Consider the following 43,516-nt stretch of genomic DNA (forward strand, 5'->3'; position numbering starts at 1 on the left):
CCTCCTCGAACTGAAGGAGCGACGCCTGCCCGGTGGACAGCGTGCGGCCGGTGCGGACGACCTCGGTACGGATCACCGCGGGACCCGGCCGGGAGGCCGTAAGGTAGTGCGCCGAGATCGTGAACGGATCGGGGTGCGGAAGCGCGTCCCCGAGCGCACGACCCAGCATCGCCAGCAGATAGCCGCCGTTGACGGCTTGGATGATCGTCCAGCCGGCCGAGAGCTCCGCGTCGTAGACGCCGGTCTCGCGCAGGGTGACCGCGGTGTCGCGGTCGAACTCACTGTCCCCGACGGTCGCCTGTGCCGTCTGCGCTGCCTCTGCCATGCCGGTACCGTACAACAAACAACTACTGAGCGGTAGCTTTTTCTTCTGTCGCCTCCGACCGCCGGTTCCAGGCGCGCGGCGCCCGCCAGTGGAAGCGCATCGCCAGCAGCCGCAGCACGAACGCGGTCACCACGGCCAGCCCGCTCGTCGCCGCGTTCAGCACGTCGAACCGGATGCACAGCACCACCATCGAGGCACCCACGATCGCGGGCACGGCGTACAGGTCCCGGTCCCAGCGCAGCAGCGACGGCACCTCGTTGGCCAGTACGTCGCGCAGCACACCGCCGCCGACCGCCGTGGCCAGCCCGAGCGCGGCGGAGAAGGTGAGCCCCAGCCCGTACTCGTACGCCTTGGTCGTTCCGGTCACGCAGAACAGGCCCAGACCCGCCGCGTCGAAGACGTTGACGCCGGTCTGGATGCGCTCCACGTGCGGGTGCAGGAAGAAGACCAGGCCCGTGGCCACCAGGGGCATGAGGAAGTACCCGAGATCGGTGAAGGCCGCGGGCGGTACGGCCCCGATGATCAGGTCGCGCAGCAGCCCTCCGCCCAGCGCCGTGACCTCGGCGAGCACGGCGATGCCGAACACGTCGAAGTTCTTGCGCACGGCGAGCAGCGCCCCGGAGATCGCGAAGACGAAGATCCCGGCGAGGTCGAGCGCATGCTGGACGGAGGGGGTGAACAGTTCTTGGAACACCGCACGATTGTGCCGTGTCCGGCGACCCCGTGCCGCGCGGCGCTATTCCTTGCGGACGCCCTCCGACCCCTCGCGCCCGCCGCCCTCGACGGTCGCGGGCGCCGCGACGGCCGCGTCGGCGGCTTCGGGAGCCGCGTCGGCGGAGCCGCCGTCCACCGGGGCCGCAGCGGTCTCCTCCGAAGCCTCGCCTCCGGCGTCGGTCGAAGCGTCGGCGTCGGTATCGGTATCGGTGTCGGTGTCGGTGTCGGTGTCGGTGTCGGTGTCGGTGTCGGGCGAAGCATCGGCATCGGCATCGGTCGAAGCGTCGGCATCGGCCTGCGCCTCGGTCGGAGCGTCAGCGGTCTCCGCCGAGGCCGAGTCGGTCGAGTTCTCGGCCTCCTCCGGCGCCCGCTCGTCCCGCACCGCCTCGCCTTCCGGGGCCGCCTGCTCCTTCGAGGACTTCGAAAGCTTCGAAGATGTCTCCTCGGAAGAGACCGTCTCCACCGACTTCGGCATCGCCGTCACTATCGCGACCGCCTCGCGCGCCGACGCCAGGGCCACGTCCTGCGGCACCTGGTCCTCCGCGTTCTCCGGGTGGTGACAGGCCACCTGCCTGCCCGGCTTGAGCGTGAGGAACGGCGGTTCCTGCGTGGTGCAGACCTGCGTCGCCTTCCAGCACCGCGTGTGGAAACGGCAGCCGGTCGGCGGCGAGATCGGGGAGGGGACGTCGCCCTTGAGCAGGATGCGCTCGCTCTTCACGCCGCGGCGGCGCGGGTCCGGCACCGGCACCGCGGACAACAGCGCCTTGGTGTACGGGTGCATGGGCGTCTCGTACAGCGACCTGCGGTCCGCCAGCTCGACGATCTTGCCGAGGTACATCACCGCGATGCGGTCCGAGACGTGCCGGATCACCGACAGGTCGTGGGCGATGATCACGTACGTGAGGCCCAGTTCGTCCTGGAGGTCGTCCAGCAGGTTGACCACCTGCGCCTGGATCGACACGTCCAGCGCGGAGACGGGCTCGTCCGCGACGACCAGCTTCGGCTTGAGCGCGAGCGCTCGGGCAATGCCGATGCGCTGGCGCTGGCCGCCGGAGAACTCGTGCGGATAGCGGTTGTAGTGCTCGGGGTTGAGGCCCACGAGCTCCAGCAGCCGCTGGACCTCCTTCTTGACGCCGCCCTCGGGCCGTACGCCCTGGAGCTTGAAGGGGGCCGAGACGATCGTGCCGATCGTGTGGCGCGGGTTCAGCGAGGAGTACGGGTCCTGGAAGATCATCTGCACGTCACGGCGCAGCGGGCGCATCTTCCCGACGCCCAGGTGGGTGATGTCGTGCCCCTGGAACTCGATCCGTCCACCGGACGGTTCCAGCAGCCGCGTGATGAGCCGCCCCATGGTCGACTTGCCGCAGCCGGACTCGCCGACGACACCCAGGGTCTCGCCAGGCCGGACGTCGAAGCTCAGCCCGTCGACGGCCTGGACGGCCCCCACCTGGCGCCGCAGCAGCCCCTTCCTGATGGGGAAGTGCTTGACCAGGCCCTCGACCTTGAGCAGTGCCTCGGGCGAGGACGGTGCGGCAGGTGAGGACGGCGCGGTGGCCGTCTGCTCCGGGATCGTCACGTCGTTCTCACTCACAGCTTGGGCGCAATCTCTTCGGTCCAGATCCGCGTCCGCTCCTCCTGCGACATGTGGCAGGCCGAGAAGTGCCGGCTGCCGACCTCGCTGAGTTCGGGGCGGACGGTGCGCGTCAGGTTGTCCTTGGGGACATCGGCGTACGGACAGCGCGGGTTGAAGGCGCAGCCGTCGGGGACGTTGATGAGGCTCGGCGGGGAGCCCTTGACCGGGATGAGCCGGTCGGTCTGGTCCCGGTCTATGCGCGGCATCGAGCCCAGCAGGCCCCAGGTGTAGGGGTGCTGGGGCTCGTAGAAGACCTGCTCGGCGGGGCCCCGCTCGACGCACCGGCCGCCGTACATCACCAGGATGTCGTCGGCGAGCTCGGCGACGACGCCCAGGTCGTGGGTGATGATGATGACCGCGGAGCCGAACTCCTTCTGCAGGTCCCTGATGAGGTCGAGGATCTGGGCCTGGACGGTCACGTCCAGGGCGGTCGTCGGCTCGTCGGCGATCAGCAGCTCGGGGTTGTTGACGAGGGCCATGGCGATCATCGCGCGCTGGCGCATACCGCCGGAGAACTCGTGCGGGTAGCTGTCGACGCGCTTGTCCGGCTGCGGAATGCCGACCCGGTCGAGCATCTCGACCGCCCGCCTGCGGGCGGTCTTCTTGTCGACGTCGTGGTGGACCAGGTACGCCTCGGTGATCTGGCGTCCGATCGTGTAGTACGGGTGCAGGGCGGACAACGGGTCCTGGAAGATCATCGCCATGTCGCGGCCGCGCAGCTTGCGCACCTCGTCGGGGTCCGCGTTCAGCAGCTCCGTGCCGTCCAGCCATACCTCGCCGGAGATCTGCGCGCGGCGCCGACCGTACTGGCCCGCCGTGTGGAGGCCGAGGATGCCGAGCGAGGTGACGGACTTGCCGGAGCCGGACTCGCCGACGATGCCGAGCGTCTTGCCCTTCTCCAGCTGGAAGCTGAGGCCGTCGACGGACTTGACCAGACCGTCGTCGGTGGGGAAGTGGACCTTGAGGTCGCGGACTTCGAGGAAGGCGGTGGGGGCGGACTGACCGACGGCGGCCGGCTCCCCCAGTGCGGTGCCCGTCGCGACGAGGTCTGCGTTGCCAGGCTTGGTCAGGTCGGTCATCCGATCCTCACTCGCGGGTCGACGACGGCGTACAGAAGGTCGACGAGGAGATTCGCGACACAGATGAACAGCGCCGCGAACAGCGTGACGCCGAGAATGAGGGGAAGGTCCTTGGAGCTGATGGACTCGATCGCGAGGTGGCCGAGGCCCGGCAGGTTGTACGTGGTCTCGGTGAGTACCGCTCCGCCCAGCAGTGCGCCGAGGTCCAGGCCCAGCAGGGTCAGCACCGGGGTCCAGGTCGACCGCATCGCGTGCCGCCCTATGACGGTCTTCTCCTTCAGGCCCTTGGCACGGGCCGTACGGATGTAGTCCTCGCCCATGATCTCGAGCATGGTGGCCCGCGTCAGCCGGGCGTACATCGCCGCGTAGAGGAAGGCCAGGGTGATCCACGGCAGGATCAGCGTCTGGAACCACTGGGCCGGGTCCTCGTCCAGCGGCGCGAACTCGCCGCTGACCCAGTCGAGCTGGTAGCTGAAGATCGCGAGCGAGAGCAGACCGGTGAAGTAGATGGGGAGCGAGACGCCGGCCAGTGCGACGGTCATCGCGCCGCGGTCCCAGATGCTGCCCCGGCGCAGTGCGGAGACGACACCCGCCGAGACACCGCCGATGATCCACAGCAGGCACGCGCCCGCGGCGAGCGACAGGGTGACCGGGATCGCCTCGGACAGCAGCGGCCACACCTCCTGCTCGGTGCGGAAGGAGTAGCCGAAACACGGGGCCGGGCAGTGGGTGACGTCCGCGCCGTTGGTGTACTCCCGACCGGCGAACAGGCCTTGCACGAAGTGCCAGAACTGCACCAGCACCGGGTCGCTGAGCCCCAGCTTCTGGCGGATGCCCTCGATCGACGCGGGGTCGGTCTGCTTGCCCGCGAAGAGGTACGCGGGGTCCGAGCCGGCCCACTTCGGGAGCACGAAGAAGATGACGAAGGTCGTCAGGGTCACGACCAACAGCATCATGGCGACGGCGAACAATCGCCGGATGACGTAAGCAAGCACTGTGCGCGGCCCGGCGGCGGCCCGGAGATCCCGGATTACGGGGTCCCCGGGCCGCCGCCCGAGGCCATCACCTGCCCTTCGGGACTGGCGGGTTGGGCGATGGTGGGGTGTGACCTGTCACGAGGACGGGTTACTTGACGACGCCCAGGGAGACGTAGTCGTAACGGCCGTTGTACGCCGCGGTGGAGTAGGCGTTCGTCAGCCGCGAGCTGCGCCAGGTGAAGTTCTTCTCGTAGATGAACGGCATCTGGACGGCGAGGTCCGCGACCGCGTGGTTCATCTGCTCGTAGATCTCACCGGCCTTCTCGGCGTCCGTCTCCTTCAGAGCGTCGTCGAAGAACTTGTTGATCTTCGGGTCGTTCGTCTCGGAGACGTTGTAGTTGCCGTTCGGGACGATGAAGCGGCCGTCGACGAGCGGCTGGGAGAAGCCCTGGCCGGTCGGGAAGTCCGGGCCCCAGCCCGTCATGACCAGACCCAGGCCGCGCTTCTTGACGACGGCCGGCGAACCGGTGATGGAAGAGGACTCGGCGCCGTCGATCGGCTCGACCTCGGCCTTGATGCCGACCGCCTGAAGCGACTGCTGGAGCGCCTCGGCCGTCTGGACCTCACCCGGGTTGTTGCTGCGGGCGCTGATGACGGTCGAGAAGCCCTCGGGCTTGCCGCACTTCTTCAGCGCTTCCTTGGCCTTGGCGACGTCCGGCTTGCCGCCGCGGGCGAGGATGCCGTACGGGTCGTAGTCGTCCGCGCCCTTGATGGACTTGGGCAGCATGTTCGTGGCGATCTCGCCACCGGCGTCCGGGCCACCGCGGACCGTCTGCATCGACTTGTAGTCGGCGGCGTAGATGACGGCCTTGCGGCAGTCGACGTTGTCGAACGGCTTGACCTTGGTGGCGATGTCGACGTACCGGATGAAGCTGGTCTCGATGTTGTCGACGTTGTCCTTGTGCTGCTTGAGCGCCGTGGTGCGGCCCGACTGGGACATACCCGTGGCGTTCAGGTCGAGGTCGTACTCGCCCTTGATGAGCAGCTGGTCGATCGCCTCGATGTTGGAGTTGATCGTGACCGTGATCTTGTCCGGCAGGGCGGCGCGGATCGGGTCCGAGGCCTTCTGCCACTTGTCGTTGCGGACGAGGACGGCGCCCTTCTTGGGCGTGTACGACTCGAACTTGTACGGGCCGGAGGAGAACGGCTTGAGCTGGTACTTGGCTCCCGTGTCCTTCTCCTGCTTCACCGGGGAGCCGGCCGGCATGGCGAGCATCTGCTCGAAGTCACCGTTGGGTGTCGCCAGGTTGAAGACGATGGTCTTGTCGTCCGGGGTCTCGATGGCCTTCAGGCCGAGCTTGTCCGGGGACTTGTCCTTGTACGGGCCCTTGTACTCGTTCTTGGGGTCGAGGACCTGGCGCAGGTAGGACGGGCCGCCGGTGATGACGTCCGTGGCCCAGATGCGCTCGATGCCGTACTTGATGTCCTTGGAGGTGATCGGCGTGCCGTCCTCCCAGGTGATCCCGTCGCGCAGCTCGTAGGTGTAGGTCTTGCCGCCGTTTGTGACCTTGCCGTTCGCCTTGGCGAGGTCGGGGACCAGCTCGGCGCCGGCCGCGCCCGGCTTCGGCGCGTAGGAGACCAGCTGGCGCGCGTAGAAGCGGGAGAAGTCCCAGGCCATGCCGTAGTACTGGCGCTGGGGGTCGGTGGAGTCGAAGTCCTGCTTGCCGATGAACTTCAGCGTGCCGCCCTTCTTGGCGGACGCGTTGGCGATGCCCTTGACCGCGGCGTTGTAGCCGGCGGCCTTGCCACCGTTGTCCTTGTCCTTGGAACCACCGCCACCGCACGCCGCGGTGGCCGTGAGAGCGGCGACCACCAGCGCCGCGCCGGCGATCCGCCGGGTCCTCGACGAACGAAGGGGAGTCATTGTTCCTGCAACCTCCGGATAAGCGCGGTTCTTGGCGGAACGCCGGGGAACCATCGGGGAGCCGCCTGACCTCTGTGGCAGGGGCACGTTCGGTTGTCCGCGGCCGGACGGCGCCGCGGGGTAGGTGGCGGTCAACGGGTGCCCTTGGGGTCCAACGCGTCCCGCACGCCGTCCCCGAAGAGGTTGAAGGCCAGCACCGTCACGAAGATCGCCAGACCGGGCACGACCATGAAGGTCGGGTCGGACTGGTAGGTGTCCACGGCGGTGGAGAGCATCTGCCCCCAGGAGGCGGTCGGCGGCTTCACGCCTGCCCCGAGGAAGCTGAGCGCCGCCTCGGTGAGGATGTTCGTGGGGATCATCAGGGTGGTGTAGACGGTGATCGGGGCGACCAGGTTGGGCAGCAGCTCCTTGAACAGCACGTACCGCCGGCCGGCCCCGAGACTGCGGGCAGCCTCCACGTACTCCTTCTCGCGCAGGGACAGGGTCTGTCCGCGCACGATGCGGCCGACATAGGGCCAGCCGAAGAAGCCGATGACCGCGACGAGGATCGCGATGCGGACGTTGCTGCCGGTCAGTCCGAGCAGGTCGTTGGGGAGCACCGAGACCAGGGAGATGATGAAGAGCAGCTGCGGGAAGGCCAGCAGCATGTCCATCACCCGGCTGATGATCGAGTCGATCCAGCCACCGAAGTAGCCGGCGACGATACCGAAGACGGTGCCGAGCATGACCGCGACGAGTGCGGCGAGGAACGCGACGAGCAGGGAGATCCGGGCGCCGTAGACGATCCGGCTGAAGACATCGCGCCCGTTGCCGGGCTCAACTCCCAGGAGGAATTCGGAACTGATGCCTCCGAAGGCTTCCTTGGGCGTACCGAACAGCGGGTCGATCTCGTCCTGGTGGAACTCGTTCGGGGGGTGGCCCAGCAGGTCGACGATCAACGGCGCGAAGATCGCCACGAGTACGAGGAAGACGACGACCACGCCGCCGGCCAGCGCCAGCTTGTCCCGCTTGAGACGGGACCAGGCGATCTGTCGCAGTGACCGACCCTCGACCGACTTCTCGACTACATCCGCCGCGACACCGTCGGTCGCGACCTCGTCCGCGTCCGTGGCCGTGTCGTGCAATGGTGCCGTCATCGTGGTGGGGACCCCTCTCGGCCGGAGGTGACCGGCCCGTACCCGCCGCTGTAGCGGCATTTTTCACAACATGTGGTGCACGTGGTGCTTTTGGTACGAGAAGTACGTATGAAGCGCGCCGTACACGGGGGTGAATCTCCCCTTGCTGCGGGAGTCTTCAACGCCTTGGCGATCACCCGCCAGACCCGACGGGGAATGGTTGCTCAAACGTGATGCATGGCAGAGGGTTCCGTTATACGGACAGTGTCGATACATCAGCGGAACGCCATCTGACCCGTAGCGGACAAAAGTTGAAAGAGTTTCATCAGGTGGACAACGCCACCCAAACGACCGCAAGGGTCGATGAGGGATGACGCCCAGGACTACGCCCGTGGATTCACAGGCGATATACCGTATTGCGCCATTGAATTGAGGCCGAGAAAGGTCACTGGACGCCCGGCGGCGGGTAACCGTAGCCGCCGCCCGGAGCCTGGGCGCCGCCGTGCGCCTCACGGTCGTAGAAGGGCCGGGCGTTCGCCCGCATCCACATCGTCACCGGGTCGTACTCGTCGGACATCGCGACCGTGGAGACCGGCAGCCCGTCGGGGACGGCGCCGATCGACTGCTGCATCATCGCCCGCGCCGCGTCGACCGCCTGGCGCCCGGAGTCGTACAGGTCGAGGCCGATGGCGAGGTACGCGGCCCCGACCGCCGGCTGTACCCAGGCGCGGCGCAGGGAGCGGACGACCGGCGTGCGGTGCGCGTTCTGCGTGAGCAGTGCGTAGAACTGGGGAATCTCCACCGCCGGGTCCGACAGCCGCAGCGGCCCCGCGGGCATCCGGTCGAGTCCGGTGGCGATACGGCGCAGATCGAGCCACGGGATGCCGACGCCGCCGCCCGGGGCGTGCGGATTGAGCCAGATACCCCAGCGCTCGGGATACAGGGCGCGGGCGATGTCGCGGCCGGTGACGACCTCGTGCGCGCGGCTCCAGCCGGAGACGGCGAGCTCCTGCGCGGAGGTCACACAGGGCGCGTAGCCGACGCCGTCGACCTCCATGTTTCCGTACTGGGCGTCGGGTGCGCCGGGCTGCCCGTGCCACAGCAGCATCCAGATCCGGCCGCCGGCCGGGTCGGCGAGGGCGTGCAGCAGTGCCTCGTACGCGTCGTAGCGCCCCGGAGTCACCTGGCGCAGCATGTGCTCGACCTGCCCGGTCGCCGCGGTGCCTGACGCGCTCACCTGGATTCCGCCCCTCGTTCGATCCGTACCCGTGCCCGAGTGGTCCGCCCCCTGTCAGGGGACCTCCGGCCAGGTCATCAAACCAGCTTAAACGGGAGTCCTGGCACCGACTTGACTTCTACACGTGATGTCGTTGGTAGAAGGGCCGTACGCGCTCCAGCATCCAGTCGGCCACGGGGTCCTGCGCAACGTCCAGCAGGACGATATTGACCGGCCAGGGCACCTGGGCGCGGCCGAGCGCGCGGCCGAGCGCGTCCATGGGCGCGTTGTGGTCGGCGGCCTCCCAGGAGGAGAGCTGGACACCGATGAACAGGGCCGGCCGCTCGCCCTCGACGGAGGCGAGGGCCCGACGTGCGGTGGCCACGACGCCGACGGCCTCGAATTCCCCGGCCGCCGCCGCGAGGAAGTCGACGGGCTCCTCCTGCCAGTCCGGCTCGAAGAGCCGCACCCGGCCGCCCGAGGCGGGCCTTGCCCCATGGCCTTCGGCAGGGGAGGTGCCCCCACGCGGCGTGCGGCCCACGCGGCACAGTTCGGCGACCGCCGGCGGCGGGAGCGGGGCGCCGACGGTGCCGCCGGGGTTGACGGCGATGCCGAGCTGCGGCGGCAGGCCACGGGCGAATTCCCGCGCGGGGGCGACGGTGAAGGACATGTGGGAGCCCACGAGGGCGAGGAACTGCTGCTCGGAGCTGAAGACGGGGACGTAGGGGGCGCCGTCGATGTCCATGGTGGGGAGATCGAGGCTCGGGCTTTCGGGCCCACCGCCGTTGGGCAGGGGGACCCAGACGTGGCTGCGCCCGAGCACCTCGACGAGGCGGGCTCCGGCGGAGGGCACGCCGACGGAGGCGGCCAGGGTCTCCTCCAGCTCGTTGCCGGGCCAGCCGCGGTACGGATTCTCCATGCGCTCGTCTCTTCCTCCCCGGGGCGGGCCCCGGCACCTGCGTGGTCGCGGCGACGACTCTAGTGGTGGTGGGGGCAGGCCGCGGCGCGGGGGCTCTTCCCCGGAGCCGGGGGCTCGGCCCCGGCCCCCTCCGGATGGTCGCGGGGCCGCCGGCCGGGGTGCGCTGCGGTAGCCGCTCGCGGCTGGGCGGGGCCCGGCTCAACCGGACGGGGAGCGGGGCCCGGGCAACACATCGCGCAACCGGTTCGGCGGACCACAACCAGCCCCGCCGTCGTTCGAGGCGCGGGCACGGGGGAGCGCGCCGATCCTCACGGGAGCGCGGTACAAGCAGCCGGCCCCTCCGGTGAGCGCATCCATCCTCAGACCAGGGGCACAGACAGTCGGCGCTTCCGGCGAGCGCATCCATCCTGACGAGACCGCGGGCACAGACAACCGGCCCCTTGCCGGCGCGGCCATCCTCACGAGAACTCGGATAAAAAAAGCGACCGGGCCCCTGCGGCCGGCGCGCCCGCGCTCACGACAGCGCGGTACAGGCGGCAGGCGCTCCGGTAGGCGCGGCACAGGACAGCCGACCCCTCCGGCCGGCGCGCCCGCGCTCCCGACAGCGCGGCACGGGCGATCGGCGCCTCCGGCAGGCACGACATCGACGGCCCGGGTCTCCGGGTCAGCTCGCCGTGAAGCCCAGCACCCGCAGCGTCCCCGCAGCGTCGCGGTCCAGCAGGACCGCCGAGGCGCAGCCCCGTGGCAGACGGCCCGATTCCGCGTCGGCGATCAGGCGGCCCACCGCCCGGCGGTGGCGGGCGAAGGCGTAGCCCGAGACGCCGCGGCCCCGCTCGCGCTGGCCCTCTCGTGCCACCCGGGGCGGCACGTCCAGCAGCACCAGATGGAGCGAGGCTCTGCGTCGCCGCGCCTCCCGCGCGAGCCAGCGCCGCACCCACGCCTGCGTACCACAGTCGTGCACGACGACGCTCTCCCCGGAACGCAGGGCTCGCCACAGTCCCACGTAGTGCGCGATCCGCACGAAGGGGCGGTAGACGGCGTACGGCACGAGGCGGGGCGTGCGCGCGTCCCACAGGTCACGGGTGTCCTGCGAGTCGATCCCGCGGCCGGTCACCGCACGCTTCATCAGCGTGGTCTTGCCGCTCCCTGGCAGCCCTGAGACGACGACCACGTCACCGGCCGCGAACACCAGGGCCCGCGGGCTGTGGCCCGCACGGTCCCGCAGGTCTCGCAGCACGGACGCGGGCGCCCCGAGCAGATCACGGACGGGGACGCCCTGCTGGACGGGCATCCCCGCGGCCGTGGCGGCGTATGCGCCGGACCGCTGCAACATCATCACCCTCCCCCAAGTCGGGTCACCCCCACCCTTTCCCATGAAGTGTAAAGAACTGGTAATACGGGACAACCGACTTTGCCACGGTCCGCGCGCCCCACAGTCGCCGCAGGCATGCGATGATGTGCGCGCCAACTGCATACCGGCCGCTTGAATCCGCGCGGGAGAGTCCCGTCACCTGGTGTGACGGGCGCCGAAGGAGCAAGTTCCTCCCTTGAATCTCTCAGGCCCCGTACCGCGTGCGATGAGGCAGATCTGAAAAGCGAGTCGCTCGAACGGCTCCACCCAAGGTGCAAACCGCGACCATCCATACGCACGGTCGCGGCGAACCTCTCAGGTTCCGATGACAGATGGGGAGGATTGTCCTCGCAGCCATGCCCTGGGAGCCATACCTATGAGCAATGCCCCCCGCCGTACATCCCTCCCGTCGCCCGCCACCGCCCTATCCGAAGGCGCTTCGCGCCGCACTCCTCTCCTGGCCCTGCATCGTTCGCTGGGCGCGACCATGACCGACTTCGCCGGCTGGGACATGCCGCTGCGTTACGCCAGTGAGCGTGACGAGCACAACGCCGTGCGCACGACGGCCGGCCTCTTCGACCTCTCGCACATGGGCGAGATCACCGTCACGGGCCCGCAGGCCGTGGACGCCCTCGACTACGCGCTCGTCGGCAACATCGGCACTGTGGGCCTCGGCCGGGCCCGCTACACGATGATCTGCCAGGAGGACGGCGGCATCGTCGACGACCTGATCGTCTATCGCCTGGACGAGACCGAGTACATGGTCGTCGCCAACGCGGGCAACGCGCAGATCGTCCTGGACGCGCTCACCGCGCGTGCGGCCGGTTTCGACGCGGAGGTACGCGACGACCGTGACGCGTACGCGCTGATCGCGGTGCAGGGCCCCGAGTCCCCCGGCATCCTCGCGTCGCTCACCGACGCGGACCTCGACGGCCTGAAGTACTACGCGGGCCTGCCGGGCACCGTCGCGGGCGTCCCGGCCCTGATCGCCCGTACGGGCTACACCGGCGAGGACGGTTTCGAGCTGTTCGTCGAGCCGCAGTACGCCGAGAAGCTGTGGCAGGCGCTCACCGAGGCGGGCGCCCCGGCCGGCCTGATCCCGTGCGGACTGTCCTGCCGCGACACGCTGCGGCTGGAGGCGGGCATGCCGCTGTACGGGCACGAGCTGACCACCGCGCTCACCCCGTTCGACGCGGGTCTGGGCCGGGTCGTGAAGTTCGAGAAGGACGGCGACTTCGTCGGCCGTGAGGCGCTGCGGGCAGCGGCCGAGCGCGCCGAGACGGCGCCGCCGCGGGGGCTCGTCGGGCTGATCGCCGAGGGCCGCCGCGTCCCGCGCGCCGGAATGGACGTGGTCGCCGGCGGCCGGGTCATCGGCACGGTCACGTCGGGCGCGCCGAGCCCGACCCTCGGCAAGCCGATCGCCATGGCGTACGTGGACGCCGCCCACGCCGCGCCGGGCACGCCGGGCGTCGGCGTCGACATCCGCGGCACGCACGAGCCGTACGAGGTCGTGGCGCTGCCGTTCTACAAGCGCCAGAAGTGATCGCCCGCACCCTCTCTTCGTTCACCACCACTCCCCCGCGTACAGGAGAATTCTGGTCATGAGCAACCCCCAGCAGCTGCGCTACAGCAAGGAGCACGAGTGGCTGTCGGCCGCCGAGGACGGCGTGTCGACGGTCGGCATCACGGAGCACGCGGCCAACGCGCTCGGTGACGTGGTGTACGTCCAGCTTCCCGAGGTCGGTGACACGGTGACCGCGGGCGAGACCTGCGGCGAGCTGGAGTCCACCAAGTCGGTCAGCGATCTGTACTCCCCGGTCAGCGGTGAGGTCACCGCGGCCAACGAGGACGTCGTCAACGACCCGTCGCTGGTGAACTCCGCGCCCTTCGAGGGCGGTTGGCTGTTCAAGGTGCGCGTCGCCGAGGAGCCGAAGGACCTGCTCTCCGCCGACGAGTACACCGATTTCGCGGGCTGACCCAAGACCTTAGGGACCGAGTGATGTCGCTTCTCAACACCCCTCTTCATGAGCTGGACCCGGATGTCGCCGCCGCGGTCGACGCCGAGCTCCACCGCCAGCAGTCCACCCTCGAGATGATCGCGTCGGAGAACTTCGCTCCGGTCGCGGTCATGGAGGCCCAGGGCTCCGTCCTCACCAACAAGTACGCCGAGGGCTACCCCGGCCGCCGCTACTACGGCGGCTGCGAGCACGTCGACGTGGTCGAGCAGATCGCCATCGACCGCATCAAGGCGCTGTTCGGCGCCGAGCACGCCAACGTGCAGCCCCACTCCGGCGCGCAGGCCAACGCCGCCGCCATGTTCGCGCTGCTGAAGCCGGGCGACACGATCATGGGCCTGAACCTCGCCCACGGCGGTCACCTGACCCACGGCATGAAGATCAACTTCTCGGGCAAGCTCTACAACGTCGTCGCCTACCACGTGGACGACGCCACCGGCCAGGTCGACATGGCCGAGGTCGAAAAGCTCGCCAAGGAGTCCAAGCCGAAGCTCATCGTCGCCGGCTGGTCGGCCTACCCCCGACAGCTGGACTTCGCCGCCTTCCGGCGGATCGCCGACGAGGTCGGCGCGTACCTGATGGTCGACATGGCCCACTTCGCGGGCCTGGTCGCCGCGGGCCTGCACCCCAACCCCGTCCCGCACGCCCACGTGGTCACCACCACCACGCACAAGACCCTCGGCGGTCCGCGCGGCGGTGTGATCCTGTCCACGGCCGAGCTCGCCAAGAAGATCAACTCTGCGGTCTTCCCCGGCCAGCAGGGCGGACCGCTGGAGCATGTCATCGCGGCCAAGGCGGTCTCCTTCAAGATCGCCGCCTCCGAGGAGTTCAAGGAGCGCCAGCAGCGCACCCTGGACGGCGCCCGCATCCTCGCCGAGCGCCTCGTCCAGCCGGACGTCACCGAGCACGGCGTCTCCGTACTGTCCGGCGGCACCGACGTCCACCTCGTCCTGGTCGACCTGCGCAACAGCGAGCTCGACGGACAGCAGGCCGAGGACCGCCTCCACGAGGTCGGCATCACCGTCAACCGCAACGCCATCCCCAACGACCCGCGACCGCCGATGGTCACCTCGGGTCTGCGGATCGGCACGCCGGCCCTCGCCACCCGCGGCTTCACCACCGAGGACTTCACCGAGGTCGCCGACATCATCGCCGAGGCGCTGAAGCCGTCGTACGACGTGACGGCGCTGCGCGCCCGGGTGACCGCCCTGGCCGCGAAGCACCCGCTCTACCCCGGACTGTGACGGATCTCCCGTAACAGCCCGGAGCGAAACAAAAGGGGCACCGCGCACACTGGACCGTGGGCGCGGTGCCCCGCACCACGTAAGCACCACGTTTCACGCATTGCCTCTGCACCACCCGGCAGACAACGGCGTCTACCACCCACAAGGAGTTCTCCGTGGCCCTCTCGGTCTTCGACCTGTTCTCGATCGGCATCGGCCCGTCCAGCTCCCACACGGTGGGCCCGATGCGCGCGGCCCGGATGTTCGCCCGGCGGCTCAAGAACGAGGGCCTGCTGGCCCACACCGCCTCGATACGGGCCGAGCTGTACGGCTCGCTCGGCGCGACCGGCCACGGCCACGGCACCCCGAAGGCGGTGCTGCTCGGCCTGGCGGGCAACTCTCCGCGCACGGTCGACGTCGAGAGCGCCGACGACCGGGTCGAGCAGATCAAGGCGGAGAAGCGCATCAGTCTGCTCGGCATGCACGAGATCGGCTTCGACTTCGATACGGACCTGGTCCTGCACCGCCGCAAGGCGCTGCCCTACCACGCCAACGGCATGACGCTGTGGGCGTACGACACCGACGGCACCGCCCTGCTGGAGAAGACGTACTACTCGGTCGGCGGCGGCTTCGTCGTCGACGAGGACGCGGTCGGCGAGGACCGGATCAAGCTCGACGACACCGTCCTGAAGCACCCCTTCCGCACCGGTGACGAGCTGCTGCGCCTCACCCGGGAAACCGGTCTGTCGATCTCCGCGCTCATGCTGGAGAACGAGAAGGCCTGGCGCACCGAGGAGGAGATCCGCGAGGGCCTGCTGGAGATCTGGCGGGTGATGCAGGCGTGCGTGTCCCGCGGCATGTCCCGCGAGGGCATCCTGCCCGGCGGGCTGAAGGTCCGCCGCCGCGCGGCCACTACGGCCCGCAAGCTGCGCTCCGAGGGCGACCCGCAGGCGCTCGCGATGGAGTGGATCACGCTCTACGCGATGGCCGTGAACGAGGAGAACGCCGCGGGCGGCCGCGTCGTCACCGCGCCGACCAACGGCGCGGCGGGGATCATCCCGGCAGTGCTGCACTACTACGTGAACTTCGTCCCCGGGGCCGACGAGGAAGGCATCGTCGACTTCCTGCTCGCGGCCGGCGCGATCGGCATGCTCTTCAAGGAGAACGCCTCGATCTCCGGCGCCGAGGTCGGCTGCCAGGGCGAGGTCGGCTCCGCCTGCTCGATGGCGGCGGGCGCGCTGGCCGAGGTCCTCGGGGGCTCCCCGGAGCAGGTCGAGAACGCCGCGGAGATCGGCATGGAGCACAATCTGGGCCTCACCTGCGACCCGGTCGGCGGCCTCGTCCAGATCCCGTGCATCGAGCGCAACGGCATGGCCGCGGTCAAGGCGGTCACCGCGGCCCGCATGGCGATGCGCGGCGATGGCACCCACAAGGTCTCCCTCGACAAGGTCATCAAGACCATGAAGGACACCGGGGCTGACATGTCGGTGAAGTACAAGGAGACGGCGCGCGGGGGCCTCGCGGTCAACATCATCGAGTGCTGAGCGAGCGGCCAGGGCATACGGGCGGCCCCCGGCGGAAAACGCCAGGGGCCGCCCGTATGTCCCGCTGCGTCAGGCCTTGTTCAGGTGGGACCAGAACTCGTCGAACGACAGGAGCTTGTCCTTGTCGGTGTCCTGCGCGGCGATCACGGCCTCGGCGACCGACTCGGTGACGTTCCAGTCGCCCATCTGAGCCATCGCCGTCTTGTACTCGGCCGCAGTGATGAAGCCGTCGCCGTCCGCGTCGTACCGATCGAACGCCTTGCGTGCTGCCTCGATGTCCGCCACCGGTCCACCCCTTCTTGGTGCATTACTGACGGGGGTCAGATTATCGGCCCACATGGCGGATCATGGACGGGAGCCCGGACGGCGGGCACGGGGAGGCGAGTTGAGCGGAACACTGGCGGAGATCCTCACAGCAGCGGCCGAGGGGCGGTTCCCGCCGCCGGACGGCTGCGTGACGGTGGTCGGGCAGCCGGTCGCCCGGGACGCGGGCGTAGTGGCCTTCACCGCCCACTCGGTGGTCTTCACGGACGAGGATCCTGCCTGGGTACGGGAGCAGTTGGCCGCGACGGCGGCCGATCCGCTCGCGGCGGCGATGAACCCGGGGTTCCTGAGTGCCCTGATGACCCGCACCGGCCGCCGTATGGACACCATCGACCTGGTGACCGTCGCCGGCTCGCTGCCCGGTGCCCCCGGTCTCCGGCTGCGTGAGCTGGTGGACCCGGAGCATCCCCGCGTCGCTCGTGCGCTCAAGCGCCGCCAGGACGTGCGGGTGTGGGCCGCCGACGAAGGGGTGCTGATCCTCGGCCGCGGGGTGGCGGGCCGCTGGGAGGCGTCGGTCGAGGTCGACGAGGAGGCGCGCGGAAAGGGCCTCGGCCAGGCACTGGCGCGTGCCGCCCGGCATCTGGTGCCGGGGCCGGTGGTGTGGTCGCAGCAGGCGCCGGGCAACGCCCGCAGCGTACGGGCGTTCCAGGCGGCCGGGTACCGGCCGGTCGGCTCGGAGGCGTTGCTCACGGCACATTGAACGCGCACAGGGCCAGGGCGCGTTGCTCACCGCCTATCGAGGACACACAGGGCTCCGCCCCGGGCCTTGCGCGCCCGGGGTGGACGGGTCGGCGAGGGCTCAGCCGCGCCAGGGCCGGTAGTGCGGGTTGTCCAGGCACTCGTTCATGATCTCGGTCCTGGTCTGCTTGTCGACGGGGCATGCGCCGACGACGAACCGGCGGGCGACTCCGCCGGGGAACGCCACCTCGACCTGGTCGGCCCATGTGTGGGTGTCGCCGATGGTCTCGTTGACGTCGATGCCGCCCGGGGCGTCGATGTAGTAGTTCCAGGCGCTCTTCCACTGCTTGTACAGGTCATGGTCGTAGGTCGCGGAGACGAACGGGGAGGGCTGGTTGACCAGTACGTACTTCGCGAGGTCGTACTGGCCGTACAGCGGCGCCCTGGGGTGGAAGCCCTGTTCGAAGACGATCTCGGGGCCGCGGTTGTCCGCCCGGTAGAGCTGCTCGCAACTCGTGCGGTAGGCAGGCCGTTCGGGCGTGATCCGGCCGGTGTCGACGCTGCGGTCGGCGGCGGCGAAGAGCTTGTCCTGGACGACCGGACACGTGGCGGCGGCGAGCGCGGCGGCCGCGGGTACTGCGGCCTTGGCCGCGGGTGCCGGGGAGGCGGCGGTGGAGGCGGCCGCCGGGGCGAGGGCGGCGGTGAGCGACAGGGCGACGACAGCGGCCCGACGCCGCAGACGAGAGGTGATCATAAAGGGCAGCTTCCCGCCCACGCGGCGGCGGGCCGTGCAATGTCACCCGCTCCGGGGCGAGTTGTGCGCCGTTCTACCGAAAGACGCCGGTGTGGCCGAGGGAGTATCGGCCGGGCTGGGGGTAGACCGCGAGCCCGTGGGGGCCGCTGCCGACCGGGATACGGGCGATCTGCTTGCCGGTCCGCGTGTCGATGGCGTAGACCTCTGCGTCGTAACGCCCGGACAGCCACAGCACCTTGCCGTCGGCGGAGACGCCGCCCATGTCCGGGCTGCCGCCGTCCGACAGCCACCACTTCCTGGTCAGCTTGTTGTGGGCGAAGTCGAAGACGGAGATCGATCCCTCGCCGCGGTTGGGGATGTACATCTCCTTGGAGTCCCGGCTGATGTAGAGACCGTGGGCTCCCTTGCCGGTGGGCATCAGCTTGGGCTCGGTGAACTTCTCGCCGTCGAGCACCCACACGCCATGCGCGATCATGTCGGCGATGTAGAAGGTCTTGCCGTCCGGGGAGAGCTTCACATCCTGCGGCATGGCGCCCTTGAACGGCAGCCGCTGCCGGCCGACGACCTTCATCTTCTCCGTGTCGACCTTGAGCAGTTCGGCGGAGAACTCGCAGGAGACGATGAAGTACCTGCCGTCGGCGGAGAAGTCGGTGTGGTTGACGCCGTAGCAGGAGACGGGCTCGGTGTGCTTGCGCTCCATGGTGTGCGGGTCGAGGAAGACCAGCTCGCGGTCGAGACTGGCCATGACGACGGCGTACTTGCCGTTGGGCGTGAAGTAGAGGTTGTACGGGTCGTGGACGTCGACCGGCTTGCCCGCCTTGCCGGTGGCCGGGTCGATCGGGGTGAGCGTGTGGCCGCGGTTGTTGTTGACCCAGAGCGTCTTGAGGTCCCAGGACGGGACGACGTGCTGCGGCTGCACGCCGACCGCAATGGTGTCGATGACCTTGTACGTCTCGGGGTCGATGACCGAGACGGTGTTGGAGTTGGTGTTGGGGACGTAGACCCGGGAGGGGAAGTCCTTGACGACCGGCGAGAGCATGCCCGGCCGGTCGGCCGCGTAGATGTCCTTCGGATCCTGGACCGGCGGCATGCCGGGCAGTCCGGCCGGGGTGGCCACGATCTTCTTCGGCCGGCCGGACGGGGCAGCCTGCTCGGTGCCGCGCGCCCCGGTCTTCTCTCCGCCCGAGCCGCAGCCGGCGAGGAGGGCGAGGAGGGCGCCCGCGAGGAGCGCCGTGGTCCGCTGGGTGAGGGAGGTCGTCGGATGCATCAGCTCAGCAGCTCCGTGGTGGTCACCGCACGCGGTCCGCGGCGGTCGAGTTCGTCGAGAAGTGCGGACATGGCGGTGAGTCGACGTAGCGGCACGGTGATCGCCGCGAGGACGACGCCGGGGCGGCCGGCCGCCGAACTGCCATCGCACCGAACAACGAGCGCGCGCATCCCGCGGCGAGGATTCCGGAGGCGGGCGCACCCGCCCCGGCGCGCAGGAGGCTGCGGCGGTCGATCGGGGTCACGGAAATGCACAGTAAGGGCGGAAAGGACGAAAGATAACGATTGACCCCAGTTACTTCGCTTGCGGGTCGCCCGACCCATAAGCCCCATCACATGATCGACCGATGAAACACTCGCCCCAGCCGATACTTCTTCAATGATTGCCAGGCAGAAACCCAATTACAGCTAAGATTTAGGGACGAAAGATCCCCGTTGATCCCTCTAGCCCCCATATGGGCTTTTGGCGATAGGGCGTCCGCCTGTCATAGTCGAGGACACGACCCCATTGACCCGGGCCAGGTCGTCGTCAGCTGCCGTGGATACACCCCCCGGTCCGCGGCGCTCCACACAGAAGCCCCCAGGCGCCGCACGACGGCACACGGGGGCTTCTGTGCGTCGCCTCAGCGGTCGACGACCCGCATCTCGAACCACGTGGTCTTGCCGCGCGGCAGCAGGTCGACGCCCCAGCGGTCGGAGAGCGTGTCGACGAGGAACAGACCGCGTCCGCTGGTGTCCATCTCGTGCACCGGCATCAGACAGGGCAGACCGCGCGAGGGATCGCGGACCTCGACCCGGATCCAGCCGCGGCGGCGCAGCATCCGCAGACCGAAGACACGTGCCCCGGTGTGGCGCACCGCATTGCCCACCAGTTCCGAGACGAGCAGCACCGCGTGCTCACAGGTCTGGGCCGGCAGCGCCCAGTGACGCAGCACCACACACTGGGTGAGCCGTCGCGCGGTGCCCGCGGATTCGGGCCGGGACGGCAGCCGGACCTCCCCCTCCGTCGGATCGCCGTACAACTCCAGTGCCTTGAGCGCCTGTTCGTCGTCCACGGCCGGAGTCCACCGAGCGGCGGTCGCACCAGCGCGCTGCCGCGGTTGTCCTACACCCTCCAGGCCCGCCATGCATCCATCATGGCCGCAAAGGGCCGCCCCCGTGGCCGTTCCACGGGAATAGGCCCCCCGGAATCATTCCTTCCGGGGGGTCGTTCGGCATATGCCACTGACCTGGTGCGGTCATCACTACCGCACCCGAGCTGCACCGATGCCACTCGCAGGGTTGTCCTCGGGTGCGATGGAGGACGATCCGTCCGCAATCGTCGCCCGGTGGGGGCGACCCGGCGCACGCGATTGACGCGCGGCGCGGAGCCGCTCCCTTTGCCCCAACTCTCCGTCGATCAAAGGAACTTGGCCTTCCCCGGGCCCTCCTCGACGAAGCTGCGCATGCCGCGCTCGCGGTCCTCGGTGGCGAACAGGCCGGCGAACCAGTTCCGTTCGATCGCGAGGCCCGTCTCGATGTCCGTCTCCAGGCCCGCGTCCACCGACTCCTTCGCCGCACGCAGCGCCAGCGCCGGGCCCTTGGCGAGCTTCGCCGCCCAGGCGCGGGCCTGCTCGTAGACCTCGGCGGCCGGGACGACCCGGTCGACCAGGCCCAGGGTGAGGGCTTCGTCCGCGGCGACCATCCGACCGGTGAAGATCAGGTCCTTGGCGCGGGACGGGCCGATCAGCCGGGACAACCGCTGCGTGCCGCCGGCGCCCGGGATGAGACCGAGCAGGATCTCGGGCTGGCCGAGCTTGGCGTTCTCCGCCGCGATCCGGTAGTCGGCGCAGAGCGCGAGCTCGCAGCCGCCGCCGAGGGCGTAGCCGGTGACAGCGGCGACGACGGGCTTGGGGATACGGGCGACGGCGGTGAAGGACTCCTGCAGGCCACGGGAGCGCACGATCATCGCCATGTGGTCCATCACCTGCATCTCCTTGATGTCCGCGCCCGCCGCGAACACCTTCTCGCCGCCGTAGAGGATCACGGCTCGGACGTCCTCGCGCCGGGTCGCCTCTTCGGCGAGCTCGCGCAGGCGGTCCTGCACGGCGATGTCGAGGGCGTTCATCGGGGGGCGGTCCAGGCGGATGGTGCCGACGCCTTCGGAGACTTCGAGGGAAACGGTCATGGAGGGAAGGTTAGCCGCCGTTAACGACAGGGGACCCGGTGCTGTTGCTCACAGCACCGGGTCCCCTGGGGTGCGTGTTACTTGATCCACTCCGACCAGGGCATGTTCCAGCCGTTCAGCCCGTTCTCCGGGGCGATCTGCTTGTCCTTGGAGTTCTTCACGATCACCACGTCGCCGATGATCGAGTTGTTGTACAGCCAGGCGGCCGGGGTGCCGTTGTCGTACGCACCGCGCACATCGCGCAGGCCGACGCAGCCGTGGCTGACGTTCGCCGAGCCGAACGTGCCCGAGGAGGCCCAGTAGTTGCCGTGGATGAACGTGCCCGAGGTGGACAGGCGCATCGCGTGCGGCACGTCCTTGATGTCGTACTCGCCGCCGAAGCCGACGGTGGCGCCGTTCATCCGGGTCACCTTGTACTTCTCGCTGATGACCATCTGCCCGTTGTAGGTGGTGGTCGACGGCGCACCCGCGGTGATCGGGATGTTCTTGATCTCCTTGCCGTCACGCACGACCCTCATGGTGTGCGCGGCCGCGTCGACCGTGGAGACCTGCGAGCGGCCCACGGTGAACGAGAACGTCTTGACCTGCTTGCCGTACACACCCGGCCGGCCCTCGACGCCGTCCAGGTTGAGCTTCACGGTCACCTTGGTCCCCGCGGCCCAGTACTTCTCCGGGCGGAAGTCGAGGCGGTCGTTGCCGAACCAGTGGCCCTCGATCGGCACGGACGGCTCGGCGGTGACCTTGATGGCCTGCTCCACGGCCTCCGGGTCGGTGATGCCCCGGGTGAAGTTGATGGACACCGGCATGCCGACGCCGGCGGTCGAACCGTCCTCCGGCGTGTAGTGGCCGATGAAGGTGTTCTGCGGAACGAGTGTGGTGAAGGTGGTGTCCTTGGCCGACTCACGGCCCTCGGCATCCTTGGCGACCGCGTGCACCTTGTACTTGGTCGAGCCCGCCAGGTGCTGCATCGGCTCCCAGCTCGCGCCGTCGCCGGAGATCTTCCCGTCGATCCTCGTGCCCTTGTCGTCCTGCACGGTGACCGTTGTCAGCTTGCCGCCGGAGGCGGTGACCTTGAGCGCTCCGCTCGTGGCGACGGCATCCGCGCCGTCCTTGGGCGCGATGGTCACCACGGCCTTCGACGCCGCGTTGTCGACCGACCCGCCGCCCTTGTTGCCGGGACCTGCCTCGCCGCCCTTGCCGGAGCCCCCGCCCCCACAGGCCGTCAGCGCCAGCAACGCGCCCAGCGCCAGCGCGCACATCCGGGCGCCCCCGCGACCGTACTGTCGCCGGCCTGCTCCGGCCGATGCCCCCGATATCGGCTGCCCGTTCATGGTGTTGTTCTCCCCTCAGCACGGCCTGGCCCCGCCGCAGCCGCGCACCCCCGCGCACCTCACGCGCGCACGCAGCCAGAAAATCACACCGCAGGTCACCAAATGTCCCTGCGAATGTCACCGTTCAGTCCCAACGTGTCCATCGGAGGAAGTGGGGAAACGGCTGGCAGGGGTGGCGGACGGCGTACCGGTCGGAGGGCGCGGATCAGCCCGGGGCGGACCGGCCCGGAGTGCCGGATCGGTGCCGGGGTGCCGGTGGTGCCGGATCGGTGCCGTGGTGCCGGATCGGTGCCGTGGAGTGAGAGGAGATCAGTTCAGGGCGGAACCCGCCTGCCATTGCTGCCAGTCGAGGTTCCAACCGCCGAGGCCGTTGTCGGGAGCGACCGTCCTGTCCTTGGAGTTGACCACCTCGACCACGTCGCCGATCAGGGTGCGGTCGAAGAACCAGCCCGCCGGGGACTGACTGCTGCCGCCCTTGTCGTCGCGCAGGCCCACACAGCCGTGGCTGACGTTCGCCGAGCCGAACGTCTCCGGCGCGGCCCAGTAGTTGCCGTGCAGGAACGTGCCCGAGGTCGTCAGCCGGATCGCGTGCGGCACGTCCTTGATGTCGTACTCGCCCTTGCCGTCCTTCGTGGTGAAGCCGACCGTCGCGCCGTTCATCCGCGTCACGTCGAACATCTCCGTGACGACCATCTTCCCGTTGTACGTCGTCGTCTTCGGCGCGCCCGCCGTGATCGGCACGGTCGCCAGCAGCGCTCCGTCCCGCACGACCCTCATGGTGTGCGCCGCCGCGTCGACCGTGGAGACCTGGGAACGGCCCACGGTGAAGGCGATCGTCTTGTGCTGGATGCCGTACACGCCGGGCGCGGCCTCCACGTCCCGCAGCCGCATGCGGACGGTGACCTTCGTGCCGGGCTTCCAGTATTCACGCGGCCGGAAGTCGAGCCGCCCCCCGCCGAACCAGTGTCCGGCGACCTCGACCGGGGGGTCCGAGGTGACACGGATGGCGCGCTCGACAGCGGCGCGGTTCTCGATCGCCCGGTTGAAGGTGAAGGAGACGATCATTCCGGTGCCCACCGTCGAACGGTTCTCCGGTTTCACGTACCCGATGAAGCGGTGCTCGGGAACCGCTGTGGTGAACGTCGTGTGACGTGCCATGCGGCGCCCGCGCCCGTCCACGGCGACGACGTCGACGCTGTACTTGGCGGCGAGGCCCAGCCGGATCCCCTCGGCCGGCATCCAGCGCAGACCGTCCTTCGAGACCGAGCCGGGTACCTCGGTGGGGCCCGCGGCCTCGACCTGGGTGACCTTCACCCGCTCCAGCCGGCCGCTGGGCAGCTTGACCACCAGCCGCGCGTCGGGACTGACCCCCCGGGCGCCGTCCTCGGGCGTCACCCGGATCATGTCCTTGGGCGCCCGCGGTTTGCTGTCGATGTCGAAGGTCCCGCCGGTGCAGCCGGCGAGCCCCGCGACGAGTCCTGCCCCGGCCACGGCGAGGGCCGCACACCGCCCTGCCCGCTTCAGTACATGTCTCACGTACCGCCCAACGACGGGCCCCCTGTGTGGGCAACGTGGAGGCGGGGCGATGTTGGGAGGAGTGCCGGGCGGGCAGAAATGGTGAAAGGACCATACGAGGCCGTCGTGGAAGGGACGCCGTGGCGGCCTGGTGGGCTGTCCGGGCGTGCTCCGCCGGACGGCCGCTCGCCGGGAGGAATCCTTCCGGCAGGCCCGACGAGCCGCGGGAGGCCGACAGGTGTCGAGCGCAGCCGAGCAGGAGACGGTGGACGAAGGAGTGCGGGGGGCCCCGCCGCGAGCGCCGTCGGCGGCGGGCACGCAGGGTCGTCGTCCGGCGGTGCGTGCCGCGCTCGCGTGGCCGGGGACGCCGACTCCCCTGGGGGCGCGTTACCGCGTGGGGCCCGACGGAGTCGCGGGGACCAACTTCGCGCTGTGGGCCGGCGGGGCCGAGGCGGTCGAGCTGTGCCTGTTCGACGGCCTCGGCCCCTCGGCCGCCGAGACGCGGGTGCCGCTGACCGAGCTGACGCATGAGATCTGGCACGGCTTCGTGCCGGGCGTGGGGCCCGGCACGCGTTACGGCTACCGGGTGCACGGCCGCTGGGACCCGTGGACCGGAGCACGCTGGAATCCCGCGAAGCTGCTGCTCGATCCGTACGCCCGCGCGGTGGACGGGGACTACGCCGACCTCGGACTGCCGCCGGAGGTGTACGGGCACGTCCGGGACTGGCCGCAGCAGCATGTCGCCGACACGGTGCGCGACGACCGGGACTCGGCGCCGTTCGTGCCCAAGGGTGTCGTGGTCCACGACGACGCCGACGGCGACGAGTGGATGGACGACCGCAGGCCGAAGACCCCGTGGGCGGACTCGGTCATCTATGAGGTGCACGTGCGTGGCTTCACCCGGCTGCACCCCGGCATTCCCGAGGAGCTGCGGGGTACGTACGCGGGCCTCGCGCACCCCGCCGCGATCGAGCATCTGGTGGGGCTCGGGGTGACAGCGGTGGAACTGCTGCCCGTGCATCAATTCGCGCACGAGGACCACCTGCTGCGGCGGGGGCTCGTCAACTACTGGGGCTACAACTCCATCGGCTACTTCGCCCCGCACGGCGCGTACGCGGCGTCCGGCACGGCAGGTCAGCAGGTCGGTGAGTTCAAGCGGATGGTGCGCGCCCTGCACGCCGCCGGGATCGAGGTCGTCCTCGACGTGGTCTACAACCACACGGCGGAGGCGGGCGAGCTGGGGCCGATGCTGTCGCTGCGCGGCATCGACAACCGCGGCTACTACCGCCTCCAGGCGGACGCCCGGCGGTATGCGGACTACACGGGATGCGGCAACACCCTGCATGTGGTGCAGCCCCATGTGCTGCGGCTGATCACCGACTCACTGCGGTACTGGGTCACCGAGATGGGTGTCGACGGCTTCCGCTTCGACCTGGCGGCGGCCCTCGCCCGCTCCATGCACGACGTCGACATGCTGTCCCCCTTCCTCGCCGTCATCGCCCAGGACCCGGTGCTACGGCGGGTGAAGCTGATCGCCGAGCCGTGGGACGTCGGCAACGGCGGCTATCAGGTGGGCGCCTTCCCCCCGCTGTGGACGGAGTGGAACGACCGCTACCGCGACGCCGTACGGGACTTCTGGCGCGGGACGCTGCCCGATGTACGGGATCTCGGCTACCGGCTGTCCGGCTCCAGCGATCTGTACGCCTGGGGCGGGCGCCGCCCGTACGCGTCGATCAACTTCGTCACCGCGCACGACGGTTTCACCCTGCGCGACCTGGTCAGTTACCAGCACAAGCACAACGAGGCCAACGGTGAGGGCAACCGGGACGGCACCCACGACAACCGGTCGTGGAACTGCGGCGCCGAGGGCGAGACGGACGACCCGGGGATCAACGCGCTGCGCCGCAGGCAGATGCGCAACCTGCTCACCACGCTGCTGCTGTCGACCGGGGTGCCGATGCTGGTGGCGGGTGACGAGATGGGCCGCACACAGGGCGGCAGCAACAACGCCTACTGCCAGGACAACGAGGTCAGCTGGGTGGACTGGTCGCTGCCGGAGCAGGAGACCGGGCGCGGGCTGCTGGAGCTGACCCGGCGGCTGCTCGCGCTGCGCCACACCCATCCGGTGCTGCGGCGGCGTGCCTTCTTCTCGGGCCGGCCGCAGGCACCGGACGGGCTGCGGGACCTGGCGTGGTTCACCCCGCAGGGCACGGAGATGAACGAGGGCGACTGGTACGCGCCGTCCGCGACGCTCGCGCTCTACCTGTCCGGTCGCGACATTCCCGGGCGGGACGCACGGGGGGCGCAGGTGACGGACGACAGTTTCCTGATGATCCTGCATGCGGCGGCGGAGCCGGTGGACTTCCGGCTGCCGGGGCCGCCGTGGGCCCAGGCGTACGAACTGGTGGTCGACACCTCGAGGGAGGAGCAGGCGCGGGCGCCGGGGACGGTGCACGAGGGGGGTGCCGTGGTCAGGATGCCCGCCCGCTGCGTACTGCTGCTGCGTGTGCGGACCTGATACGGGCCTCGCACGTGCCGCATACCGGCCTTCGGGTGAACGTCTCCCGGGCGCTCCCCCGGTGGCCGGAAAACCACATGAGGACTGTCAGTGGTGAACCGTAGGCTCGCACCTGATGCCCACCTCACCCGTCGCCCCCGGTCCTTCGTCCGAGCGATCCGCCGTACGCTCGCTGCTGCGGCTGTGGCCCTATGTGCGGCCCGTGCGCACCCGCCTGTTCAGCGCTGCGTTCGTCGCGATTGTGGCCTCCTGTCTGAGCCTTGTCATCCCACTGGTCCTCAAGTGGATCGTGGACGGCCCGGTGGCGGGCAGCGATCCGGGCGGGGTGTGGCTCGGGGCGCTTGTGCTGCTGCTCCTCGGCGTCGCGGAGGCCGCTCTGTTCGGCTTCCGGCGGTGGCTGGTGGCCCGGCCGCTCGCCGGGGTGGAGGCGGCGATGCGCGCCGATCTCTTCCGGCATCTGCAGCGCCTGCCGGTCGCCTTCCACGACCGGTGGGCCTCGGGGCAGCTGCTCTCCAGGGGCACGACGGACCTGATGCTGCTTCGGATGTTCCTGGCCTTCCCGCTGACGTTCCTGCTCGTCAACGGGACGACGATCCTGGTCGGTTTCGTGCTCCTGCTGGACCAGGAGTGGACGCTCGGTCTGGTGCTGCTCGCGCCGGTGGTGCCGCTCGTCGTCGCGTGCAATCTCTTCGAGAAGAGGTATGCGCTGGTCGCCCGCCGGGCGCAGGACCAGGTCGGCGACCTGACGACGGTCGTGGAGGAGAGCGTCCTCGGCATCCGTGTCGTCAAGGGCTTCGGCCGGCACCGCAGTCAGGCCGAGGCGTTCCGGGCACTGTCGGAGCGGCTGCGCGGCACGGAGCTGGGCAAGGCCCGGCTGCTCGGCGGCATCTGGGCGATCATCACGGTCGTCCCGGAACTGGCGATCGGCGCGGCCCTCGTGCTGGGCACCGTCCAGGTCGCGGACGGCAGGCTGTCGGCGGGCACGCTGGTGGCGTTCCTGTCGACCGCGCTGGCGCTGCGCTGGCCGGTGGAGTCGATCGGCTTCCTGCTGGCGATGAGCCAGGAGGCGGCCACCGCGGCGGACCGGTACTTCGAGGTGCTGGACGCCCCCGAGGAGCGGGAGACGGCCGACGACGCGCGGCGCGCTGCGGCAGGGGAGGGCGGACTGCGCTTCGAGGGCGTCGAGTTCCGCTACCCGGACGCCCCGGAGGACGTCGCCCCCGTCCTCGCCCGGGTGGACCTGCATGTGCGTCCCGGCGAGACGATGGCGCTCGTCGGCGGCACCGGCAGCGGCAAGACCACGCTCACGGCACTGGTGCCGCGGCTCTACGACGTCACCGCCGGACGCATCACGCTCGACGGCCGGGACATCACCTCGCTGCCCCGGGAACGGCTGCGCGAGCTGGTGTCCGTGGCCTTCGAGGAGCCGACACTGTTCTCGGCGAGCGTCGGGGAGAACGTGCTGATGGGCGCACATGACGCGACGGACGCCGACCTGCGGCGCTCCCTGGACATCGCGCAGGCGGGCTTCGTCGACGACCTGCCGCACGGCGCCCGCACGCAGGTCGGCGAGCAGGGTCTGAGCCTGTCCGGCGGTCAGCGCCAGCGGCTGGCGCTGGCGCGCGCGGTCGTCGGGCGGCCCCGCTTCCTGGTGCTCGACGACCCCCTCTCGGCGCTCGACGTGCACACCGAGACGCTGGTGGAGGCGGCGCTGCGCCGGGTCCTTCAGGACACCACGGCCCTGGTGGTGGCGCACCGCCCGTCGACGGTCATGCTCGCCGACCGGGTGGCGCTGCTGTCCGGCGGCCGGATCGCGGCGGTGGGCACGCACCACGATCTGCTGCGGACCAACGCGGAGTACGCCTGGCTGATGTCGGGCACCGGAAGGCCTGACGGCCCAGGGGATGCGGAGGACGCGGGGGAGCCGAACGCTCCGGAGACGACCGCCGGGGCGGGCGCACCGGCCCGGAGAAGCGCCACAGGCGCGGAAGGGAGGGCCCGGTGACCACGGGTTCGACAACGGGCCCGACCCAGGACCCGACGCCGGGCCCGGGCCCGACCCCGGCGACCGGTTCGGCGACCCGTCCGATGACCGACCCGGCGGCGGGCCCGGCGCACGCCCCACGGGTCGGCCCGGCCCGGCACCCGACGGCCGATCCCGCAGCCGACCCAGCCGGGGAACCGGCCGCAGGGCCGCCGCGCGACCCATGCGCTGGTCCGGCCGTCGGCCCGGCCCACGGCCGGACGACCGATCCGGTGGCGCTCCCGGCGGGCGGGCCCGCCGACGGGGCCGCCCCGGGCGCCACCGCCACCGCTGCCACCGCCACCGCCACCGCCACCACCACCGCCACCGCCACCGGCAGCGGCGACACCGCGGGGCGCGGCTTCGGGGCCGACGGGAAGCCGGTGCAGCCCCTCGGGGTGGACGACCCGTTCGACCGGGACGCCCTGCCCGCGTCCAAGGGCGCGACCGGGGCCCTGCTGCGTTCGCTGCTCGCGCCCCTCCGGGCGCGCGTGGTGCTCGCCGCGGTCCTTCTGCTGCTCCAGCAGGCGACCGTCCAGGCGGGTCCGCTGCTCGTCGCGTACGCCATCGACCACGGCGTGCCCGCCTTCCGGGCGGACGACCACCGCCCGCTGATCGCCGTCGGCGCCGGATACGCACTGTGCGCGCTTGCGGCCGGCTTCCTCCAATACGGCTTCATCCGCGCGTCCGCCCGCGTCAACCAGGACGTGCTGCTCGATCTGCGGGGCCGTATCTTCCGCCATGCCCAGGCGCTGAGCGTGGACTTCCACGAGCGCTACACCTCCGGCCGCCTGATCTCCCGGTCGACCACGGACGTCGAGTCCCTGCGGGAGCTGCTGAGCGAGGGGCTGCAGGAACTGATCGGCGTCGTTCTCGCGTTCGTCTTCATCTCGGCCATGCTGCTCTGGCTGGACGTGGGACTCGGCGGGATCGCGGTGCTCTCGTTCGTGCCGCTGTACCTGCTGGGGCGGCTCTACCAGCGGCGTGCGAAGTCGGTGTTCATGGCGCGGTCGACGGCGATCGCCGCGGTCATCGTGAAGTTCGCCGAGACGATGAACGGCATCCGTCCCGTTCGCGCCTTCCGCCGGGAGCGGGCCAACGACGACGCCTTCCGCGTGCTGAACGACCGCCATGCGCGCCGCAACGGCGACGCCCTGCTGGAGATGGCCCGCTATGTGGTGGGTTCGCGGCTCGTGGCCAACACCGCGGTGGCCGGGATCGTGCTGTGGGGCGCCTACCGGGTCGCGTCCGGGACACTGGCGCTGGGTGTGCTGGCGGCGGCGGTGCTGTACCTGCGGCGGCTGTACGACCCGATCGACCGGCTCGCGATGTTTCTCAACTCCTACCAGTCGGCGGCCGCCTCGCTGGAGAAGATCGCCGGGCTGCTGGCGCAGGTCCCGTCCGTTCCGGAGCCGGCGCGGCCGCGTGAGCTGCCGGTGCGCGACGGCGGCCGTCCCGGCCGGGAGGTCGTCTTCGAGCGGGTCGGCTTCGGCTACCGCACCGGTGGCGAAGTGCTGCCGCCCTTCGATCTGACGATCCCGGCCGGGCAGACGGTCGCCGTCGTCGGCTCGACAGGCGCGGGCAAGTCGACCCTGGCCAAGCTGCTGGCCCGGTTCTACGACCCGACGCACGGCCGGGTGCTCCTCGACGGGACGGATCTGCGGGACCTGGCCGTGCCGGAGCTGCGCCGCGGGGTCGTGATGGTGACACAGGAGGCGTTCCTGTTCTCCGGCACGGTCGCGGAGAACATCGCGATCGGCCGGCCCGACGCCGGCCGCGCGGAGATCGAGCAGGCGGCGAAGGCCATCGGGGCGCACGACTTCGTCACCGCGCTGCCCGAGGGCTACGACACCGATGTGCGCAAGCGGGGCGGGCGCATCTCCGCGGGTCAGCGCCAGTTGGTGGCCTTCGCCCGTGCACTGCTCGCCGACCCGGCGGTGCTGATCCTGGACGAGGCGACGAGTTCGCTGGACATCCCCGGGGAGCGGGCGGTGCAGCGGGCGATGGCCACCGTGCTGGAGGGGCGCACGGCCGTGGTGATCGCGCACCGGCTGTCGACGGTGGAGATCGCGGACCGGGTGCTGGTGATGGAGCGGGGGCGGATCGTCGAGGACGGGTCGCCTGCCGAACTGATCGGTGGCGAGGGCCGTTTCGCGGGTCTGCACAAGGCGTGGCACGAGAGTGTGGTGGGCTGACGCCGTGCCGGGAGAGCTCAGGCCCCGCCGCGCAGGAAGCGGCGCAGCTTCGTCAGCGGCCATGCGTTGATGACGTCGTCCTTGGTGAGCCAGCCGCGCTGGGCGGTGCCGACGCCGTAGCGCATGTAGGGCAGGTGCGTGGTGGAGTGCGCGTCGGAGTCGACCGCGAACTTCACCCCGTACCGCTTGGCGCGCAGGATCTCCTCGTCGCAGAGATCGAGCCGTTCCGGGTGTGAGTTGATCTCCAGGGCGGTGCCCGTTCGGGCGCAGGCTTCGAATACGGCGTCGAAGTCGGCGTCGATGCCCGGCCGTTTGCCGAGCAGCCGGGTGGTGGGGTGGCCGATGATGGCGACGTGCGGGTTCTCGCAGGCGCGCAGCAGCCGCCGGGTCAGCTCACGGCGGTTCTGGTTGAAGTGCGAGTGGACCGAGGCCACGCACAGGTCGAACCCGGCCAGGAACGCGTCGGGCCAGTCCACTTCGCCCTCCGGCCCGATGTTGAGTTCGGTGCCGTGCAGCAGCCGCATCCCATGGTGCTTCCGGTCGAGTTCCCGTACGCGCTCGCGCTGCGCGAGCATCTTTTCGTCGGTCATCCGCTGCATGGCGAGGTTGGGGGCGTGGTCGGTGATCGCGAAGTAGGCGTAGCCGAGATCCGCGGCGGCGGCGATCATGTCCTCCAGCGGGGCGAGTCCGTCGGTGAGGTCGGTGTGGGTGTGGAGGTCGCCCCGGATGTCGCGGTCGGTCAGCAGCTCGGGGAGTTCGTCGCGCAGTCCGGCCGCGATCTCGCCGCGGTCCTCGCGCAGGGGCGGCGGGATCCAGGGCAGGCCGAGCCGGGCGTAGATGTCCTCCTCGTTCGCCGAGGTGATCTTCTTCCCGCTCTTGGCGTGGAAGAGCCCGTACTCGGAGAGCTTGAGCTTGTGGCGCACCGCGATCTCGCGGGTGCGGATGTTGTGGGCCTTGGAGCCGGTGAAGTACTGGAGCCCCGCTCCCCATGAGTCGGGCGGCAGGACCCTCAGGTCGACCTGGAGTCCCTTGGTGGTCCGGACCGAGGTCTTCTTCTCCCCGCGGGCGATGACCTCGGCCGTGTGCGGAAGGTGGCCGAAGGCCTCCATGAAGGGTGCCGACCGCTCGGCGGCCACCAGGATGTCGATGTCCCCGATGGTCTCCTTCATACGGCGCAGCGACCCCGCATAGGTGCACCCTGAGCAGCCGGTGACCGCGGACAGCTCGGCGACGATCCGTTCGGCGACGTCCATCGCGGCGTTGATGAGGATGCGGCCGCTCCGGCCGGCCTTCTGCATGAGTTCGATGCCGTGGAGGACGTTCTCCTCGGTCTTCTCGCCGAATCCGCGCAGGTCACGCAGTCGCTCCTGGTGGATGGCGTCGAGCAGCTGGTCCACCGAGGAGATGTCCAGTTCCTCGTAGAGGACCATCGCCTTCTTGGGGCCGAGCGTGGGGATGGTGATCAGCTCGCGCACCCCTGCCGGAATGGAGGCCCTGGCCTCCTCGATGGTGGAGACCTGACCGGTCCGGAGGTACTCGACGACCTTCTCGGCGATCGACTTCCCCACGTTGGGGATCTCCTTCAGCCCCTTGATGTCGAGCTTCGAGACGTCGGCGGGGAAGCCTCCGATCGCACGGGCTGCCTTCTCGTAGGCGCGCGCCTTGAAGGCGTCACCGCCGGTGATCGTGACGAGGTCGGCGTACTCCTCGAGCAGCGCCTCGACCTCCTCGTTGGCCCTGGTCATATCCGCCGGGTGCCCCGAGGGCCGACTGCCACGCATGGGCGATGCCCGCCGAAACGTCCGCTTAACGAACATGACTTTTCGGGCAACGGACGATTTCTGGCCAACTCTTGACGCGCCCCTGTCATAAGGCCCGCGCCAATGCCACTCTTCCCCCGATCCGCGTGCACCGTGCTCCGCCAGCTCACTTCGCTCCGCCAGCTCTGTTTGCTCTGCCCGGCCGCACACCCAGCAGCCGGTACCCCCCTCGCAAAAGGAGTCTGCGTGAGATCCACGCCAAACCGTCGCGCCACCGCGACGGGTGCTCTGATCGCCGCCGCCGCCATGCTCGCCGTGGGCATGCAGACCGGTTCCGCCGGAGCCGACCCCGGCGGCACATCCGCCCCCAAGGCGCAGGCCGCGGGCAAGGCCGACCCCGGCGCCCTGCCCAAGAACCTCTCCCCCGCCCAGCGTGCGGAGCTGATCCGCGAAGCGACCGCGACCACGGCCGCCACCGCGAAGGAACTCGGCCTCGGGCCCCAGGAGAAGCTCGTCGTCCGGGACGTCGTCCAGGACCGCGACGGCACCACGCACACCCGTTACGAACGCACCTACGCGAGCCTGCCGGTCCTCGGCGGCGACCTCGTGGTCGCGCAGAGCGCGGCCGGCGCCACCGAGTCCGTCACCAAGGCGTCGAGGGCCGCCCTGAAGAATGTCGACACCAGCGCCGACGTCGCTCCGGCCACGGCCGAGAAGCAGGCGGTGAGCGCGGCCAAGGCGGAGGGGTCCGCCAGGACGAAGGCCGACCGCGGGCCGCGCAAGGTGATCTGGCTGGCCGACGGCAAGCCGACGCTCGCGTACGAGACGGTCGTCGGCGGGCTCCAGCACGATGGCACGCCCAACGAGCTGCACGTGATCACCGACGCCACCACGGGCGAGAAGCTCTTCGAGCGCCAGGCCGTCCACAACGGCACGGGCAACACCCAGTACAGCGGCCAGGTCACGCTCGGCACCGCGCCGTCGTACACGCTGACCGACACCGGGCGCGGCAACCACAAGACGTACAACCTCAACCGGGGTACGTCCGGCACCGGCACACTGTTCTCGGGCCCCGACGACATCTGGGGCGACGGCACCCCGCAGAACGCCGAGACCGCCGGCGCCGACGCACACTACGGTGCGGCCCTCACCTGGGACTACCTCAAGAACGTGTACGGCCGCTCGGGCATACGCGGCGACGGCGTCGGCGCGTACTCCCGTGTGCACTACGGCAACGCGTATGTGAACGCGTTCTGGTCGGACTCCTGCTTCTGCATGACCTACGGGGACGGCGCGAACAACACCAAGCCGCTGACGTCGATCGACGTGGCCGCGCACGAGATGACGCACGGCCTCACGTCCAACACGGCGGGCCTGGTCTACAGCGGCGAGTCGGGCGGCCTCAACGAGGCGACCTCCGACATCTTCGCCGCGGCCGTGGAGTTCTACGCCAACAACTCCCAGGACGTCGGCGACTACCTCGTCGGCGAGAAGATCGACATCCGCGGCAACGGCACCCCGCTGCGCTACATGGACAAGCCGAGCAAGGACGGCTCCTCCAAGGACTACTGGTACTCCGGCATCGGCAACATCGACGTCCACTACTCCTCGGGACCGGCCAACCACTGGTTCTACCTGCTCTCCGAGGGCAGCGGCGCCAAGACCGTCAACGGCGTGAACTACGACTCGCCGACCTCCGACGGCCTGCCCGTGACCGGCATCGGCCGCGAGAAGGCAGCGCTGATCTGGTTCAAGGCGCTCACCACGAAGTTCAGCTCCCGCACGGACTACGCGGGGGCCCGCACCGGCACCATCGCCGTGGCGACGGAGCTGTACGGAGCGAGCAGCGCCGAGGTCAAGTCGGTCACCGACGCCTGGGCAGGCATCAACGTCGGCTCTCGTCCCGGCGGGGACCCGGGCGAGCCGGGCACCGTCTTTGAGAACACCGCCGATGTGTCCATCCCGGACTCCCCGGGCGCGGCGGTGACCTCCTCCATCAACGTCACGGGCCGCACGGGCAACGCGCCCCCGACCCTCAAGGTCGGCGTGGACATCATCCACACCTGGCGCGGTGACCTGGTCATCGACCTGCTGGCCCCGGACGGGACCGCGTACCGCCTGAAGAACTCGAGCGGCTCGGACTCGGCGGACAACGTCCAGACCACGTACACGGTCAACGCCTCCAGCGAGGTGGCGAACGGCACCTGGAAGCTGCGGGTGCAGGACGTGGCGCGCTACGACACGGGCCACATCAACAGCTGGAAGCTCAGCTTCTGAGCCGGTGTCACACCGCTGTCCCACTGCCGCCCGGGGTGCACCGCGCCCCGGGCGGCTCCGCCGTAGGGCGGATGATCAGGTGCTGCCGGCGGACGACGGGGCCTCCGGCGATTGCGGTGCACGAGGCGGGCTGCAGGGCCGACGGACCGCGTGACGTCAACCAAGGGTTGACGATCCATCGAGCGTCAACCTAAGGTTGTCGCATGACCGATCCTATCCGTCTGACCCATCCCGTACGGCTCGACGATCTGATCGAAGCCATCAAGAAGGCCCACTCCCAGCCCCTCGACCAGCTGTCCGACGCGGTCATCGCGGCGGACCACCTCGGCGACATCGCCGACCACCTCATCGGCCACTTCGTCGACCAGGCCCGCCGCTCCGGCGCCTCGTGGACGGAGATCGGCACGTCCATGGGCGTCACCAAGCAGGCCGCCCAGAAGCGCTTCGTGACCAAGGAGTCCGACCGGCCGCTCGACCTGGACCCGAGCCAGGGCTTCAGCCGGTTCACCCCGCGGGCCAGGAACGTCATCACGGCGGCCGCCAACGAAGCCCGTGAGGCCCGCAACACGCACGTCGGCGCCGAGCACCTCACGCTCGGTCTGCTCGCCGAGCCCGAGGGTCTCGCCGCCAAGGCGCTCACCGCGCAGGGCGCCGGCGCCGACCGGGTCCGCGCGTCGGTGACGGCGGCGCTGCCCCCGGCCGCCGATGACCTCCCCGAGGTCGCGCCGTACGACGCCCGGGCCCGCAAGATCCTGGAGCTCACCTTCCGCGAGGCCCTGCGGCTGGGCCACAACTACATCGGCACCGAGCACATCCTGCTGGCCCTGCTGGAGGCGGAGGACGGCACCGGCCCGCTCTCGGCGCTCGGCATCGACAAGGGCGCTACCGAGCGGCAGGTGTCGGAGGCACTCGCCGCCATCGTCGCGGCCCCGCAGAGGGAGTCGTAGCCCGCGGGCACACCACGCCAAGAGGTACGAGTCGACGCCCGCTCACCGGCTCTTCACGGGCGGCCGCGTCGAAGGTGGCCGTCACGGACGTGGACAACGAGGAGGACCGCCCCCGGTGATGCTGGGGGCGGTCCTCCCGTCGCAGTGCGTTCGCCCGGTATCCGGGCCGGTGGGATCAGCGGGCGGTGCCGCCGTCCGCCGGACCCGGGCCGAGGCACGCCGTCAGTGTGTCGACGACGGCCTGGCGGAACGGCCCCTCCTCAGGGGCGACCACAGTGATCATCTGCAGCCCTGAGCCGATGAGGGAGATCTCGTACGGCTCGTAGCCGAACCCCGTGCGGACATAGGGATCCTCGAGGGCCATGGCCTTCAGGGAACGCCAGCCCGCCGGCTCGTACGCCAGGGAGAACGGTCCCTCCTGCCGGGAGTCGAGCACATAGCCCGAGTCGTCCCAGCCCGCCACCATCTCCTCGTCACGGGCGACGAGGACATGGCCCGAGAGCTCGCCGAGCCGCATCGCGCCGGGCACCCACGGCAAGAACGCGTCGGCGTCCTCGCCTCCCGCGGCGACCCTGAGCTGCGGCCACCGCGCGGACCAGCGGTCGAGGAACCGCTCGATCGCCGCCGGTACGGGCCCGCAGGCCACGAGGACCGTGTCACCGCCTGTGATCATGGCGCCTTCCATCCAGTAGTGGGGCCGAAGTACCTGACCCTCGCTCTGGCCACGGTAACGCCCTGCGGAATCGAGAAGATGAACTTGCCCCGGTCGCCGCGCAGCGGCACGAGCGCGCTCTGCGGGACCTGGAGCTCCATCACGTACTGCGACTTCTCGTTCGTGATGCCCAGCTTCTTGAACGCACCCGGAGCCGTGAGGTCCGCGGGACTGCGCGTGGTGAAGAACGGGCCCGCGCCGTTCTTGGAGTCACCTGGCTTGATCTTGTACGGGTTGCCCGCCCTGATGCCGTTGTAGCCGGACTTGTTGGTGTAGTGGTACACCGTGACCAGGCAGTTGTGGACCAGGAGCGGCGTGTCGCCGGCGTTGACGTAGTAGGAGTGGATGCCGTCGATCGTGAGGTCGTGCGTCCGCTGCCGCTGTTGGAAGTAGCGGGTACCGACCACCGTGACCTGGTCCTCGGAAGGCGTGCTCAGCTGCATGCCCGGCAGGAGCTCACCGGCGTCGATCCACCGCCCCTCGGAGGCCACCCAGAACGGGTGGGTCACCGTCGAGATCAGTGCGGAGGAGCTGCCCCCGGCCGCGCTGCGCACGGTGAGGTCGACGAAGTCCTTGTCCGACTCGGTGACGATGGTGCCGACGACGTCGCGTGTGGTCTCCCGGCCCGTTGCAGGGTCGGTGGCCGTCACCTTGTCGCCCAGGACCACGTCCTCGATCGGCTTGCTGCTGCCGTCGGCCAGCAGGACGGTCGTGCCCGGGAGGAAGCTGTGTGCCTCGCATTCCTCCTCGTCGTCGTCCTTCTTTTTCTTTTTCCTCGCCTTCGCCTTCTCATTCGCCTTCTTGAGCTTGTCCTCCGCCTTGTCGAGCTTGTCCTCAGCCTTCTCCAGCTTGGTGATCGCCCGGTACAGGTCGGGCACGAGGTCGAGGGCCTTCGCGATCCGCTTCGCCTTGAAGAGGCCCTTGAGGACCGCTCCGCCGACGAAGTTCAGGGCGATCTCACCCGCGGCCTTGAGGCACTTGCCGACCGTGGGGTTCGACGCGCAGTCTTGCAGGGCGTTGACGCCGACGATGTCCTTGATCTCCTCGATGATCGCGTCGGCGACCTTCGTCACACCGGCGTCCGCGGCCTTGACGTTGGACTTGGCGGTGTTCACCTCCTCCTGTGCCTCCTCGACCTCCTTGTCGTCGTCCTCAAAGACGTCGGGGAGGCCGCCGCAGAAGGCACCCATGCAGAACAGGAGTCCACTGGGGTCGGACAGGGTGACCGGCGAGTTGTTCGCGTAGGCGTACGCGTTCATCTGCTGCGGGTTGAGGAAGTCGATCACCGGGTCGGGCGAGATGAACTTGCCGAGCACGGGATCGTATTCGCGGGCGCCCACATTGGTCAGCCCGGTGGTCTCGTCGATCGTGCCACCGACGAAGCCCTTGTCACCGGGCCAGGCCCCTTGCTCCGGCTGAATCCCGCGGGGGTTGCCGTAGGGGTCGGAGCGGCGTGTCGTCACGGTGCCGGTGACCGCGTCGATCGCCAGCTGTCCGGTGTCGTGGTGGTCAGAGGCCAGGAAAGAGACCCTGTTGTCGTCCGTCCGCACGGCGACGGTCTGGTCCGCGTACGTGTAGTAGCGGGTCGCCTCGGCCTTGGTCGCCCCCGTCGGCAGGTGCAGCTCCATGCCGGGGAGGTAGACGGTCGTGCCCGTGGCGTCCTTGCGCTGGACCCGCGATCCGTCCGCGTCGTAGAGGTAGGTCGTCGTGGACGCCTCGTTGCGGTCCGTGGTCGTCGGGTCGTCGGGCGAGGCGAACTTCGTCAGCCTCCCGGTGCTGTCCCAGCCGAGAGTGTGGGTGTTGCCGCCGTCGGTACGCGTGTCCATACGGCCCGCGTCGTCGTAGCCGTAGGTCGTCGCGCGGTCGCCGGTGGGCGTCTTGGACACGACCTTGGTCACCGCGTGCGGCCCCGCGCCGTTCTCACCGTAGGTGAAGGTCCGGGTAACGGCCTTGGCGGGATCCAGCCCGATGTCGTGGGTGATGTCCTGCGTGCGGTTGCCGATGTCGTCTGTGCTGAAGGACTTCCAGTACGGGGCGGGGCCGCCCAGCGCGCTGCTGCCGGGGTCCGCGGCACAGGCCGTCGGAACGGATCCCTGGACGGGAGCGGTCGTCGCCTCGGTGCCCGATCCCTTGGACGTGGTGGTGTCGGCGACGGGGGTCCATGCCTCTGACAGGCGCCGGTTCCCGTCGTAGCGGAAGCACTGCACGTCCGGCTGCGCCGGCACCGCCGTGTCCGCGATCGACAGGACGTTGCCCGCCTGGTCGTAGGAGTAGTTGGCCTCCTTGGCCGGGCCCGTGGTCGATCCGATGACGTCCACGACGGAGCGGGTGAGACGCTTCGTGCCCGTCTCGTACTCGAAGGTCTGCGCCGTCTTCTTGCCGCCCGTGCTCATCTCCATCTGCAGGAGCTGGCTGGTGGGCGACCAGATTGAGTTGGTCACGTAGGTCGTGCTGCCCGTCATCGAGACGGGCCGCTGCATCTCGTCGTAGTTGTACGCCAGCACCTCGGCGGACAGACTTCCCGCGGCCGGCAGACCCGAACTCTGCGGGGTGCCGTCCCGGTTGTACGCCGCGGTGAAGGTGTACGTGCCGGCCAGCGCACCCTGGGAAGCGGGCACGATGTAGGCGGTCTTGGTCGGCCGGTAGAAGTCGTCCGCGGTCTGGACGACCGACGCGAAGTACTCGGTCGCGCTGGTGTAGCGCAGCGACGCGTACGGCTGGCCGAGCATTCCGGTGCGGTCGTAGCGCTGCTCGGTGAGCTTCTTCCCGTCGGCGACGGCGCCGTCGTAGGTGATCGTCGTACGACCGATGGCGTCGTACGTCGTCGAGACGGTCTCCTTGGTGACCTCGTGCGTGGTGGAGGTCATCCGGTCCGCCGTGTCGTATGCCATGGTGACCGCGCCGGCGTCGGGGTCGACCGTGCGGATCTTGCGGCCCCGCTGGTCGTACTCGGCCGTCCAGGTGTTGCCCTGGGAGTCGGTCACCTTCTCCAGCCCGCCGGCCGGCGTGTAGCCGTACGTCGTCGAGGAGTACACGCCCGGCCCCGACAGTACGGGAACGTTCCCGGCGTACTGGCGCAGTTCGGTCAGCCTGCCCTCCGCATCCGTGATGGACGTGGAGGCCAGCCCGCCCTTGGGGGCCGTGACGTGGGTCCGGTCACCGTCGTACCTCGTGGTGGTGCGCCACTGCTCCACGCCGGAGACGGCGAACACCTCGGCCGTCGTGCGGCCCATGTCGTCGTACTCGTAGCGCGTCTGCGCGCCGACCTCGCCGTTGTGCACGACGAGCAGCTGGTCGGAGGGTGCACCCGTCGCGGTGTACGTCTCGTACGACGTCTTCAGGTTGCCGCGGCTGTCGTAGAACGTGTCCGCCATGAGGCGGGTACCGCCCGGCCCTTCGGCCTGCTTCTGACGCACGCGTATGAGGCTGTCGTACAGGGTGTACTCGACCCCGTAGGATCCGCCGTTCTCGATCTTCTCCGTCTTGATCGCGAGTGGTGCGTCCTTGCGCACCAGGTAAGAGTGCTTGGAGCTGGGCGTCTGCGTGGCCTTCACCCGGTCCTGGAGCCACACCGAGGTCACCCGGCCGAGGCCGTCGAAGGCCAGGTCCGTGCGCTTGCCGTTCGGGTCGGTCTGTCCCCGGCTCTGACCCCAGGCGGGAGCGACGTCGGTGATCACGGCGTGGTTGAGGGCGTTGGTGCCCTTGACGGAGGTCGTCAGACCGTTCGTCTCGGTGTACGTGGTCGTGGTCTTGCCCGTGCCGGGCGTCGTGGTGGTCAGGATCCGCCCGAACGAGTCGTACGTGTTGCTGCTCATCTCCTGGTACGTCGCGGTCGTGCCGTTGTGCGAGGCGAGCCGCTCCGTGGAGCTGACGAGGCCCCGGGTGGGGGCCGCGCCGTGGGCCAGGCCGTCGTAGAAGGTCCGGTCGTCGACGATCACCTGCTTGGACCGGTCGGGCGTGACCGAGCAGCCGACCGAGACCTTCTCGACCCGCTTGACCAGGCTGAGGAAGTTGGCGGTTCCCGTGGTGTTGTCGGCGTACCAGGTGCGGGTGCAGCTGTCGTCCTTCGCGGCCTCCGCCTGCTCCGCCAGAAGCGCGGTGGCGGGCACGACCCGACCGAGGTCCTCGACCTGGGTGACGCGGCCCGTGCCGGTCGCCGTGTCGTAGCTCGTACGGGTCTTCGTCTCGCGCCAGCCGCCCGAGGCGAGAGCCGTGAAGCCGTGGGTGGTGTCCGGCTTGACCAGTGTCGCGCGGGTGGTCCCCCAGTCCTTGGTCTGGGTGGCCGTGTGGTGCTTCCAGGGCTTGGTGATCACCTTGGCGGCGACCGTGCCGCTGTTGTACGTCTGCGCCTCGAGCTCGAAGCCGACGTAGTCCTCGTCGTCGGGGTACGAGGCCCCGGTCGAGTCGGTGACCGCCACCGAACGCGTACCGCCGCCCGGCATCTTGTCGCCGTTCAGGCCCTGGAAGTACGTGTAGTCGACGCGGGTCCGCTGTACGTCCTCCGAACCGCTGGTGACCTTGACCTTGCGGTATCCCTGCCAGTCGCCCCAGGTGAGGAACTTGTCCGGGGTGATGCCGTCGGGCTTGGAGTGGCGCCAGCCGGCCTCGCCCTCGTAGGCGTAGCGCGTGACCATCCTGTCGCCGCCGCCGGTGCGGTCGGTCTCGGCGATCTCGGCGACGACGTACTTGTGGAACCAGTCGTCGATCGGCTCGATGTAGCCGGGCGCCGCCCACTTCACGGGGTAGCAGCGCTTGACCGACTCACCCGGCTTCGGCAGGGCGCTCGCCGAGCACTCCGCGGGGGCGAAGTTGACGTCCAGCTGCGCGCCGGTCTCGCTCACGACGGTGACCAGCCGGAAGCGGTGGAAGGGGGCGATGTTGTCCCCTACGGCGTCGACACGGTTGGCGTACTGCATGCCGTACAGGTCGAGCGAGGGAAGAGCGGCCGCGGTGCCGACCCGGCCCTCGTGGCCGATCTTCGACAGCCACAGCGACTTGGAGTCGTCGCCGTTGTCGAGGAAGAGGTGCGTGAACGTCCAGGCGTCCACGTCCTGGTAGGTCGTGGCATCCTTGCGCATCTGCGTGACGACGGCCGTGAGCCGCTTGGTGGTGAAGAAGGTCGGCGCGATCTGGTCGCTGCCGCACTTCGTCGCGGCCTTGCACTCCCGGTCGACCGGGGTGTCGGGCCAGCGTGCGGCGTTGGCCACGGTGCGCTTGGTCTCCGCGCAGTCGAAGGCCGCGTCGGGCAGACAGCGTTCGGCGACCTCGAAGGTCACCCTGGCCGGCGCCTTGCCGGCGTAGACGGAACCGTCGCGCTGGCCGTAGTCGATCCGCTTCAGGTAGCCGCCGCGGTCGTAGGCCGTGCCGTTGACGTCCGTCTTGGCGTTCAGGGCGTAGTGGTTGACCTCCTTCGCGTAGAAGTGGGACATCACATTGCCGTGCCGGTCCTTGACGTAGTCGAGGTTCCAGCGCCAGGCCTGCTTGCAGTGGGCGCTGGTGAAGGTGGCGTTGTAGCAGGGCTCGCCGGAGTCGTCACCGAAGACGGGGGCGGTCCAGACGGACGCGGTCTCCTCGTTGCCCGACGCCCAGCCCGGCGGCCGGTTCAGTCCGAACCAGTACTCCGTACCGTCGGCCGTGGTGATCTTCCAGTGCTCGCCATCGTTGTCGCCGTTCGTGGCGCCGGTCAGCTTCTCGACCTTGGAACCGTCGGAGTTCGACAGCTTCCACTTGCCGGTCGCGTCGTCCTTGATGATCTGGGACGCGCTGCCCTTGAGCATGATCGTGGCGTTGTCGAACGCCCAGCACTGCTCGGCCGAGCCGTCCCTCCCGTCATCGGCACAGGACTTGTAGCTGCGCTCGATGTAGTCGGGCTCGTAACCGAAGCCCTCGCCGATCCAGGAGCCCTGGTTGTTCGTGGCGGAGGTGCGGCCGTCGACGGCCTGCGAGCTGTACGAGAGCCCCACGGTGGGGGTCAGTCCGCCCGGCGTGGGGACGGCGCGCATGGGGTACGACCAGGAGAACCCGCCCGTCGACTGCGCGACGCTCCAGCTCGCGGAGGGCGCCAGTGGTGTGGCTCCGTACGTTCCCTGCGACGACGAGGTGCCCGCGGAGAGTGCCACCAGCGACGTGCCCTGCACGGCCATCGTCGATGTGCCGCCCGGCTCGGCGGCGGACGCCGTGACCTCGGCCGTGGCCGTGTTGGTCACCGGGTCGTTCACGGTCCGCAGCGGTTTGCCCGGCGTGGGACACGCCTTGCTGCCCGGCTCCGCGACCGCGGCACAGGCGGGCAGCTGGACCAGGCGGAGCCGTGCGCCGTACGAGCCGCCGTAGGCCTCTTCGAACGCCGAGTAGTCCACGGACAGACGGACCTTGGCATCCTTCGTGGCGTCGTCGGCGCGCTGGACGCGCAGCACCGCGCCGGCGCCGAGGTCCGCGGCCCGCTGCGCGGGCAGGACGTCGACCCTGACGGCGGACGGTCCCGGCGTCGCCTTGCCGGCCGGGGCGCTGCCCCGCTTGGCCGTCCGCGCGGCCACCGGCGTGACCGCGACCGGCAGGCCGCCGACCTTCACCTCCGCCGCGGACCCGGCGACGGCGACCTTCGCGCTGCCGCCGGCCGGCCAGGTCGCCTTGTCCAGCCGCTTGACGGCGGCCTTCCGCGCCGGATCGGACGGCCGGGGCTGCGGCGTGGCACCGCGGCCCTTCACCGGGTCGCCGAAGTCCTGGACGTCGGGCCGGCCACGGCCCTTGTCCTCGATCGGCAGGGCCTGGACCGAACCACCGGTCAAGGCGATGGTCACTCCCAGAGCGGTCGCTGCGAGCAACCGTCCGGGTACGCGCCGGTTCAGCAACCGGCCACGAAATGGCATCACGTGTCTCCGCACGTAGAAAGGGACGGAATCAGAGAACGGGCGGGGGGGGGGGGGGGGGGGGGGGGGGGGGGCCCCCCCCCCCCCCCCCCGCCCGGGGGGCCCCCCCCCCCGGGGGGGGGTGGGCGGGGGGGGCGGGGGGTGTGGG

At 69.9% G+C, this 43,516-nt stretch carries 31 protein-coding genes and 1 riboswitch (1 of these 32 cut by a window edge); of the genes, 10 read left to right on the forward strand and 21 right to left on the reverse strand.

Features of this window, described 5'->3' with window-relative positions; genetic code table 11:
- The 10 genes from ACH5AF_RS11035 to ACH5AF_RS11080 form a co-directional block, all read right to left on the reverse strand.
- A protein-coding gene (locus ACH5AF_RS11035) for a thioesterase family protein (RefSeq protein WP_398901248.1) crosses the window boundary here: on the reverse strand, positions 1-325 show its 5' portion. 530 nt of this gene lie to the left of the window's left edge; the window shows 325 of its 855 coding nt (coding positions 1-325); the start codon lies at positions 323-325; its stop codon lies beyond the left edge, outside the window.
- A gap of 22 nt (positions 326-347) precedes the next feature.
- A complete protein-coding gene (locus tag ACH5AF_RS11040; RefSeq protein WP_398901250.1) occupies positions 348-1,019 on the reverse strand; it encodes a trimeric intracellular cation channel family protein in 672 nt (223 codons plus the stop codon).
- Between the two features lie 42 nt (positions 1,020-1,061).
- Positions 1,062-2,609: an ABC transporter ATP-binding protein gene (locus ACH5AF_RS11045; RefSeq protein WP_398901466.1), complete on the reverse strand. Its 1,548-nt coding sequence runs from the start codon at positions 2,607-2,609 to the stop codon at positions 1,062-1,064.
- Positions 2,610-2,626: 17 nt separating this feature from the next.
- Positions 2,627-3,751, reverse strand: coding sequence for an ABC transporter ATP-binding protein (locus ACH5AF_RS11050; protein ID WP_398901251.1), 1,125 nt, complete (start codon positions 3,749-3,751; stop codon positions 2,627-2,629).
- Positions 3,748-4,746, reverse strand: coding sequence for an ABC transporter permease (locus ACH5AF_RS11055; RefSeq protein ID WP_398901252.1), 999 nt, complete (start codon positions 4,744-4,746; stop codon positions 3,748-3,750). Before ACH5AF_RS11055 ends, ACH5AF_RS11050 begins: the two co-directional genes overlap by 4 nt.
- Positions 4,747-4,876: 130 nt before the next feature.
- Entirely contained in the window at positions 4,877-6,652 is a 1,776-nt protein-coding gene (locus tag ACH5AF_RS11060) for an ABC transporter substrate-binding protein (protein WP_398901253.1), read from the reverse strand.
- Positions 6,653-6,783: 131 nt separating this feature from the next.
- Positions 6,784-7,788 (reverse strand): ABC transporter permease, encoded by a 1,005-nt coding sequence (locus ACH5AF_RS11065; protein WP_398901254.1) that lies wholly within the window; start codon positions 7,786-7,788, stop codon positions 6,784-6,786.
- Positions 7,789-8,212: 424 nt separating this feature from the next.
- Positions 8,213-9,004: an enhanced serine sensitivity protein SseB C-terminal domain-containing protein gene (locus ACH5AF_RS11070; RefSeq protein ID WP_398901255.1), complete on the reverse strand. Its 792-nt coding sequence runs from the start codon at positions 9,002-9,004 to the stop codon at positions 8,213-8,215.
- A gap of 118 nt (positions 9,005-9,122) precedes the next feature.
- The gene (locus ACH5AF_RS11075) at positions 9,123-9,902 is read right to left on the reverse strand and encodes an enhanced serine sensitivity protein SseB (RefSeq protein ID WP_398901256.1); all 780 of its coding nucleotides are present in this window, start codon (positions 9,900-9,902) and stop codon (positions 9,123-9,125) included.
- 664 nt (positions 9,903-10,566) lie between these two features.
- The gene (locus tag ACH5AF_RS11080) at positions 10,567-11,238 is read right to left on the reverse strand and encodes an AAA family ATPase (RefSeq protein WP_398901257.1); all 672 of its coding nucleotides are present in this window, start codon (positions 11,236-11,238) and stop codon (positions 10,567-10,569) included.
- 148 nt (positions 11,239-11,386) lie between these two features.
- A riboswitch (glycine riboswitch) is annotated at positions 11,387-11,483 on the forward strand.
- 146 nt (positions 11,484-11,629) lie between these two features.
- Between ACH5AF_RS11080 and gcvT the strand changes: the two genes are divergently transcribed.
- The 4 genes from gcvT (at position 11,630) to ACH5AF_RS11100 (ending at position 16,035) form a co-directional block, all read left to right on the forward strand.
- Positions 11,630-12,796, forward strand: coding sequence for a glycine cleavage system aminomethyltransferase GcvT (gene gcvT / locus ACH5AF_RS11085; protein WP_398901258.1), 1,167 nt, complete (start codon positions 11,630-11,632; stop codon positions 12,794-12,796).
- A gap of 58 nt (positions 12,797-12,854) precedes the next feature.
- The gene (gcvH, locus tag ACH5AF_RS11090; RefSeq protein WP_398901259.1) at positions 12,855-13,229 is read left to right on the forward strand and encodes a glycine cleavage system protein GcvH; all 375 of its coding nucleotides are present in this window, start codon (positions 12,855-12,857) and stop codon (positions 13,227-13,229) included.
- Between the two features lie 23 nt (positions 13,230-13,252).
- Positions 13,253-14,512, forward strand: a complete 1,260-nt coding sequence (gene glyA, locus ACH5AF_RS11095; protein ID WP_398901260.1) for a serine hydroxymethyltransferase — start codon at positions 13,253-13,255, stop codon at positions 14,510-14,512.
- A gap of 155 nt (positions 14,513-14,667) precedes the next feature.
- A complete protein-coding gene (locus ACH5AF_RS11100) occupies positions 14,668-16,035 on the forward strand; it encodes an L-serine ammonia-lyase (protein WP_398901261.1) in 1,368 nt (455 codons plus the stop codon).
- A gap of 69 nt (positions 16,036-16,104) precedes the next feature.
- On the opposite strand, the gene ACH5AF_RS11105 is transcribed toward ACH5AF_RS11100, so the two are convergent.
- Positions 16,105-16,320 carry an EF-hand domain-containing protein gene (locus ACH5AF_RS11105; RefSeq protein ID WP_398901262.1) on the reverse strand — a complete coding sequence of 72 codons (216 nt, stop codon included), beginning with the start codon at positions 16,318-16,320 and terminating at the stop codon, positions 16,105-16,107.
- 52 nt (positions 16,321-16,372) lie between these two features.
- Here ACH5AF_RS11105 and ACH5AF_RS11110 point away from each other — a divergent pair, with 52 nt between their 5' ends.
- Positions 16,373-17,059 (forward strand): GNAT family N-acetyltransferase, encoded by a 687-nt coding sequence (locus ACH5AF_RS11110; RefSeq protein ID WP_398901263.1) that lies wholly within the window; start codon positions 16,373-16,375, stop codon positions 17,057-17,059.
- A gap of 99 nt (positions 17,060-17,158) precedes the next feature.
- Here ACH5AF_RS11110 and ACH5AF_RS11115 read toward each other — a convergent pair whose 3' ends face one another.
- From ACH5AF_RS11115 to ACH5AF_RS11145, 7 genes are all read right to left on the reverse strand, one after another.
- Positions 17,159-17,791, reverse strand: coding sequence for an ADP-ribosyltransferase (locus ACH5AF_RS11115; protein ID WP_398901265.1), 633 nt, complete (start codon positions 17,789-17,791; stop codon positions 17,159-17,161).
- Between the two features lie 73 nt (positions 17,792-17,864).
- Positions 17,865-19,058, reverse strand: coding sequence for a YncE family protein (locus tag ACH5AF_RS11120; protein WP_398901266.1), 1,194 nt, complete (start codon positions 19,056-19,058; stop codon positions 17,865-17,867).
- Entirely contained in the window at positions 19,058-19,228 is a 171-nt protein-coding gene (locus ACH5AF_RS11125; RefSeq protein WP_398901267.1) for a hypothetical protein, read from the reverse strand. The genes ACH5AF_RS11120 and ACH5AF_RS11125 overlap by 1 nt, the downstream gene beginning before the upstream one ends.
- A 452-nt stretch (positions 19,229-19,680) precedes the next feature.
- Positions 19,681-20,184: an ATP-binding protein gene (locus ACH5AF_RS11130; RefSeq protein WP_398901268.1), complete on the reverse strand. Its 504-nt coding sequence runs from the start codon at positions 20,182-20,184 to the stop codon at positions 19,681-19,683.
- Positions 20,185-20,456: 272 nt separating this feature from the next.
- Complete coding sequence (locus tag ACH5AF_RS11135; protein WP_398901269.1) at positions 20,457-21,224, reverse strand: enoyl-CoA hydratase/isomerase family protein; 768 nt, start codon at positions 21,222-21,224, stop codon at positions 20,457-20,459.
- Positions 21,225-21,301: 77 nt separating this feature from the next.
- Positions 21,302-22,555 (reverse strand): Ig-like domain-containing protein, encoded by a 1,254-nt coding sequence (locus tag ACH5AF_RS11140; protein WP_398901270.1) that lies wholly within the window; start codon positions 22,553-22,555, stop codon positions 21,302-21,304.
- A gap of 309 nt (positions 22,556-22,864) precedes the next feature.
- Positions 22,865-24,091, reverse strand: a complete 1,227-nt coding sequence (locus ACH5AF_RS11145) for an Ig-like domain-containing protein (protein WP_398901272.1) — start codon at positions 24,089-24,091, stop codon at positions 22,865-22,867.
- A 217-nt stretch (positions 24,092-24,308) separates the two neighbouring features.
- Here ACH5AF_RS11145 and glgX point away from each other — a divergent pair, with 217 nt between their 5' ends.
- The 3 genes from glgX to ACH5AF_RS11160 all read left to right on the forward strand — a co-directional run bounded on the left by glgX (position 24,309) and on the right by ACH5AF_RS11160 (position 30,806).
- Positions 24,309-26,588 (forward strand): glycogen debranching protein GlgX, encoded by a 2,280-nt coding sequence (gene glgX / locus ACH5AF_RS11150; RefSeq protein WP_398901273.1) that lies wholly within the window; start codon positions 24,309-24,311, stop codon positions 26,586-26,588.
- A gap of 115 nt (positions 26,589-26,703) precedes the next feature.
- On the forward strand, positions 26,704-28,593 hold the full coding sequence (locus ACH5AF_RS11155; protein ID WP_398901274.1) for an ABC transporter ATP-binding protein: 1,890 nt from the start codon (positions 26,704-26,706) through the stop codon (positions 28,591-28,593).
- Positions 28,594-28,994: 401 nt separating this feature from the next.
- Positions 28,995-30,806 (forward strand): ABC transporter ATP-binding protein, encoded by a 1,812-nt coding sequence (locus tag ACH5AF_RS11160; protein ID WP_398901467.1) that lies wholly within the window; start codon positions 28,995-28,997, stop codon positions 30,804-30,806.
- 17 nt (positions 30,807-30,823) lie between these two features.
- Here the strand turns inward: ACH5AF_RS11160 and polX are convergent, their stop codons facing one another.
- A complete protein-coding gene (polX, locus tag ACH5AF_RS11165; RefSeq protein WP_398901275.1) occupies positions 30,824-32,551 on the reverse strand; it encodes a DNA polymerase/3'-5' exonuclease PolX in 1,728 nt (575 codons plus the stop codon).
- Positions 32,552-32,812: 261 nt separating this feature from the next.
- Here polX and ACH5AF_RS11170 point away from each other — a divergent pair, with 261 nt between their 5' ends.
- Entirely contained in the window at positions 32,813-34,843 is a 2,031-nt protein-coding gene (locus tag ACH5AF_RS11170) for a M4 family metallopeptidase (protein ID WP_398901276.1), read from the forward strand.
- A gap of 203 nt (positions 34,844-35,046) precedes the next feature.
- Positions 35,047-35,790, forward strand: a complete 744-nt coding sequence (locus ACH5AF_RS11175) for a Clp protease N-terminal domain-containing protein (RefSeq protein ID WP_398901277.1) — start codon at positions 35,047-35,049, stop codon at positions 35,788-35,790.
- A gap of 175 nt (positions 35,791-35,965) precedes the next feature.
- On the opposite strand, the gene ACH5AF_RS11180 is transcribed toward ACH5AF_RS11175, so the two are convergent.
- Positions 35,966-36,463, reverse strand: a complete 498-nt coding sequence (locus ACH5AF_RS11180; protein ID WP_398901278.1) for a hypothetical protein — start codon at positions 36,461-36,463, stop codon at positions 35,966-35,968.
- Positions 36,460-43,299, reverse strand: a complete 6,840-nt coding sequence (locus ACH5AF_RS11185; RefSeq protein WP_398901279.1) for an RHS repeat-associated core domain-containing protein — start codon at positions 43,297-43,299, stop codon at positions 36,460-36,462. Before ACH5AF_RS11185 ends, ACH5AF_RS11180 begins: the two co-directional genes overlap by 4 nt.
- Positions 43,300-43,516: the final 217 nt, after the last annotated feature.

The organism is Streptomyces sp. NPDC018833, assembly GCF_044390825.1.
Lineage (GTDB): Bacteria > Actinomycetota > Actinomycetes > Streptomycetales > Streptomycetaceae > Streptomyces.

What these genes read in the sequence shown, in the direction of transcription:
- ACH5AF_RS11065 (WP_398901254.1), bottom strand. Translation starts at nt 7,788, where the DNA reads ATGACGGCACCATTGCACGACACGGCCACGGACGCGGACGAGGTCGCG.
- ACH5AF_RS11115 (WP_398901265.1), bottom strand. Translation starts at nt 17,791, where the DNA reads ATGATCACCTCTCGTCTGCGGCGTCGGGCCGCTGTCGTCGCCCTGTCG.
- ACH5AF_RS11050 (WP_398901251.1), bottom strand. Translation starts at nt 3,751, where the DNA reads ATGACCGACCTGACCAAGCCTGGCAACGCAGACCTCGTCGCGACGGGC.
- ACH5AF_RS11180 (WP_398901278.1), bottom strand. Translation starts at nt 36,463, where the DNA reads ATGATCACAGGCGGTGACACGGTCCTCGTGGCCTGCGGGCCCGTACCG.
- ACH5AF_RS11120 (WP_398901266.1), bottom strand. Translation starts at nt 19,058, where the DNA reads ATGCATCCGACGACCTCCCTCACCCAGCGGACCACGGCGCTCCTCGCG.
- ACH5AF_RS11110 (WP_398901263.1), top strand. Translation starts at nt 16,373, where the DNA reads ATGGCGGATCATGGACGGGAGCCCGGACGGCGGGCACGGGGAGGCGAG.
- ACH5AF_RS11135 (WP_398901269.1), bottom strand. Translation starts at nt 21,224, where the DNA reads ATGACCGTTTCCCTCGAAGTCTCCGAAGGCGTCGGCACCATCCGCCTG.
- ACH5AF_RS11125 (WP_398901267.1), bottom strand. Translation starts at nt 19,228, where the DNA reads ATGCGCGCGCTCGTTGTTCGGTGCGATGGCAGTTCGGCGGCCGGCCGC.
- gcvH (WP_398901259.1), top strand. Translation starts at nt 12,855, where the DNA reads ATGAGCAACCCCCAGCAGCTGCGCTACAGCAAGGAGCACGAGTGGCTG.
- ACH5AF_RS11060 (WP_398901253.1), bottom strand. Translation starts at nt 6,652, where the DNA reads ATGACTCCCCTTCGTTCGTCGAGGACCCGGCGGATCGCCGGCGCGGCG.
- ACH5AF_RS11155 (WP_398901274.1), top strand. Translation starts at nt 26,704, where the DNA reads ATGCCCACCTCACCCGTCGCCCCCGGTCCTTCGTCCGAGCGATCCGCC.
- ACH5AF_RS11140 (WP_398901270.1), bottom strand. Translation starts at nt 22,555, where the DNA reads ATGAACGGGCAGCCGATATCGGGGGCATCGGCCGGAGCAGGCCGGCGA.
- glyA (WP_398901260.1), top strand. Translation starts at nt 13,253, where the DNA reads ATGTCGCTTCTCAACACCCCTCTTCATGAGCTGGACCCGGATGTCGCC.
- ACH5AF_RS11175 (WP_398901277.1), top strand. Translation starts at nt 35,047, where the DNA reads ATGACCGATCCTATCCGTCTGACCCATCCCGTACGGCTCGACGATCTG.
- ACH5AF_RS11075 (WP_398901256.1), bottom strand. Translation starts at nt 9,902, where the DNA reads ATGGAGAATCCGTACCGCGGCTGGCCCGGCAACGAGCTGGAGGAGACC.
- ACH5AF_RS11130 (WP_398901268.1), bottom strand. Translation starts at nt 20,184, where the DNA reads ATGGCGGGCCTGGAGGGTGTAGGACAACCGCGGCAGCGCGCTGGTGCG.
- gcvT (WP_398901258.1), top strand. Translation starts at nt 11,630, where the DNA reads ATGAGCAATGCCCCCCGCCGTACATCCCTCCCGTCGCCCGCCACCGCC.
- ACH5AF_RS11080 (WP_398901257.1), bottom strand. Translation starts at nt 11,238, where the DNA reads ATGATGTTGCAGCGGTCCGGCGCATACGCCGCCACGGCCGCGGGGATG.
- polX (WP_398901275.1), bottom strand. Translation starts at nt 32,551, where the DNA reads ATGACCAGGGCCAACGAGGAGGTCGAGGCGCTGCTCGAGGAGTACGCC.